The organism is Amycolatopsis sp. NBC_00345 (assembly GCF_036116635.1).
In the GTDB taxonomy this organism is placed as follows: domain Bacteria; phylum Actinomycetota; class Actinomycetes; order Mycobacteriales; family Pseudonocardiaceae; genus Amycolatopsis.
Window position 1 is genome coordinate 1,481,022 of sequence record NZ_CP107995.1, and the last position, 57,671, is coordinate 1,538,692.

Genomic DNA, 57,671 nt, shown 5'->3' on the forward strand with positions numbered 1-57,671 from the left:
GCCGTCCGGCTCGCCTTCGGCGGTGCCCCCGCCGACGCTCGTCGGTCCGGCGTGGGCGGACCTGCTGGAGCACGCGCCGGAGAACTGGCTGACCTGGTACCACCGCGGCGTGGCCCGGTGGGCCGCCGGCGACCACGACGGCGCCCGCTCGGCGTGGCGATCGTCGCTCGCGGCGGCGGAAAACCCTTGGGCCTTGCGGAACCTGGCCGTGGCGTCGGCTGATCAGCGTGAAGCAGCGGAACTGTATGAACGCGCGCTTCAGCTGGCACCGGACCTGCTGCCGTTGGCCATCGAGGCGATCACGGCGCAGCTGGACGCGGAGCTGCCGAAACGCGCCGCGGTGTTGCTGGAGGCGTGGAACGGCGAGACTTCGGGGCGGCTGCTCTTCCTCACCGCGCGCACCCGCCTCGCCCTGGGCGACGCGGCGGGAGCGCGTGCGGTCTTCGAGGCGGGCTTCGAGGTGCCCAACATCCGTGAGGGCGAGACGTCCCTTTCGGACACCTGGGCGGCGGTGACCGCCACGCCGTTGCCCGCCGAATACGACTTCCGGATGACACCCCCGTGAGCGCCGGGCCTCCCGGGCTCCCGGGGCCGGTCGTTCGGGCATGTCGCGTGCGGAGGTGCGCCCGAATGCAGCATACTGCTCGAATCAGGGGCCTTGAGCGCATCCACTTGAGCGAAGTGGGCGTGGTGCCGGTCCCGCGAGCAGCTAGGGAGTACCGCCGATGGCCCGGCACGAACGGTTGAGCACCCTGCTGGACATGCTCGGGCAGCGGGAGAAGATCGATGTCGAGGACGTGGCCGAGGAGCTGGATGTCTCGGCCGCCACGATCCGGCGCGACCTCGACCACCTGGCCGAGCAGCAGCTGCTCACGCGCACCCGCGGCGGCGCGGTGGCCAACGACCTCGCCTACGACCTGCCGTTGCGCTACAAGACCGCGCGGCACGTGCCGGAGAAGCAGCGGATCAGCGCGGCCGCGGCGGCGCTCGCCGAACGCGGGATGGCGGTGGGCCTCAACGGCGGCACCACCACCGCGGGGGTCGCGCGCGCGTTGGCGATCCGCTCGGACCTGTCCGGGCGCGGTGACGCGTCGGGCCTGACCGTGGTGACGAACGCGCTGAACATCGCGCACGAGCTGGCCGTGCGGCCGAACGTCAAGATCGTGGTGACCGGCGGCGTCGCGCGCCCGCAGTCGTTCGAGCTGAGCGGCCCGCTCGCCACGCGGGTGCTCAGCGAGCTGACCATCGACCTGCTGTTCCTCGGCGTCGACGCGTTCGACCCGGACGCGGGCGCGTTCGCCCACCACGAGGGCGAAGCGAGCATCAACCGGCTGATGGTCGAACGCGCCGAGCGGGTGGTGGCGGTGGCCGACGGCTCGAAGCTCGGCCGTCGCGCGTTCGCCCGGATCTGCCAGGTGGGCGAGGTCGACATGCTGGTCACCGACGTCGACGCGGACCCGGCCGCGGTGAAGGCCTTCGAGGCCGCCGGGATCGAGGTCCGCGCGGTCTGACGCCGGGTCAGCCGAAGTCAGCCGAAGTCCGCTAAGGCCTCCTTACCCGCGTGCTACGCGGGTAAGGAGGCCTTGACGGACCTGGCCGCAGCCCGCGGCAGCCGCGTCAGGCTGCGGGGCGGGTCAGTGTGCAGCCGGGCCGGGACAGGTCGAGCACCGAACCGGCGGCCAGGCAGGCCGGGAGCATCGTGGTCCGCTGCCCGTACCGCTGTCCCTTGTGGACAGTGACCGTGCCGTCGGCGGCCACCTCGCACGGGTTGTTCTCCGTGCACTGCCCGCCGTCGTCGTTGCCGGTGTTGTGCACCCCGACCACGGTGACGCCGTCCGCGGCGACCAGCGGTGAGCCGGAGGCCCCGTGCGACGCCCCGCACTTGCTGTCATAGCGGTACGAGTCGTCCTGCTGATAGCCGGCTTCACGCAGGTGCGGCACCACGGCGTCCACCGAGCAGCTGAAGCGCGCGCCCACTCCGGCGGACACGACGTCGACGCGATCACCGGCCCGCGCCGGAGTGGTGGCCAGCCGGAACACCCGTGCGCCGGCCGCCTTGAGCTGGGCGTAGGTGGTGTCCAATCGGTACAGCGCGACGTCGGTGCCGGTCATGGTCGCGTACACCAGCCGGGTCGCCTTGGCGGTGGCCTGGGTGTACCCGTCGCGGCCTTCCACCTGCACCGGGATGTCGGCGGGCTGGTCGGCCAGCGCCGAACCGGGCTTGGGCCGGTCGCCCTGCACGCAGTGGCCGTTGGTCAGCAGCAGGGCCGGGTCGCCGGGCCGGGAGGCGGCAGTGCGGACCACCGACGCCGAGCAACCGCCCAGGCCGGCCGTCCCGGCCATGTCCGGGACCGGGCTGTCCGGCGGCACGCTGGTGCCGCTGACGATGCCGTCGATCCAGCCGAGGTACGAGTGCACGTCGGTGTACACCACGGGCTGGTCGTCGCCGTTGGAGCCGCTGACCGCGCCGATCAGCGTCCACCCGTCCCCGTCGCGCACGACCGCGGGGCCGCCGGAGTCCATGTTGGTCGCCGCGACGCTGCCGTCTTTGGCGCCCACACACAGTTCCCGCGCCGTGATGCCGCTGAGCACGCACTCCGCGGCCGGCTGCACCACGGTGCCGGCCTCACGCAGGTGTTCCGGGTAGCACCGCGGCTCCCGCTGGTCGCAGGTCACGCCCCAGCCCATGATGCGGGTCGGGGCGCCGTCGGCCGGCCTGGCCGAGGGCAGGCTCGCCGGCCGGCTCGGCACCGGGGCCGCCAGGTGCAGCAGCGCCAGATCGCCGTCCTGGGGCGGGTACGGGGAATAGCTGTAGAACTTGTCCACATCGACCAGCCGGCCGCCCGAAATCGTGCTGGCCGAGCCGATGCGGACCTTCCAGCCACGCGGGGTGCCGGCCTGGGCCGAGGTGGGGTTGCGGGCACAGTGGCCGGCGGTCACCACCCACTGCGGCGCGATGAGCGTGACGCCGCAGACGTGGCCGTCCGCCCGGGGTGAATCGAAGGGCCGTTGCAGCGACCCCATGAACGAGTAGGCCTGGGCCGATTCGACGCCACCGCGGATGGCCAGCGCGGGCGTCGCTGCCGCAGTCGCCGCGACTACGGCGATGGCCGAAGCGAGAACTACTGATTGAACACGCATGGGCCCACCGTGGCGTGGCTATGTCCTCGGCCGTCGCCCGTTGGGTAACAGCTCGTCGACGGGTGCGACGGAAGTAGGGATTAACCGGTACGGACGCTGACAAGCGCGGTGGCGTGGGCTATACAGAGCACATCATGCGCGTTCATGCGTGAAAGGTGCCGATAATGAGCAGTGTTGCGCAGAAGCTAGGTGTGTTAGCTGCAGTTTCCATGCTGGGGCTGGCGCCGGCGGCGGCGTCCGCCGACCCGTCCCCGCCGTCCGGGCAGCTGGGCGCCCTCACCGGGATCTCCGCGGACGGGCCGGTGGTCACGCTGAACTCGGGCGCCGCCGCCGTGCGCGTGAGCTTCCCGGACGCGGCGGCGGTCCGGGTCTGGCTCGCCCCGGACGGCACCTTCGCCGACCCGGCGGGCAGCAAGATCGTCCTGCCGCGTGGCCCCGGCGTGACGCCGCGCCAGGCCGACAAGGGCGCCTACTGGGCCATTTCCACGCCGAAGGCGACGCTGCGCGCGTACAAGAACCCGCTGCGCTTCGCGCTCTACGACGGCACGGACACCCAGCGCCGGTGGGAAGAGGCGGCGCCGCTGTCGTGGACCGGAACCACGACCACGCAGACGCTCACCCGCGGCGCGTCCGAGCAGTTCGTCGGCGGCGGGGAGCAGAACGGCCGGTTCAGCCACCGCGACCAGACCATCAAGATCTTCGCCGACGACAACTGGAACGACGGCGGCGCACCGAACTCGCAGCCGTTCTACGCCTCCACCGCGGGGTACGGCGTGCTGCGCAACACCTTCTCCCCGGGCTCCTACTCGTTCACCGCCCCGGTGAAGACCACGCAGGACGAGCGCCGGTTCGACGCCACGTACGTGGTGGGTGACAGCCTCAAGGACGTCATCTCCGGCTACACCGACCTCGTCGGCAAGCCTTTCGTGCCACCGATCTATGGCCTCGAGACCGGTGACTCCGACTGCTACCTGCACAACGCCAACCGCGGTGAGCGGCACACGCTCGACGCGCTGAAGGTCGCCGACGGCTACGCCCAGCACGGCATGCCGAACGGCTGGATGCTCGTCAACGACGGTTACGGCTGCGGTTACGAGAACCTGCCGCAGACCGGTGAAGGGCTGCGCAAGGACAACATGCAGCTCGGCCTGTGGACCGAGAACGGCCTGCCGAACCAGGGCGACGAGGTCAAGGCCGGCGTCCGGGTGCGCAAGCTCGACGTCGCGTGGGTCGGCCCCGGCTACCAGTTCGCGCTGGACGCGTGCGACACCGCGCACCAGGGCATCGAGGCCAACAGCGACGCGCGCGGCTTCGTCTGGCAGCCGGTCAGCTGGGCCGGGGCGCAGCGCTGCGGCGTGCTGTGGAGCGGCGACCAGTCCGGTTCCTACGACTACATCCGCTGGCAGATCCCGACCTACGCCGGGGCCACCACCTCCGGCATCGCCTACAGCACTGGTGACATCGACGGCATCTTCGGCGGCAGCCCGCAGACCTACGTCCGCGACCTGCAGTGGAAGACGTTCCTGCCGGTCGCGATGACCATGGACGGCTGGGCCTCGGCCGACAAGCAGCCGTGGCAGCAGGGCGAGCCCTACACCTCGATCAACCGCCAGTACCTGATGCTCAAGGAACGGCTGCTGCCCTACACCTACAGCTATTCGGTGCAGGCCAGCAAGACCGGCGTCGGCCAGGTGCGCCCGCTCGCGCTGGAGTACCCGGACGACCCGAACGTGTGGACGGACAAGGCGAAGTACGAGTTCCTGTCCGGCACCGACTTCCTGGTCGCGCCGGTGTACGAGAACTCCAACGTGCGTAACGGGATCTACCTGCCGAAGGGCACCTGGGTCGACTACTGGAGCGGGAAGACCTACACCGGTCCGACCACTGTGGACAATTACGACGCGCCGCTGAACAAGCTGCCGCTGTTCGTCCGCGGTGGTGCCGTCGTGCCGATGTGGCCCGAGGGCACGACCTCGTGGCAGACCCGGGACAAGTCCGAGCTGGACCTCGACGTCTACCCGCAGAGCCAGGGCGGGTTCACGCTGACCGAGGACGACGGCGTCACGCGGGCGAACCAGCAGGGGGCGCAGGCCACCCAGCGGTTCACCGTGGACGCGCCGAAGTCGGGTCCCGGCACGGTGACCGTCGGGATCGGGGCGAGCACCGGTTCGTACGACGGGAAGCCGGCGTCGCGGAAGTACCAGCTGACCGTCCACACGGGATCGAAACCGGTGGTCGTGCAGGCCGGGAACGGGCTGCTGCGCCAGTACGGCAGCCGCGCGGAGCTGGACAAGGCCGCCACCGGCTGGTTCTACGACGGTTCCGTGGTGCGCGTGAAGACCGCGCCGATCGCGGCCGGGGACACCCAGGACGTGCGGCTGTTCGGCACGAGCGCGGTCGGCGGGGTCTTCCCCGCGGACCAGAACGGGGCGGTCGCGCTGGCCGCGCCCGGTTTCGTCGCCCCGGGCACGGCGGCGACGGCTTCGGTGAGCTTCACCAACGGCACTCCGCTGCCGGTCGGCGACGTCGCGCTCTCGGTGCAGGCGCCGGCCGGGCTGCGCGCCGATGTCGGACGGGCGCCCGGCGGCCTGGTGTGGCCGGGGCAGAAGGTCACGGTGCCGGTGACGCTGACGCCGTCGGCCGGGCTGAAACCGGACGACTACCAGCTCACCGCGTCGGCGAGTTACCTGGCGCGGCTGATCCCGCACCAGGTCACCGATTCGGCGACGGTGACGGTGCCGCACGCCTCGGTGGCCGAGGCCGCGGGGAACGTGGGCGTCACCGATGCCGCCCACCTGGCCGCCGGCAACCTCGACGGCGGCGGAAGCAGCTTCCGCGCCGACGGCCTGGCCCAGGCCGGGCTGAGCCCCGGCGCGAAGTTCACCGCGGACGGCGTGGCGCTCACCTGGCCGGACGCGGGCACGGGCAAGCCGGACAACGTCGTCGCGGCCGGCCAGACGATCGCCGCGGCGGGCAGCGGGAGCAAGCTGGTGCTGGCCGGCACGGGCACCGGCACGGCGAAGGGCACGGTGGTCGTCCACTACGCCGACGGCAGCACCGGGCAGGCGGACGTGTCCTTCCCGAACTGGTGCTGCGCCGACGCCGGCGGCGCGACCACGGTGGCGAGCGTGCTGGGCAAGAACACCCCGGCCGGTCCCGCCTACCCGACGACGCCGTACCGCGTCTTCGCCGCGACGGTGCCGCTGACGCCCGGCAAGGAGGTCAAGGCGTTCACGCTCCCGTCGAACTCCGCGATGCACGTGTTCGCGGCCGCCGTCGGCTGATTTGCTCGTGAGTGTTTATGACGGTTCTAACCGTCATAAACACTCACGAGCTTTTTGTCCCAGTCCGTGAACGCGGCCACCAGATCGGCGGGGGCGTCGGCCGACCGCAGGCGGCGGGCCTGGTCTTCGACGTAGTGGCGGTAGAGCGGCAGGAGGCCCGCGGCCAGTTCGGGCGCGACTTCCTCCGGTACCAATGGATCCCCGGCGCGGACCCGGGCGGCCAGCCGGACCAGCGACGCCGCCGCGGGGCCGGGGCCGTCCAGGTACCAGGCGATCGCCTCGTCGTTCGCCGCGGCGCGGCCGGTGGAATTCGCGGCGGTACGGAGGAAGCGGACCGGGAAGAGCACCGCCTTGGTGAACCACACCGCGTCTTCGAGGAGCCGGCGCGGCCGGTGGAACTCGGCCGTCACCTCGTCCGTCGCGAGCCGGTCGATGGCGAACCGGGCGCTTTCCAGCAGCAGCTCCCCGGCCTCCGGGCGGGCCACCTGCGCGGAGACGTCCTCGCCGAGCAGCAGCGAGCTGTGGTCCGCCAGCTCCAGCCGGTCGATCGCCGGGAAGCGCCCGTCCTCCTCACCCCGGCTCAGCGCCGGCAGGGAACCCCAGAACACCGACAGCTTGCGGTACAACGGATCGCGCCCGAGCAGCTTCTCGCCGATGGTGGCGAACATCTCGGGATCACCGTCGCGCCGGTCGGCCAGGACCACGGCCAGGTCGATGTCGCTCACGGCGGGGGAGTAGCCGCCGTAGGACAGGCTGCCCAGCAGGTGGACGGAAACCAGCCGCTCCGCGAACACCTCCTGGTAGGCGCGGGCGCTCTCCATGGCGACGGCCCGGCCGCGTTCGACGGCGGCCGTGGCCGGCTCCGGAGCGGTCATGCGGCAGCGGCTGCGGTGTCCCGCCGGGCGCACTCGGCGATCCGGTCGGAGACCACGACGATGACCTGCCACGCGCGGTCCAGCACCGTGACGAGCGCCTCCTCGGTCCAGTCGGTGCGCTCCCGCAGCACCTCGTAGCCCATCTCCAGGTGCTCGGCGTCGGCCTCGTCGTGCAGCGTGAAGTACTCGTCGTCGGGGAACGCGCGGGTGCCCGCCTGGCTGAGGACCAGGCTGCCCGCTTCCAGGGCGAGGTGGGCGATGACGGCGCGCTGGACGCCGGGCAGCACGGCGAACTGGTCGACGAACCACGAAGCGCCCGCCTCGATGACCGGGTCCCAGACCACCCGCCGGTCGGTCGCCCGGCTGCGGGCCAGGATGGTGTCGTGCCCGATCTCCTCCTGCTGGTGCTCGAGCGCGAGCGCGCGCAGGGCCGGCTCGGTCTCGAACGTGACCCGGGCGCTGATCATCCGCTGGAAGGCGTTCGACCAGGGCTGCAGGTAGGTGAGGACCGCCTTTTTCGTCGCCTCGGGGGTGTTCTCGTCCGCCAGCAGGCGAATCAGGTCCGACGACGCGTACTCCCGTTGCCACTGCTCGTTGTGGCTGGCGATGCGTGCTACGTCCGGCCGGGTCAAGGTCGGCTCCTTCCGTGGGTACTGCGGGGGAATCATCTTCTCGCCGGGGCTGGGTAAGATCAACAGGCGGGCACAGTGTGGTTTTCGAAGACGGGGAACCGGAAGTACGTGGTGACGTCCCCGCGCCGGCCCGCGGCGCGGTAGCTGACCAGCTCCAGCAGTCCCCGGCTGTCCTCCAGCGGTTCACGCGCCAGCGCCGCGGCCAGCTCCCGGAACCGTTGGGGGTCCACGCCTTCGTGGCGCAACAGGGCCGCGGTCCGGTCGACGGCCTCCTGATCACCGGAGGTCAGGCTGGGCAGCCGGAGATAGGTCGTGGCCTCGGCCGCCCGGTCCAAACCGGACCGGAACGCCAGGCAGCTCAGCGCGTCCTCCCCGGCGTCGTCGCGGCCGCCGGTGAGCGTCCGGTAGGCGATGGCCGCGGCCGCGGAGTCGTGCTGCAGCGCAACGGAAGCGATGCGGTCCAGCTCGGCGAGGCCGGCGCCACGGTTGCGGTAGTAGATCTTCACCCTGGCGTCGGCCTCGTCGGCCAGGTCGACGGCGAAGAACTCGATCTCCCGTTCCGCGCCGGCCGACCCGATCCGGCGCCGGGCGTCGTCCCACGCGCCGGCCAGGCCCAGCCGGTGCATGGCTTCGTCCACCGCGGCTTGACGTTGCTGGTGGTCCGGCCACACGTACAGCCCGAAGTAGGTCTTGTGGACGAAGCGCGCCGGGGGACGCCAGGCGACGGAATGCCACTGCGGCGCCGACGACGGCCGGCCCGCCGCCGGGGTGAAGACCTCGTCGATCCGGCCCCAGCGGCGCGCGGCGAGCGCCCGCGTTTCCGCTGCGCTCGCCGGAAGAGCCGGGTTCACCGGAAGCGCCGCGCCCCCTTGGCCGGCGCCGTCGTCGAGGCTGTCGAACAGCACCCGCAGTTCGGGCCCGGCCCCGGACCAGTTCACCGACATCTCCGCCGGGAACCCGTCCCCGGCCACATAAGACGGCTTCTCCGGCGTGGCCCCGATCCGCTCGGCGGACCATCCGGGCAGCACACTGTGCACCATCCGGGTGGACCGGGCGGCCTGATCGGCGGGAACCTCGAGCGCGCCGGCCGCGGTGGCCCAGAGCCCGCACAGGAAGTCTCCGAAGAGCTGACCCTGTGCGGGATACTTTTCCTTTATATAGTCAGGAAAACGCAGTGGATCACTCGTCACGGCCGCATGCTAGCAGCTCGACGCCGGGTTGTTTGTCCGGTTGACCCTGGTGGTCCAGCCAATTGGGCCATCCGGGCGCTGGAGCGTCCGCCGTGGACACGTAGCGCAACGGCCGCGGCCCGGATTTGTCTTTCGTTGTCCGGTGTTTGTCCAGTTGCTGTCCGGTGTGGACATTGGCAGGCGGCGAGCCGTCAGACCGGTGTGGCTACCACACTCATCGCGTGCTTGACCAGCCTGATCAAGGCCAGTTTGCTCGACTCGCGGTCGCGTGCGTCACACATGACGATCGGCACCCGGTCCGGGACGACCAGTGCCTCACGGATCTCCGCCGCGTTGTACCGCGGCGCGTCGTCGAAGCAGTTCACCGCGACGACAAACGGGATCTTGCGGCGTTCGAAGAAGTCGACCGCCGCGAAGCTGGTCTCCAGGCGCCGGGTGTCGACGAGCACGACGGTGCCGATCGCGCCGCGCGCCAGGTCGTTCCACATGAACCAGAAGCGCGCCTGCCCGGGGGTGCCGAACAGGTACAGCACGTGCCGTGGCGAGAGCGTGATCCGGCCGAAGTCGAGCGCGACCGTCGTGGTCTTCTTCCGCTCCACCCCGGAGATGTCGTCCACGTCGGTGCCGGCCTCGGTCAGCACCTCTTCGGTCGTCAGCGGCGGGATCTCGCTGACCGAGCCGACCAGTGTGGTCTTCCCGGCGCCGAACCCGCCGGCGACGATGATCTTGACCGGGGCCGGGACCATGTCCAGCCCGGTTCCGTCAGTACTTGAGAAGGCCATCGAGAACCGCCTGGAGAGTTTCGAGGTCCGGCGCGCTCGCCGGAGAAGGGTTGGGGGAGCGGGTGATCACGAGGCCGCGTTCGATCAGGTCGCCGCACAGCACCCGCACGACCCCGAGCGGGACCTTGACGTAGACGGCGATCTCGGCGACGGACACGGGGCGGCGGCACAACTGCACGATCGCCAGGTGCTCCGGGCCCAGCCCGACCGGCTCCTGCTCGGTCCGCAGGGTCATCACCTGCGTGGCCAGGTCGAGCCGCGCGGCTTCGGCGGGCGTCCGGCCGCTGGTGATCGTGTAGGGCCGCACCAGCGGCCCCGCGGCTTCGTCGTACCAGCTGTCGTCCCCGGTCATGTTGCCTCCCGTAGCAGCCGCGCGGCGTCGCGCGGCGCGGACGCGAGGTAGTCCCCGACGCGGGTGACGAGCCGGTTCATCTCGTAGGCGATCATCTCGACGTCCACGCTGTCCGCCGCCAGCACGGCGAGGCACGCGCCCTGGCCCGCGGCCGAGACGAACAGGTAGCCGCGTTCCATCTCGATCATGTTCTGCAGCACCTGGCCGCGGTTGAACTGCCTGCTCACCCCCTTGGCGAGGCTCTGCAGGCTCGACGCGATGGCCGAGAGCTGGTCCGAGTCGTCCTTGCTCATGCCGGCCGACTTGCCCAGCAGCAGGCCGTCGGCGGACAGCACGATGGCGTTCTGCGCGCCGACGACGCGGTGCACCACGTCGTCGAGCAGCCAGTTGAGATCGGGTTTCGCGTTCCCGTACTCGTTCATGCTCGTGAAACCTTGACTTCCTGTGTGGACTGGGCGGGATGTGGTCGCGGGCTAGGAATCGTCGGCCCCGTCACGGGCCCGGCGGGTGCCCTTGTGGAAGGCCGCGAGCGTGCGCGCGGTGCCTTCGCCCGGGGCCACTTCGCGCCCGGCGTCGTCGTCCGGCTCGTCTTCCAGCTGGGTGACGAGGTTCTGCTGGGGTTCGCGCCGGGGCAGCCGCGGGCGGTCGTCCGCCCGCGCAGGCAGCGGCTCGGCCTTCGTCTCCGGCACCGGGTCGGGCTGCGCGGCGGGTACCGCGGGAGTCGCCGGGTCGAGCTGGGCGAGCGAGCGGGCCGCGTACGGCCGTGGCTCGACTTCCCGATCGGCCGGGGTCTCGGCTTCCCGGTTCATCGGAGTCGGGGCCTCCCGCCTCATCGGGATCTGACCGGTGAACGAGCTGGACGTGTCCATCGCTGGCTGCGCGCTCTCCTCTCCTCGCGCCGGGGGCCCGCCGACCGGCGCGAAGACCGCGGTGTCCTCCGGCGGGACGGATTCGGCGTCGTCGGCCTCGCCCGGGCGCGGCTCCCTGGCGAGGTGCTGGGCCGGGATGAGCACGGTGGCCCGGAGGCCGCCGTACCGGGACGGGTCGAAGGTGACGGTGAAACCGAGCTTGGCCGCCAGGCGCGCGACCACGAACAGGCCGAGGCTGGAGTCGGCGCGCAGGGCCATGGCGTCGAACTCCGGCGCCTCGGCCATCATCCCGTTCGCCCACTGGCGGACGCCCTCCTTCATGCCGAGCCCCTGGTCCGACACGTCGACCACGACGCCGCGGGCGACCGCGCGGCTGGTCACCTCGACCGGCGAACCGGGCGGTGAGAACGAGGTCGCGTTGTCGACCAGCTCGGCGATCAGGTGCACGGTGTCGGCCACGGCGCCGCCGATGATCGCGACGTCGGCGACCTGCTCGACCCGGACCCGCGCGTACTGCTCGGTCTCCGAGACGGCCGCGCGCAGCACCTCCATCAGCGGCACCGGCTTGCGCCAGCGGCGGCCCGGCTGCTTGCCGCCGAGGATGATCAGGTTCTCGGTGGTGCGGCGGGCGCGGGCGGCGAGGTGGTCGAGCTGGAACAGCGATGCCAGCTGGGTCGAGTTCTCCTCGCGGCGCTCCAGCTCGTCGAGGATCTGCAGCTGCTGGTGGACCAGGACCTGGTTGCGGTGCGCGATGCCGAGGAACACGTTGTGCACGCCGCTGCGGGCCTTGGCCTCGCTCGCCGCGGCGTTGACCGCGGTCAGCTGGGCGAGGTTGAACGCCTCGGCCACCTGCCCGATCTCGTCCCGGCCGTGGTCGAGCCGGGGGAGCTCATCGGCCACGTTGACGGGGTCGCCGTTCTTCAGCCGGGACACGATGCCGGGCAGCCGGTTGCGCGCGAGGTCGAGCGAGTCGTCGCGCAGCCGCGCCAGGCGGGTCATCAGCGCGCGGTCGACGAGCGAACGGGACACCCGCACCGCCACGATGATCGCCGCCAGCGAAGCGAGCAGCGCGACGACGCTGCCGATGATCGCGGTTCGCAGCTGGTCGTCACCCGAGTCGATCGCGGCGGCGGAGACCTTGTCCGCCTGGGCGATCGCCAGGTTGTTGAGTCCCTGCGCGACCTGGTCGGTCGCGTTCTGCCAGTCGGCCGCGCTGACCGGCACGTCGGCCTGGTCCCCGGGGCTCCACGGGCCGTGCTTGACGATCGCGTTTTCCGCGGCCGACACCTGCTGCCAGGCCGGGCTGTTCGTCAGGGCCAGGTACTGGGCGCGGACCGCGGGATCGAGGAACGGCTCGAGCTGGGCCAGCTGGGTCCGGTAGAAGCCGGACATCCGCGTGAACAGGACGAACTCGTCGGGGGGGAACCGGTTGGACGTGAGCGCGGTCGAGACCAGCGATGTCTCGCGAGACATCATGTCGCCGGCGCGAAAGACCGAGGTCGCGGTGACGCCGCCGTACGCGGCCGGCGCGTCCGGGGTGGCCCGGGCCTGGGTGTCGAACAGGTCCGCCGCCGTGTCCAGCACCCCGTTGTAGTACCGGTTGATCTGGCCCCGGTCGATGCTGCGGAAGCCGACCTGCGAGCGCAGCACCGGCAGCTGGTCGAACTGGCTCTTGAGGTTGTTGACCTTGGCCGCGATCTCGTCGGGCGCGCTGGAGATCGTCGAGGCGAACGCGGCCTGCAGCGTGGCGAGCTTCTGGTCGGTCGCCTTCTGCTGCGCCTGCAGGGCGGCCTGGCCGATCGTGGGATTGTCGAGGTACTGCAGGGCGTCCTGGCGCTCCTGCTGGAAGGCGGCCAGCGCGGTGACCGCCGGGATCGAAACCTCACGCACCGACGCCGCGACGAGCCGCACGTACAGCCCGTTGCCGAAGTAGAACGACGACACCGCGATCCAGAGCACCAGCAGCGTGACGCTGGGGATCAGGACGGTCCTGGTCAGCCGCTTGCGGATCGACTTGTCGTACGGCCTGTCGGACTCGTCTTTGTCGTCTTTTTTCGACACGGGGTTCACAAGCTCCTGAGTGACAGACGGCGAACAACAGTTACCCGGCAGGGGAAGAAGACCTCACGGGTGGGCGCGACGACCGCTGTCACCAGCTCGTGCCTCCACTCTCCGTGTAGCCGCGGAACCGATCGGGTCAATTTTTTACCACGAACCAGGGCTTCGTGGGGTTCTGGCCCTGCGCGCCGCGAGCCGCTTGTGGATCTCTAGGCTGGTCGGCCGGACCGGACGGGCAGCGGCGCCGGTAAAAAGAGGCAGGGGAAGCGGCCGCGGGTGTGACGGCGGCAACACTGTTCGCGCGGGGGCCCGGCCGAGCGGGGCCGGGCCGGGTGTGTCCGAAAAGGACTCCCGGTCGCACGGCCCGCCGGTGCCCGGCGGTGGCAGCTTGCGGCCACGGGTCTTGTGCGGCGTCTCCGGCTCAGCCTGGAGCGCCCCAATGTGGCGTTGGTTGCGTTCAACGCACCGAACGCCACATTGGGGCGCAACCCGCCAAAGTCGCAGGACACTAGCGGGACGCGGCAGCCAGGATCTCGTCGGCTACCTCGGCCGGAGGCTGCCGGCCGTCGATGATCGTCGCGCCGAGGCGCCGGTAGGCGGACTCCGCGCGGTTGTTGTAGCCGAGTGCCGCCGCCAGCTCTTCCGGGTGCCGGCCGAAGGAATTCGTCGTGCGGGTCAGGAGCCGGTCCCGGAGCGTCCGGTTGTCCACCACCACGCAGACCACGAGGTCGAAGAGGTCCCGCACCTCGGCCTCGTTCTCGGCCAATCCACAAAGGAACGCGGTCCGGTCGGGCATCCTCGCGGCGAGTGCCTCGACCTCGGTGCGGCTGATCCGCCAAGCGAAGCGAGCCAGCCAGCCGGCCGGCACCGGGTCGGGAGGGTCAGCCACGACCTGCCCGGTCGTCCGGTCCACCCAGTGGCTGTACCCGTCCCAGTCGGCGTCGAACGCCGGCTCGCCCCGGTTCTTGAGGAGAGCGCAGACCGTCGATTTGCCGGCCCCCGAGCTGCCGGTCACCCACACCACTGGCACCGGCAGAGCATCGCACAGGAACCGGCGCCGGTCCGTCGATCAGCGCGGCCCCGGCCACTCCCGGCCGGGGCCCCCGCTCGTTCAGCAGCTGATGCTGCCCTTGCGCAGCGCGTGACCACCGTCGTTGCTGTCGTCGGACCAGTACACGGGCTTGGCGCCGCCGGTGCACTCCGTGGCCGCGGCGACGGAGAAGCCCTCGTTGTTGTAGTTGGGCATCCCGCTCGGGCGCTGGTAGACCGCGGTGGTGGCGAACGCGCCGGACGCGTTGACCTGCATGGTCCGGTGCTGGCCGTCGCAGGTGTCGTCGCAGACGACCCACAGTCGTGAGGCCTGCGGCTCCCACTGCAGCTCCATCACGGCGGACATCCCGCTGCTGATCGTGGCCACGCGGGTGAAGGCGCCCGAATCCTGCAGGACGTAGCCGTAAACCGTGCCCGTGCCTTCCACTCCGACGAAGAACACCCCGCCGGTGTGCGAGGCGTAGTGGCCCGGGTCGTAGGCCGCGCCGGTCGAGGAGTCCTTGAACCCGGCGGAAGTGAGGCTGGCGTCGGGAATCCAGGTGACGCCCTCGAGACCGAGGTTGGGGTCGGTGGACGGCAGGTCGTCCGTGAGGTTCCACTCCTTCGTCGCGGTCAGGCTGGTGCCCGTGCCGCTCACGTCGTAGCGCAGGACGGACAGGCGGCTGGTGTCGGAGTTGTCGCCGTCGCGCTCGTTCGAGGTGTAGACGCCGCCCGGGGAACCGGCGCCGGTCAGCGTGATGCCCTCGTCGTCGGGCGTGCCGGAGCCGTCCGGGTAGTGGACCTTCTTGCCGGAGCCCCAGCCACTGGCGGTGTCGGGCTTCCAGCCGCCGGAGCCGTTGGGCACCAGCCGCCAGATCTTCCCGGAGTTCTGCGCCGCCCACATCACGCCGCCCTCTTGGTAGAGGCCGCTGAGGTCCTCGCCGAACACGTTGGAACCGTCGGCGGTGGTGACGGAACTACTTCCCGGCCACGCCGCCGGCGACGGGTCGCTGGTGCTGCCACAGTTGTTGGCCGCGCCCAGGGTCAGCGAGGTCTGGGTGAAGGACCCGGTGCCGTCAGGGCAGCGTGACCACGACGGGGCAGAGTGCTTCTTCCAGCTGAAGCTGTCGACCAGGGTGCTGCCGTCCGCGAGGTAGAGGCGCGCCTGGTCCTCGGAGCCGAGGCCGAACTGGTTGTGCACGTCGAAAGCCTTGAACCCGCCGGGTGCCAGCTTGGTTCCGGAAGCTATCTGGTACTTCGAACTGTCCTTGTCATCCTTCAGGATCCAGCCCGACACGTCGACCGCGGCGGTGCCCTGGTTGTACAGCTCGATCGAGTCGTTGACGTCTCCGGTGGTCACCACCTCGTTGACGCGGACGTCGTCGGCTGGGGCGGCGTGGGCCGCGGGCGCGGACAAGGCGCCGAAGACCAGCGCCGGTCCGGTGACTACGACAAGGGAGCGGCGGAGGCGGCTTTGCCACCGGCGGGTTTCGGGCACGGAGTCCGTCCTGGGGTCGGTCTGGCAGGGTTGAATCGGGCTGGGCTGGATCGGGCAGGCCACCCGACAGTCCCGGCCCGGACCGAACGCCCGCCTTCCCGGGGGTGAGCGCGGTGTGAACGGTAAACGAACTGGAGCGCGCAGTGGTGAAACGGGAGCCTAGCAGCCCCGAAGACCTCCGATCAGACCTTGATTTCGCGCCGTCAGCGTGCTTGACGCACCCACCTGCGCAGCAGTTTTACGGTGCCGGCAACGGTTTCCCGCTCAGCGGCGCAGCGCGGTCTCCCGCTCCATCCGTGACAGCTTCTCGGGGTTGCGCACCGCGTACAGCCCACTGATCAACCCGTCGTCGATGCGCGCCGCCAGCACGGTGTCGATCTCGCCGCCGAGCCGGACGACCAGCGCCGGGTGGCCGTTGACCTGGGCCGGCTCCAGGGACACCGCGGCGTCGAGGCGGCTCAGCAGGCGAGCCACCCGGTCGGCGCCCACAACGGGCTTCAGCACGGCCTGCACGATTCCGCCGCCGTCGCCGAGCAGGACCACGTCCGGGGCGAGGATGTCCAGCAGGCGTTGGAGATCACCGGTTTCGACCGCGCGCTGGAACGCTTCGAGCGCGTCGCGGGTCTCGGTCCGAGAAACCGCGCCGCGCGGCCTTCGCGCGGCGACGTGCGACCGGGCCCGGTGCGCGATCTGGCGGACGGCGGCCGGGTTCTTGCCGACGGCGTCCGCGATCTCCTCGTAGCCGAGGTCGAACACCTCGCGCAGCACGAACACCGCCCGCTCGGTCGGCGTGAGCGTCTCCAGCACCAGCAGCATCGCCATCGAGACGCTGTCGGCCAGTTCGACGTCCTCGGCCACGTCGGCCGAGGTCAGCAGCGGCTCGGGCAGCCAAGGGCCGACGTAGGACTCCTTGCGCCGGCCGAGCGTCCGCAGCCGGCCGAGCGCCTGGCGGGTGGTGATCCGGACCAGGTACGCCCGCTGGTGCTCGACCGCGCCGAGGTCCACCGCGGCCCACCGCAGCCAGGTCTCCTGCAGGACGTCCTCCGCGTCCGCGGCCGAGCCGAGCATCTCGTAGGCCACGGTGAACAGCAGATTGCGGTGGGCGAGGAACGCCTCGGTGGCCGGGTCCGGGCTCTCGCGGCGTTCGGCGGGCGAGGTCATGGTTGCTCCTCTTCGGTCACGGCGGTATCGCCCATCGGACGCCGGACCGGGCCGTTTTGTGACAGCCCACGGCCTGTGGCGTGCGTCACGGCCCAGTGCTGTCACAAGGGCCGGGGCGCCGGCATCTCGTGGTCAGCCAGTGCGAGCAGCACCGGGAACCACGAGTGAGGACGAAGTCATGGACGCCCGATTCCCCCTGTCCGACAACGAGATCGGCCTGAAGTTCGGCAAGCGGTTCGCCAACGCCGCGATGGTGATCGACCAGTCGCCGCTGCCGAAGGCCACCCAGGAGCTGGTGAAGATCCGGGCCAGCCAGATCAACGGCTGCGGCTTCTGCACCGACATGCACACCAAGGACGCGACGGCCGACGGCGAGACCCCGGCGCGGCTCAACCTGGTCGCCGCCTGGCGCGAGGCCACCGTGTTCACCGAGGCCGAGCGGGCGGCGCTGGCGCTGGCCGAGGAGGGGACCCGGATCGCCGACGCCCACCACGGCGTCTCCGACGAGACCTGGGCCCGGGCCCGCGAGCACTTCGACGACGACCAGCTCGTCGCGCTGGTTTCGCTGGTCGCCCTGATCAACGCGGCCAACCGGATCAACGTCATCGTGCGTAACCCGGCGGGTTCCTACGAGCCCGGCATGTTCGCCGCGTTCGCGAACTGAGCCGCGCCGGGTGAGGTTGGCAGGGATGGCGCCAACCTCACCCTTCGGCGGCGGTCAGAAGGCGGCGAGGCCGTTCGGGGTTCCGTTGCCGGTGGGCCCGTCGTAGCCGGGGGTGGCGGTGCAGAGGTAGTCGCCGCCGCATTCCTCGTACTTCACGTTGTCGCCGCCGACGGTGTCGTTGAGCTGCGCGGCGTGCGCGTACAGCCGGGACGCGTCCGGGTACTGGTCGTGGTGGCCCGCCAGCGCGATCACCCCGGCGATGAACGGCGAGGACGCGCTCGTCCCGCCGACGACCGTCCAGCCCGGCTCGATCGTCGTCTCGTAGACGGCCGGGCCGGTTTTCGGATCGGCCACCGCGGACACGTCGGCGACGGTGCGGCCGGGGCAGTTCGGATCGGCCTGCCAGGCCGGTTTGGCCACCCAGGCCGAACACCCGCTGGTCGCGCCCGACCACGCCGATTCGGTCCAGCCCCGCGGATTGTCGGCCTTCGTCAGCGACGTGCCGCCGACCGCGACGACGTTCGCGTACACCGCCGGCGCGTTGGGCACCGTGAATCCTTCGTCACCGGTCGACGCGACCATCGCCACCCCGGGATGGTCGTAGTAGGCGGCGAAGTCGCCGATCAGGCGGCTTTCGGTGATGCCGTAACTGTTCGACACGACGGTCGCCCCGAGCCGCACCGCGGTGTCCACGGCGATGCCGAGCGAGTCCACCGCCGGGTCGTCGCCCTCGACCAGCAGGATCTGGCACTGGGCGCAGGCCGCCGACGCCAGGTCGAGCCCGATCTCCACCGGCCAGGTGCCGCTCACCGGGGGCAGCGGGGCGGCGTCACCGCGCTGGTTCACCTTGCGGAAACAGCCGTTCGCCGTGGTGCACGGCGGAAGCCCGTACGTTTCCCGGTACACGGCCAGATCCGCTTCGGCGGTGGGGGAGTCCCCGGCGTCGACGATGCCGATGGTCTCGCCGGCCCCGCCCGTGGCCGGCAGCCCGTAGGCGGAGCGCAGGTCGGCCGGGCCGTAACCCGAAGGCAACGGCGCGGCCCCGCCCGGCGCCGCCTGTCCGCGCACCCCGCGCCCGCCGGACGGCCGGCTGTCCACCTGGGAGAAACAGCGCGCGAACCCCGCGGCGGCGGGGCCGCAGACTTCCCTTGGCGCGGCTGCGGCTGCGGGCCCGGCTGGTACGAGTGCGGTGACCGTGGCGAGGGCGGCGGCCAGTACGGCGAACCGGCGGCGAGCGCTGCGCATTTTTCGTCTCCCCGCGGTCATTTTCCGGCCTTCGCGATGGTGTAGGCGTTGGTGATCGTCTGGCTGATCGCGTTGCCGGCCTTGTCCCGTGCGGTCACCTTCAGCGACGGCGAGGTTCCCGCCGCCTCGGCCGGATTCCGCCACACCGCGGCGTATTCGCCCAGCGCCCCGGCGACCTGCGCCGGCTTCCAGGTGACGCCGTTGTCGAAGGACACCGAGACCGTCACCGACGTGATCGGCGAGCGCGCGCCGGCCCCGCTGTAGGCCACGTGGCCGACGTGCAGGCCGAGCACCTGGAACGGCGCGTCCGAGGTAGTGGTGAGGTCGGCGTCCAGGTCGTAGTCCACCGTGAGCGCGCCGAGGACCTGGCACGGCTGGGCGGGATCGGCGGCCTGACAGGTGTGCGGTCCGGGCAGCGGGGTGGTCTTCGCGCCCGGGTCGTACTTCACGGTCAGCTCGGTCCGCAGCTTGCTCGCCTGCCCGACACCGGGGATCGCGGTCCGGTCGACGTCCAGCACACCCCGGAAGGTGGCCGGCGTCGGCGGAACCTGGACCACGGCGCCGTAGACGCCGTCCTGGTCGAACATCTGCTTGTCGTCCCGGTACAGCGAATAGTGCGTCTGCGGGGCGTAGAACAGCGCGACCGCGGTATGGTCCGGTTCGCTGTCGCGCACCGCCGGGATGGCCAGGGAGACCGTGCCACCGGCGGAGCAGGCATCGCAGAGCTGCTTGCCCGTCCACTGCCCGAGACCGGCCGACAGCGGGCCACGGGACCAGTCGGTGGTCGTGGTGGTGCCCGGGCGGTAGGTGCGCGGGTCGGCCGTCATGAGCTGGTAGGACGAGCCTTTCTGCTCGAACTGAGCCCACTGGGTGGTGTGGGTGGTGCCCAGGTAGTCGGTGAGCACGCCGGGCGCCGGGACGAAGAAGCCCACGCCGCCGAGGCCGTGCGCGAGGATCACCGGGTCCAGCGGGCCGTTGTCGATCGCGACGGGCATCGTGTCGGCGGGGTCGGCGTGCAGCACGTCCCGGACCGTGGCGAGCTCGCTTTCCTTGGTGGAGAACGACTGGTCGGCGGCGATGCCCTCGGAGGAGAACGAAAGGTCGACGCGGTAACGGTCCTCGGCCTTGGGTGCCGCGCCACCCCACTGCACGACGTAGTGCAGGCGGCCTTCGGACGGCTTCGCGACCGGGCTGACGTACTGGGGGAGGCGGTATCCCGCGATCGTGAAGGCGAATCCGCGGCCGGTCGCGTCCTCCCGGTAGGCGCTGACCTGGATCAGGTCTTCGGTGGCGGGCTTCGGCGAGGTCACCTTGACCAGCGAGGTAGCGGTCCGCTCGTCGACGGTCAGGGTGCTGGCCGCCGGGGAGGCACCGACGGCAAACCCTTCCACCGCAGCGGTTCTCGCGGCGGTCGCGGTTCCGCTCGCGTCGTAGTCGGTGAACGTCGAGTACGCCGCGTAGTGGCCCTCGGGCACGGCGATCCTGGTGACCCCGTTGACCTCGACGTCCCGGTCCAGCTTGGCCGCCGAGTCGGTGTTGACCAGGCTCACGCTGCCGTTGACCGAGTGGCCGTTCAGATCGGTGAGGGCGATTTCCAGGAAGTGCAGGGGGTAGTTCGGCTGGGCGCTGGGGTTCTGCGTACTGGGGTTCTGGACGGCCGGGTTCTCCGGCGACGCCCCGGCCAGCTTGATCGTGACGGGCAGGGCACTGCTGCCGGCCGGGCGCCCGGCGGCCACGTCGTCGGCGATGCGCCGGTGCAACGCGGCCCCGAACGCGCTCGCGGATTCACGGGTCAGGTACCCCGTCGCGTGGCCGGGAGCGGTTGAGGTCAGGGTGATCCCGGCCGGCGCGGCCGGGGCCACGCCGCTGGGGAAGGACAGTTCGAGCGGGATTCTCCCGGTCCTGCCGACACCGGCCTTCGCGAGCGCCGTGACGTCGAACAACGACCGGTCCAGCTGCCCGAGAAAGGGCGCGGCGTCGGCCGGAATGAGGTAGCGGTCGCCGCCGTCGGCCTGGAAGGACTGGGCCATCCGGAGGTTCGCGGACGGGGACAGCGCGTAGTTCGTGCCGCCGTTCGGCCCAGGGGAAACCGTGACCTGGTCGCCGGTGATCAGCGTGACCTGCTGGGCCGCCTGCGCGCTTTCGGTAAACGCGCCAGTGGTGAATGCGCTTCCCGAAAAGCTTTCCGCGCCCGCCGGTGCGGCCAGTGCACAGGAAACACCGGCCGCCACCGCGATAACTGTGCCGTTACGTCGTGCTTTCCGTGACCCGAATCCCCGTCTGCGCATGCTCGATGCTCCATTCCAGCCGGCGGGCCCGATTGCTGCTCCGATGCTGGACTGGACCATTTACCGCGTCAATGGGTGACCCGATTTCTGTCCATTGCCGGGTCCTGTTGTCACACGACCCCAGCGCTGTCCACTAAGGACTCAAGCGGCGGCCCGAACCACCTCGGCAACGCCGTGTCCAGGCCCGGCCCGCCGGCCCACGCCACGTAACCGTCGGGGCGGACGAGCCGCGGCTCCGGGCCGTCGCGGGTCTCGACGCGGTCGCCCCAGCCCGCGGGCAGGGGCGCGCCGACGAGCACGGCGCGGCCGTCGGGCGCGACCGGGACGTCGGTGGCGCGGCCGAGGGTGCCGGGGTAGCCGATCCCGATGCCCGACAGCTCCAACGCGGTGGCGCGCTGGGCGTCGGGGGTCGCGAGCAGCCCGGTGATGATCTCCCGGACGGCCATGGCGTCGGGGTCGGGCACGCCGAGCACCCCCTGCGCGCGGGTGCTGAGCAGCACGCGCGCGGCGATCGGGTGCCGCTCGTCGTGGTAGCTGTCGAGCAGCCCGCCGGGGGCGTGCCCGCGGACCGTCGCGGCCAGCTTCCAGCCGAGGTTCACCGCGTCCTGCAGGCCCAGGTTGAGGCCCTGGCCGCCGATCGGGAGGTGGACGTGCGCGGCGTCGCCCGCGAACAGCACGCGGCCGTGGCGATACTGCTCCAGCTGCCGCGCCGCGTCGCCGAATCGCGACGCCCAGAGCACCTCGCCCACCTCGATCCCGGGCCCGTGCGCGGCGGTCAGCGCCCGCTGCAGCTCGCCGGTCGTCACGGGTGCGTCGCGGTCGAGCCGCTGCTGCTCCTCACCGGCGACGACCACGCGGTGGCGCCCGCCGGAGAGCGGCAGCAGGAACCCCGACGCGGCCGACGGCAGCTGCCAGCCGTCGCCCAGCCCGGCCGGTTTCCTCGCGAGCGTGAGGTCGGCGACGACCAGTGAGAACCGCGCCGAGGTGCCGGGGAACGCGGCCCCCAGCAGCGTCCGGACTGTGCTGTGCCCGCCGTCGGCCGCGACGAGCCAGTCCGCCCGATAGTCACGCCCGCCCGCGGTGACGGTGACACCCTCGGCGTCCTGCGCCACGGCGGTGACGGCGGCGCTGCGTTGCACCGGTGTGCGCAGCCGCGCCTCGATCGCCGCCGCGACGTACGCCTGCTCGACGCCGAGCTGATACGGAAAGGGTGTCGGCAGGCCGGAGTAGTCGATCGGGATGCCCGAGAAGTGCCCGCCGGGCAGCCGCGCCTCGACGTGCGGCTCGATCGCGGCGAGCAGGCCGCGGTCGGCCAGCACCTCGACCGACCGCGGCTGCAGGCCGAGCGCCTTGGACTGCGTCGCGGGCCGGGCGTCCCGCTCCAGCACCAGCACGTCGAGCCCGGCGCGTTCCAGCTCGAAGGCGGCCAGCAGCCCGGTCGGGCCGCCGCCCGCCACCAGCACGTCAGGCATCGAGGTTCTCCTTGCGGAGGTACCAGACGTGCCAGACGATCAGCCCGGCCAGTGAGGCGAACCAGACCACGGTGGTGACCACGGAGATGAGGTCGATCGGCAGCACGTAGACCAGCACGACGTGCGCCACCGCGCCGGCCAGCAGCACCGCGCCCCAGGCGGCCGTGTTGATGCGCAGGCCGCGCCGGAACCGGGCGTCGGTGTCCCAGCGGCCCGCCCACGCGGCCGCGCCCTCGGCCCCGCGCTTGAGCTCGGCGATCGTGCGGCCCAGGGTCAGCTGGGCCGGCCGGCCGACGAACACCGTGACCAGCATCCACGCGCCGAACAGGCCGCCCAGCGCGGCGGTCCAGCCCTCCCGGATCGCCAGCGTGCGCGGGTCGTCCGACAGCAGGCCGAGCACCACTGACAGCACCATGACGCTGATCGCGACCAGTGCGACGAGGTCGACCCGGCGGTTGCGCACGACGGTCCAGGCCACGTACGGAGCGGCCACCAGCACCCCCGCCATCAGCGCCCACCACTGGCTCACGCCCGCGGCGCGCAGTCCGTAGAACAGGACCATCGGCACGACCACTTCGAACACGACGGCCAGCACGTTGGCCCGGACCACCCGGCGCAGGCCGGCGTCGGCTACTGGCTTCTCGTCGATCATCATTTGTTCTCCCCCTCGGGAACGGGTGCGGTCGCCCGCACGTACAGGTCTGCCAGCTCACGGCCGATGCGCGTGAGCTCGTCGGGTTCGGGAACGTCGGTGGTCGCGGTGGCGACGACGGCGTCGAGGCCGGAGGTGAGGGCGATCGCCGCGGTCCGCGCGTCGAAGGCGCCGAAGACGCCGGCCGCCTGCCCCGTGCGGAAGTGCTCCTCGAACAGGGCGTGCCGGCCATTGACGGACTCACTCTGCGAGCCGGCGTTCGCCACCAGGTCGATCAGCGCCCGCACGGCGGCCGGGTGCTCGCCGACGAGCGCGACGTTCGCCTCGACGAAGGCGCGCAGCTGCGCGACATGGCCGACGGCGGCGTCGACGCGCGGGTTCATGAACCCGCCCGCGACCTGCTCGATCTCGGCGACACAGGCCGCGAGCAGGTCGTCCTTGCCCGCGAAGTGGTAGCTGATCATGCCGGTGCTGGACAGGCCGGCGTGCTTCGCGATCCGGCTGAACGATGCCTTGGCGTAGCCGGCCTCGGCGATCACCTCGATCGCCGCCGTCACGATCTGGGCTCGCCGGCCCGACTCGGTGAACGTTTTTGCTCGCATGAGCAAAAGTTAGCTCACGCGAGCAAAAACCGCAAGCCGCCTGGGTTGAAAGCCGTTAAGGCCTCCTTACCCGCGTCCGACGCGGGTAAGGAGGCCTTAACGGATCTTGGGTTGGTCAGGCCTGGTCAGGCGCGGTCCGGCGCCGCTCCCAGCAGGGCGACGCGGCGCATGACGTCGATCTGGGCGGGGTTGTAGAGATCGAGCACGGCCAGTCCGAACGTGCGCTCGGCGAAGGGCGCGCCCCGCGGCGCGTCGGCGTGGAGGTCCAGGATCCCGGGATGGTCGACGAGCAGGTCCTGGACGTGGGGGTGCAGGCGCCGGGCCAGCTCGTCGCGGGCCTGCTCGCCGGCGTCGGCGGGCAGCCGGTCGAACTCGGACGACTCGGGCGATGCCTGGTACGACCGCAGCAGCTCCGAGTAGGCCTGGAGGCCTTGCGGGCCGAGGACCCGGGTCAGCACGACGATGAGGGAGCGGTCGGTGTCGGACAGCCCGGCCCTGGCGCTGGCCGGGGCGAGCCCGAAGGGCAGGTCGGCAGGCGCGGCCCGCTTCATGATCAGGGCCAGCTCGAGCCGGACCCGCTCCAGCCGCTCGATGGTGCCGGCGAGTTCGGCGTCGAGGGTGCGCAGCGCCTCTTCGGGGTGTTCGTCGGCGTCGCCCATCGCGGAGATCTGGGCCAGGGAGAACCCGAGGTCGATCAGGCGCTTGATCCGCAGGACCCGCACCAGGTGGGCGACGCCGTACTGCTTGTAGCCGTTGGCGCGCCGGACCGGCTCGTCGAGGAGGCCGACCTGGTGGTAGTGCCGCACGGCCCGAACGGTCGTGCCGGCGAGTTCGGCGATCTCGCGGGTACTCCAGGCCACGCCCGGCCACCTCTTCCCGAAACTGGGGTCCGCCGGCGCGGTCGCGACGGCGGACCCCAGTGAAGACCGTGCCGTCGCGGCATGGTCAAGAGCTGAAGCCCCGAGGTGAACGGAAGTTTGACCGTCCGGCCGGGTTCAGTCGCGGCGGCTCCGGTGGAAGAGCAGCCGGTAGACGATCAGGATGATCAGCGCGCCGAGCACGGCCAGGCCCCACGTCCGCAGGTCGAAGAAGGTGCCGAGCTGCACGTGGAACACGGTCTTGCCGACCCAGCCGCCGACGAACGCGCCGCCGATCCCCAGCAGGATGGTGATGATGCAGCCGCCGGGGTCCTTGCCCGGCATCAGGGCCTTGGCGATCACGCCGGCCACCAGGCCCAGCACGATCCAAGCGATGACGCCCATGTACTTCCTCTCGTCCGGATACTGCCATCCGGTAGACGCGCCGTGGCCGCGAGTGGTTGCGTCTTGTCCCGGCCGGCTCGGGGACCGCTCCCGTCCCGGCGTGGCAGTCTGGTCGACGGGCGCGTGGCGTAGCGGGCCGCGCCGGTCGGCGAGGGCGAGGAGGACCGGGTTGTCCAGGGACTGGCGGCTGTTCGGGCGCAAGAGCCGGGGCCCGGCGCGGAATCCGGACGAAGGCGCGGGAACCGGCACTCCTCCGGTGAACGCCGTGGTCTGGCCGGCCGCTGCCGAAACCGAAACCCAAGCCCACATCGCGGCCGCCAAGGCCGAAGCCGAGGCCGCCGTGCTGCTGGCGAGTACGAGGGCCTGGCTGGACCTGCCGCCGCATCCGCACCTGCAGGCCTGCTATTACCTCAGCCTGGCGGACTGGCACCCGCGGGTCGTCGCCGAATATGTGCCCGGCGAGGACCTCGCGACGGCGGCGCGGGCCGGGCGGCTCGGCACCCCGGGTGAGGTCGTCGACGCGGCCGTCCAGCTCGCGTGGGGGCTGCAGGCGGTGCACGAGGCCGGCCTGGCCCACGGCGACGTCCGGACGACCAGCGCCGTGCTCGCCGAGGACGGTGTCGTGCGGCTCACCGGATCCGTCCCAGTTGCCTCCACAATGGACGGTTCGGTCAAGGATGTGCGAGCACTGGCGGCCGCGGTGACGGAGCTGTTCGACGGGCCGGGGCGCCCGCCGATGCCCGAAGCGGTCGCGGCCCTGGTGCGTGAGTGCTCCGCCGGAGACCCGCCGGCCGCCCGGGAGTTCGCGGACCGGCTCATCGCGCTTTACCCCGGGGAGACCGGCAGCCCTTATCCCCGCGAGGTCCCGAAGCCCGCGGAGCCGTTGGCGAACGAGTGGAACAACCGCGCCGTCTCGCTGGCGCTGGCGGGTGAGCACGCGGAGGCGGAGCAGTACTGGGAGCGCGCCCTGCGCGACGACCCGCGGCACCCGGACTCGACGTTCAACCTCGGGCTCTTGTTGTGGCGCGCCGCCCGCATCACCGACGACGAACTCATGCGGCGACTGGAAGCGGCGGGGCAGGCCAGTGCGTTCGCTCAGGACGACCACGTGGAGCGGCTCGCCGGGATGGTGGACGGCGAGCGCGGCGTGCCCCGGCCGGACCCGGCCGCCGACCCGCCCCTGACGGCCCGGTGCCAGGCCGGCTGGATGTACGCCGTGGCGGTCACCCCGGACGGGCGGCTCGCGGTCTGGGGCGCGGACGACGGCGGGGTGCGCTGGTGGGACTTCGACCACGGCGACGTCGTCACGCTCACCGGGCACACGGACGAGGTCTGGGCGGTCGCGGTGACCCCGGACGGCCGGTTCGCCCTGTCCGGGGCGGCCGACAACACGGTGCGCTGCTGGGATCTGGCCACCGGCCGGTGCCTGCAGGTCCTCAACGGACACCGGCAGCGGGTACGCGGTGTCGCGATCAGCCCGGACGGACGGCACGCGGTCTCCTGCGCGGAGGACGGCCGCGTCCTGAGCTGGGACCTGGGCAGCGGCCGGCAGACGGGCACGATCACCGAGGGGAAGGCCGGCCTCATCTCGGTCGCGATGACGCCGGACGGCCAGTACCTCGCGGTGGCCGGCAACCACGGTGTGCTGCAGTGGTGGGAGGTCCGGACCGGCCGCTGCCTGCACACGCTCACCGGCCACACCGGCAACGTCTTCTCGGTGGCCGTCACCCCCGACGGCCGGTACGCGCTGTCTTCGGACGACGAGCGGGAGGTGCGCTGGTGGGATCTGCGCACCGGCGAGTGCCTGCGCACGATCACCGGCCACGGCTCCACCGTCTCGTCGGTGGCCATCTCGGCCGACGGACGGCGGGGCGTCAGCGGAAGCATGGACCGCACGGTGCGCTGCTGGGACCTCGCCACCGGCCGCTGCCTGCGCACGATCGAGCACGAGTACCTCGTCCTCGGCGTGGACCTGACGGCGGACGGCCGCCGGGTGGTCTGCACCGCCACGGACCGCAAGCTCCGGGTCTGGGACCAGGCCCGAGCCGTGGCCGCGCCGTGGAGTCACAGCCCCACCGGCGGCGCGCGCGAACTCGAAGCGAGGGCGCGGGAGTTCCACTCCGAGCTGAGCCAGGTGCGGTACCTGCTGGCGAACGCGGCGGTCCCGGCCGCGGCCGAGCGGCTGCGGCGGGTCCGGGCCATCCCCGGGTACGCGCGGCATCCCGAGGTGCTGGAGCTGTGGCGCGAGGCGGGCCGGGCCGGGCGGCGCACCGCGTTCCTGGACGTCCGCCGGGTTCGCACGATCGAAAACCCGGCGGGGCTCACCGCCCTCGCACTCGCCCCGGACGGGCGGCGGGCACTGGCCGCGGGCTGGGATTATCTTCTGCGCCAATGGGATCTGGAAACGGGGGAGTGCCTGCGGGAGCTGGCCGGGCACCAGGACGCGGTCACCTCGATCGCCTTCGCGCCGGACGGGGGCACGGCGGTGTCGGCGAGCGCCGATCACACGTTGCGCGTCTGGGACCTGAGCACGGGTGCGTGCCTGCGGGTGCTGTCCGGGCACGCCGAGGAGGTGACCGCGGTCGCGGTGGCCGCGTCGGGCCACGTGCTGTCGGGCAGCGCCGACCACACGCTGCGCTGGTGGGACCCGCGGACGGGGGAGTGCCTACGAGTCCTTTCCGGACACACCGGCACGGTCAGCTCGATCGCGCTCACCCCGGACGGCCGCCACGCGGTGTCGGGCAGCGCCGACGCCACCGTGCGGTGGTGGGACGTCGGCACCGGCAAGTGCCTCGAAACCTTGCGCAGCCACAAATGCGGCTCACGGGCCGTCGCCGTGACTCCGGACGGGCGCACCGCACTGTCCGGTGAGGACTGTGGAAACCTGCAACGGTGGCAGCTGCCGGAGGGGCGGTGGATCAACGCGCAGTCCGGGCACGAGGGGGCGATGCTCGACCTCGCTCTCACCGCTGACGGCGACTACGTCCTCACCGCGGGCGCGGACCGGACCCTGCGCTGGCTTGACCTGAGCTCCGACCGGTGCCTGCGGGTGCTCACCGAGCACGACGACGAGGTCTGCGCGGTCGCCGTCGCCCCGGACGGCTGGTCGTGCGTCACGGGCAGCCGGGACGGCACGCTGATCGGCTGGGCGCTCGACTGGAACCACGAACCCCGTGAGTGAGGTGACCTGAGGATGCGCCTGCCGTGGCGGCGAAAGGACAGCCCGGCGCCGGAGCGCCACGGCGTGCGCGCCGAGCCGACCCTGACCGGTCCCGACGAGCGGCCGGCCGGCGAAACCGCCCGGATCGCCTGGGGCGTCGGCGAAACCGTGCTCGGCACGTACCGGATCGAGGAGAAGCTCGGCGCGGGCGGCATGGGCGTCGTGCACCGCGTGCGTCACCTGGGCTGGGGGCTGGACCTCGCGGTGAAGAGCCCGCTGCCGCGGCTGTGGCTGTCCGGCGTCCAGGCGTTCGTCGAGGAGGCCGAGGTGTGGGTCGGCCTCCCGCCGCATCCGCACGTGTGCACCTGCCACTACGTCCGCGTGCTCGGCGGGGTGCCGAGGATCTTCGCCGAGTTCGTCCCGGGCGGCACGGTCGCGGAGGCGCTGGAAGCCGGGCGGCTGCGGGACCTCGCCGACGTCCTCGACGTCGCGATCCAGCTGGCGTGGGGGCTGCGGGCCGCGCACGAGGCCGGGGTCGTGCACCAGGATGTCAAGCCCGGCAACGCTTTGCTCACGGCCGACGGGCTGGTGAAGATCACCGACTTCGGGCTGGCCCGGGCGCAGCAGCGGTCCGAGGGCGCCGACGACGGGGCGGAGCCGGAGTCGATCCTGGTCACGCACCGCGGCCTCACGCCCGCGTACGCGTCGCCGGAGCAGTACCGCGGGCAGCGTGTGGGACGGCCCGGGGACGTCTGGTCGTGGGCGGTGACCGTGCTGGAGCTGTTCACCGGCGACGTGACCTGGTCGCTCGGCGCGTTCGCCGGCACCGCGCTGGACGACTACCTCGCGCGCGGGGCCGCACCGGGCCGGCCGGCCATGCCCGCCGAGGTCGCGGCCCTGCTGCGGGAGTGCTTCACCGCCGACCCGGCCGCGCGCCCGGCCGACCTCGGCGCGCTGGCGGACCGCCTGGTCGCCGCGTACGCCACCCACCTCGGGCCGTACCCGCGGGAGGCCACCAGCCCGATGGCCGTGCGCGCCGACGGGTTCAACAACAAGGCACTGTCCATGCTGGACCTCGGCCGGACGGATCAGGCGAGGCAGTTCTGGGGCCAGGCACTGGAAGCCGACCCGTGGCACCTCGACGCCACGTTCAACAGCAAACTCGGCCAATGGCGCGACGGCGAGCTGACCGACCTCCAGCTGGTCGAGCAGCTGGAGCGATTTCGCTTCTCCCTGCCCGAATCGGACCCTCGCCGGGGCCGTCTGGCGTACGCGCTCGGCCTCGTGCACCTGGAACGCCGTGGCACCGCGGCGGCCAAGGCAGAACTCGCCGAAGCGGTGCGAGCCGCGCCCGGTGACCAGGAGGCCGTGACCGCCCGCGAGACCGCCGCCGACGCCGTGCCCGCTCTCCTGCGGACGCTGGAACTGCCACAGCAGGGCAAGACCTGCCCGCTGGCCATCTCGCCCAACGGCCGGCACGCCGTCTCCGGCGGCGAGGACCGGACCGTCCGATGGTGGGACCTGGCGAACGGCCGGTGCCTGCGGACCCTGACCGGCCACACCGGCCTGGTCTGCGCGGTGGCGCTGTCCGAGGACGGCCGGTATGCGCTTTCCGGTGCCATGGACGGCACGGTGCGCTGGTGGGATCTGGTCGAGGAGCGCGGTTTGCGCACTCTCACCGGCGGCGGTGGCGTGCCGTTCTTCTGCGTCGCCCTGTCCGCCGACGGACGGCAGGCCCTCGCCGGTGACGCGAAAGGCCGTCTGTGGTGGTGGGACTTGGCGACTGGCCGTTGCCTGCGGAAAATGAGCGGGCACGAGGGCGCGATCGACACCGTTGTCGTGCTGCCCGGCGACCGTGCCCTGTCGGCGGGCGAAGACGGCACCGTGCGGTACTGGGACCTGGCCACCGGCGACCGGCTGCGCACGTTCACCGGACATCGCGGCGCTGTCTACGATATCGCCCCGCTGCCTGGCGGCACGCGGTTCCTCTCCGCCGGGCAGGACGGCGCGGTGCGGTACTGGGAGCTGGCCACCGGCCGTTGCCTGCGTGTGCTCAGCTACCCCCACCGGGTGCTCGAGGTGCTCTCGTCGACGATCTTCGCGGTCGCCGCCGCCCCGGACGGGCGCACCGCGATCGTCGGCAACAAGGACGGCGAGCTGACCTGGTGGGACCTGAGCACCGGCCGGTGCCTGTGGACCATGGACGTCGGCGGCACGCTCAACTCGCTGATCGTGGCCGCCGACGGCCGGACCGCGCTGTCCGGCGGTTTCGACCAGACCGTGCGCTGGTGGGACCTCGCGCCCGGCCGCCCGGCGCCGTGGAGTTACAGCCGTCCACGGTCCACAGTGGACTTAGGCGCGCAGGCCGAACGGTTCCACGGCCGGGTCGACGCCGCGCGGGCGCTGCTCGACCGGGGCGACGCGCCTGGCGCGGCGCGGGAGCTGCGTGGCGCGAGGGCTGTCGCCGGGTTCGAGAACGACGCGGAGCTGGGCGAGCTGTGGCGCCGGACCGGCCACAGTGGGCGGCGCACCACCGTCATCGGCAGCCGCCAGACCCGGCGCCTGGAGACGCCCGCCCATCTCGCGAAGGCAGTGGCCGTCACCGCGAACGGCCGGCGCGCGCTGAGCTCGACCGCGGACACCCTCCTGCGCTGGTGGGACCTGACCACCGGCGAGTGCCTGCGCACCCTCGACGGCGACGACGGCTTCGCGTTCGCCGCCGCGGTGACCCCCGACGGCAGGCACGCCGTGTCCGTCGGCAGCGCGATGGTGCACTGGTGGGACCTGACCAGCGGGAAGCGCCGGGCCGCGCTGCCGATCGGCGCCGAGGAGATGACCTTCTCGGTGGCCGTCACGCCCGATGGCCGCAGAGCCGTGTCCGCGGGCACGGGCCGCGTCCTGCGCTGGTGGGACCTGACCGGCGGCCGGTGCGTGCGCACCCTGGCCGGCCACGACGCGCACCTCAACGCCGTGGCCGTCACCGCCGACGGCCGCCGCGCGTTGTCCGGCGGCGCCGACCAGACGATGCGGTACTGGGACCTGGCCACGGGGGAGTGCCTCCGCACGTCCACTCCGGACAGTGGCGGGGTGAGCGCGGTCGCGGTGACCCCGGACGGCCGCCACGCCGTGTCCGGCAGCACCACCGGCGCGGTCTTCGCCTGGGACCTGGCCACCGGCGAGGGCCGGGAGCTGCCGGGGCGGCACACCGCGCAGCTCAACTCGGTCGCGATCACCGCGGACGGCCGCCACGCGCTGTCCGGCGGCGAGGACATGACGCTGCGCTGGTGGGACCTCGCCGAGGGCCGCTGCCTGCACCAGGTGAAGACGACGTACGTCGCTTCGGCGGCGATGACCCCGAGCGGCCACCACGTGGTCTCCGGCATGTCGGACGGCTCGGTGCTGCTCTGGGAGGTCGACTGGGACTACGAGTTCCCCGGCCCGTGATGGCCGGCCGGCAGGACTGCGCCTAAGTTTGCCGTGCCGCCGGTAGGTTGGGCGGCATGACACAAGACGACGTCACGGTGGCCGACCTGCCCAGCAACTGGGGCCGGTGGGGCGGCGACGACGAGCTCGGCACCCTCAACCTGATCACCGACGAGGTCCGCGCGCGGGCCGCCGCCGAGGTCCGCACCGGGCGGTCCGTCGCGCTGGCGCAGGTGATCCAGCCGGTGCCGCTGCTCAGCGGCCCGTTCGCGCAGGGCACGTTCCAGGTGCCGCCGGTCCAGCAGCTGATGTCCTACACCGGCACCACCCGGGCGACCGCGGACCTCATGCTGGTGACCAACCACCACACCAGCTCCACCCACCTGGACGCGTTGTCCCACCAGACTTTCGAGGGACAGGTCTACCCGGGACGGCCGCTGGCGGAGGCGGTGACGCCGGCCGGGGTGCGGCACGGCTCGACGGCGACGTTCGGGGCCGGCATCGTCACGCGGGGCGTGCTGATCGACCTCGCCGCCGACGGCCCGCTGCCCGCCGGCCACGCGGTCACGCCGGACGACTTCGAAGCGGCGGAGGAGCGCGAGGGCGTGCGCCTCGAATCCGGTGACGCCCTGGTCGTGCGCGGCGGCTGGAAGTACCTGTTCGACGGCGTCCCGATGCCGGGCCTGTCGGAGGACGCCGTCCGCTGGATGGACCGCCGCGGAGTGTCGATCTACGCCGGCGACATCGGCGACGCCCACCCGCCGCTGGTGCCGGACGCGCCGTCACCCCTGCACACGGTCGCGCTGGCGCGGCTGGGCCTGCCGCTGATCGACGCGGCCGAGGTGGACGAGCTGGCCGCCGTGTGCGCCGAACTCGGCCGGTACAGCTTCCTGCTCAGCGTCGCCCCGCCCCGCATCCACGGCATGACCGGCATCCCGGTCAACCCGATCGCCATCTTCTGAAGCCCTGGTCACGCCCGGCCGAGCCGGTTGCCGGCCGGACCGGGCGGTCTGATCGCGGCGTACCGGAGCATGTCCACCCGGCGGCCGTTGATCTCCTGATAGCTCCGCAGGAGCCCTTCGCGGTGGTACCCCGCGCGTTCCGCGGTGCGCCGGGAGGCGACGTTCCAGGGCTCGATGTGCAGCTCGACCCGGTGCAGCTCCGGCAGGGACCAGGCGAAGCGGGTCAGCGCGGTGAGCGCCTGACTCGCGACCGCCCGTCCACGGCTGCGAGGCGCGACGGAGTACCCCGCGGTCGCGCGGTCCGCCGCGAGGGGAGCGAGATGCAGGCCCGCCGTCCCGAGCGCCTCGTCGGTTTCCTGGTGCGCCACGCAGAAGGAATAACCGGCGCCGGTGCCGAGACGGCCGGCCTGTCGCTCCATAAAGGACAGCGCGTCTTCGCGGCCGGCGTTGCCGGGCAGCGAGCCGATCGTCGGCAGGTACGGATCGGTCGAGAGGTCCATGAGCATGCCCACGTCGCGCTCCGCGAAAGCCCGGAGCCGCACCTCCCCGAACGACGGGTCCGGGGACGGCATGACCAGCGGCACGGGCCTCACACCACCGGTCTTCCCCGCGCCGGCCCGGTCACTTCCGTGCGGCACCGGCCAGGACCGTCGACTCGCTGGGGGACTCGAAGTGCACCGACACCTCGTTGTCGTCGGCCTGCTCGGGGTGCCAGTCCGCGGTCCAGGCCACTCCGGGCTCGAGGAGGGTGAAGTCGCCGAAGAGCCGGGTGATCTCTTCCCGGTCGCGATAGACGACGGGGCTGGACGAGGCGTCGTAGGCCGTTTTCAGCTGGGTGAGCAGGTCCTTGACGTGCGCGGGAACGCCGTCCTCGGTGCCGTGGGAGATGGCCAGGTACGAGCCGGGGGCGAGCAGGTCGCGGTAGCGCGCGACGAGGCTCGGCCCGAGGTCTCCCTCGGTCCCCGAATCGGGGGACGGCGGCTGCTGGAAGTGGAGGACCGCGATCAGCAGCAACGCGACCGGCTCGTTCACGTCGATGATCCCGGTGTCCTGGATCTGCGCCCACAGCCGGTCGGGATCGCGCATGTCGCCCTGGATCACGGTGTGCCGCTCGGGGTCGCCGTACTCCCGGAGGAGACTGCGCGAATGAGCGACGGCCACCGGCTCGTTGTCGACGTAGGCGACCCGGACCTGGCCCGCCGCGTCCTTTTCGGCCACCTCGTGCGCGTGGCCCATGGTGGGCACGCCGGAGCCGATGTCGATGAACTGCCGGACCCCCTGCTTGATCAGATACCGCACGACGCGGTGCAGGAACATCCGGTTCGCCTGGCAGATGGGCCGGATAATGGGGAACTTGCCGAGGAGCTTGTCGGCGAACTGGCGGTCGATCTCCCAGTTCGTGTGGCCGCCGAGGTAGTAGTCGTACATCCGGGCGGCGCTGGGATGGCTGAGGTCGACGCCCGGCGGGGGAAAGCGGTCCTCGTCAAACCCGGTCACGGCGCGGCTCCTTCTCGGTTCGGTGGTGCGAGCGTTTCAGGGTAGTTGTTCGAATCCGGCGACAGTGGTCGGCATTCGGGTGTCGCTGATCTCCCGTTCGGCGTGCGCGAGCAGTTCCCGGGATTCCTCCGGGCTCAGTGCCGCGCCGCTCAGCGAAGCCCAACGGTCGAGGTAGCAGGTCTGGAAGGTGTCGGCGCTCGACCGCTGGACCCCCTGGGGCGTCTCTCCGTAGGCGAAGTCTTTCGCGCCGTTGCCGAACCGGAAAATAGTCAAGTCAAGCGGCAGGTGGGGCAATTCGCCGAAAGGAACGAACCGGATCGCCACCCCGGGATGGGTGGTGGTCAGGTTCAGCATGTGCTTGACCTGGTCGAGCACGACGAATGGGCTGATCTTCCGGGTTCGGGTAAGTTGCAGCAGCGCGCTTTCGCTGAGCAGGAATTCGTATTCCCGATCCGGGTGGAGCGCGAAGACCCGGGACCGTTGCCCGCGTTCGTAAACCGCGTCGTCGATGTCGCGCCGCCCGGCTTTCTGGAACAGCGTGAGCATGTAGCTTTCGCATTGCAGCTGGCCGCTGATCCGCTCGCCGGTCCAGCTCCGCACCGTGGCCGCCTCGTGCTCGGCGGCGAGGATGTCCCGGAACCACAGGGGAGTGGCGACGAGGCGGCGTCCGGACCAGACGCCGGCCGTGCGCGCCGACGCGTTGAGCCGCCTCATCTCCGCCGCTTCGGCGCCGGTGACCTTCAGCGCCTTGATGAACGTTTCCAGCAGGTCCTCCGGCATGCCGAGACGCGCGTTCTCGAGCTTGCTGATGTTGGCCTGGGTGTACCCCACCTGCCGGCCGAAACCGGCCTGCGTCAGGCCCAGCCGCTTCCGTGCCGCGGAGATCATCGTGCCCAGCTCTCGCTGCTGGGTCTCGACGGAGGGCAGGGTCACCGGGTTGTGCCGTCCAATCAGGGGATCGAGGACTCCCCATGGTAGGGCACGGAGGCACAAGGGTGCAGCATCATCCGGGCGTGGGCCGGGATTCCTCAGCCGGACGTGATCGGCCGCTGGGCCATCAGTGTCGACAACGTGCCACCAAGTCTGACTCCCTGCGACGCGGGGTCAGCAGTCGAACTGCCCGGCGCGAACGGACGTGACAAAAGACGTCCATTCTTCGGGGGTGAAGAGCAGCACCGGTGACTCGCCGAGCTTGGAGTCCCGGAGCGCGACCAGTCCGGGCCGGCCGAGGTTGACCTCGACGCAGTTGCCGGAGTTGTCACCGCAGCGAAATGGCCGCTGCCACGCGGCGTCGTCCAGCGAGATCGCGGCAGTCTTCGGGTCGAAGCTTTCCATGATCGCCCCTCGTCAAGATGATCGCGGGTATTGGATTATTCCGTCCATCCAGAGTCGTGCTGGAATATTCCACGCGCAAGAGGCGAGGCGTGATCTTGGGCTGGTGGGTGCGATATTCACCCATTCGGCCTGGACTGGGTGATTATCTGTAATCGTCGGTGGTCAAAGGCCTGCGGCAGCGCCAAATGGACGCTGCCGCAGGCCTTTGACGGGCGCCGGTGCTTACCCTTTCGCGGCCGGCGACTTCGCGGTCCGCCGCCGGACGACGGCGGTCAGCACGAGCGCCGCGGCCCCGGTGCCGAAGACGCCGGTGCCCGCGGCGACGAAGTGGGCGGCCAGCGCCAGCGCGCCGAGCGCGGCGCACAGGACCTCGCCCACGATGAACGCCGCTCGCAGCGTCCAGCCCCAGTCGCTGAAGATCGCCCCGAGCAGGGCCGGCCACGACGGGGCGGTCGCCTTGCGGTGGCGCGCGTGGCCGCCGGGCGCCCGGGTCCGGCGGACATGCCGGCAGAGCACCAGCGTGTTGGCGTCGACGCTGATCGTGACGCGGATGGGTGGCTCGTCCGCGCCGTCGGTGCTGATCGCGCCGGCTGTGCCGTCGGTGCCGGTCGGCGGGATGAGGTGACGAGACGTGCGTCGCCCGTTTTCCCCTGGCTGGTGCCGGTTGGCGACGTCTACCATGGCCATGTTGCATTCCTGTCTGTGAGTCGGAGAGTGTGTGCAGCGCCGGCGCGGCTCCCTGGACAAGAGGGGGCCGCGCCTTTTTGTCCGAAAAGGACTGTCCGAGCGGGACTGCCAGAGCGGTCGAGAAGCCTGCAGGACCGGCCTTCGTGAGACGTGGTCGCATCCCGCAGCTTCTTTTTCGGCCGTCGTGGGACGTCCGCCGTCGTGGGTTTTCGAGCCTGCCGGTGCCTCCAAGCGGGTGGCCGCCGGTGCTGACCGCGACCGGCGTTCAGGTGGATATGCGCTGCTCGCGGGCATCAGGTTCGAGTTCCAGCCCCCGGTACGCGCATGCCGATGCATGTGCATCTGTCCGTGCAGTGTATCCCCGTGATCGGGTCGGTGGAACTGTGAGGAGGGGCTGCCGCGGCGCTGAAAAGGCCAGTGTGGCGCCGGAAAACGGCCTGCTTGAAGCGCGTCGGCGGGCTTGTTGACCGCCGGTAAAATTGCCTCGCACCAGCACGCGATCGCGCTCGGTGAGCACCGTTGTCGCGCATTGTTTCCCTTTGCCGACACGGGCGGCATTCGAGTGTTTTCGAATATTCCACGGTAGCTGAAGTCGAGGTCAAGCTGGTGTCGAATATTCCGTTCCGCCGGCGTCGGTTCTGACGCGGTGAGCGTCCCCTGGTGTGCGGGCCGTGGTGGTCACCGTCCGTATCACTCGAACGAGTGACGTCGGTTCTGTCATGACTCCAGAATTCGGCTACGCCCCGTGCACTCGCTGCGGGTTTCCGGGCTCCGTGACGGCCGCGATGGGGCTGGTCTGCGCGATCGCCGATTCGGAAGCCCGCGCAGATGGACGTGCATATTCCAATGGCCGTGCTGGTCTGGGGGTGTGCGACGGTGTCGTGATAGACCGTCGGCAATGGATAACGCGGCGGTATCGTGCGGTCGCCCCGCCTGGTAGCGCGGAGTAGTCGCACACGTCACTCGAACCGCTGGGCGCCTCGGAAATGCCGCTCGGCGAGACACTCGCAGTAGGACGTGAGGTGACCGTGAGTCTTCGCCAGGATGGGATCAGGCCGAGCTGGATCAACCGGAGCCGAGAACTCGACGGAGCTGAGATCGAACCGAGCCGGGGGAGGGAGAAACACCGGAGAAATGGGGCGGGGCCCCTTGCGCGAACAGGGGGCCCCGCGGTGTCCGATAACCAGCCCGTGAAGACAAGGAACAGGACCTGGTGACTGTACAGCTGGATAGACCCCGTGAACCAGGGATGAGCGCGCCCCAACGGGTCGATGTGGCCGAATGCTTCGACGTCGAGGACCCGCGCCCGCGCGTCGCGACCCCTGAGGAGATGATCGCCGCGGCGGCGAAGGTGCTGGCCGGCCGGGGCCATGGCCGGCACCGCAAGCCCGGCACGCGCGACAGCCGGCTGTCCCGGGTGGCCAGCTTGTTGTCGGGCTGGGCGGGCGCGCTTCGCGTGTGCCTCCTGCTCGCCGCCGGCGGCTGCGCGGTGGCCGCGGTGGTGACGACGACCAACCCCCGGATCGCCGCTTCCCTCGGCACGTTCGTCGCGTTCGCGAGCGTGGTCGGCGCGTGCGCGCTCTGGCCCCGGCGCACCCGGGTGTCACGGCGGTAACGGCCGCCGCCCGCGCGGATCCCGGTGGTGCCACGGGGTTTCGACCCGGCGACCGCGGTGCGGGCCACCACCCAGGCGGTGCTCGGCCCCGGCGGATGCGGCCTGGCCGACCTGAGACAGCCGTTAAGGACTCCTTGCCTACCTTCAAGGTAGATAAGGAGTCCTTAACGGCTGCCGGGAACATCCGGTCAAGCAGGCACCGCCACCGAGCGGGTGGACGCGAAGGCGAACGCGTCGCGCGCCCGGTCCGGGGGCGCGCGGGAGAAGGACTCGCGTCGTCGGGAAAGCGGCCCGGTCAGCCGGGGACGCGGGACGCGAGTGCGCTGCGATCAGGTGGCGCGCGGAAGACATCCATGACGGGTCAGCTCCATCCTCGTGGACCTCATCGTGACTGCCCGCGGGTGGCGATCTGGCTTCCGGACTTCGTCCGGTCACAGTGGCGGGACCGCGTCGGATTCGCACCGACTTCCCCACTGCCGCAGGCGTTTTCTGGCCCTGTCTATACCGTGGCGCCGGGCCGGGCGCGGCCTTTAAGGGGTGCCGGAGCACGGCAAGAGGCCCGGCCGGAAGGCCTGCCCCGGCGTGAACCGGGAAGCTTCCAGCCGGGCCTCGTGACCGCCCGCTAGCTCAGGCGCGCTACCTCAGGCGCCGCCGGCCGGCCAGGTACAGCGCCAGCCCGGCGATCAGCAGCAGGCCCGCCAGGGAGAGCGGCCAGCCCACGTCCACGCCGGTGTTCGGCAGCCGGTGCGCCGGCTCACCCGGTCCCGTCGCCGGTCCCGGGCCGGTGCCGGGCTCCGGCGCCGGGACGACCGGGACACTGACCGTCGCCTCGCCACCCGGGACCGGCTTGCCGTCGGGGCCGATGCCGGTGGTGGTGGCGACGTTGCGGACCCGGCCCGCCTTCACGTCCGCTTCGGTGACCGTGTGCGGCGCCACGGTGCAGACCATCGCCTGGCCCGGCGCGAGCACGGTGCCCGGGCAGGTCACGGGGCCCGCGGACGGGTCGTCGACCTTGATCTCGCGGACGGTGGCCGCGCCGGTGTTCGTGACGGTGATCGTCCAGGTGATCCGGTCCCCGGCGCCGATCCGCCCGTCACCGTTCACGTCCACCGGGTCGGCGGACTTCTTGATCGCGAGCGCGCCCGCCGCGTTCGCGTGCACCGTCGCGCTCGCGGGCTTCGAGTCGACCGGGGCGCCGCCTTCCGGCGGGGTGCCGGTGGCCACGGCGGTGTTGTCGATCGATCCGGCGTCCACATCGGACTGCGTCACGGTGTAGGTCGCGGTGCAGGTGACGTGCTCGCCGGGCGCCAGCGACGCGGCGCCGTCCGGGCAGACCGGTTTCGGCCCTTCGCCGCTGCCGGTGAAGTGGGTCTCGCGGATCGTCACCGGGCTGAGCGTGACGTTGCCGGTGTTGGTGACCACAAAGGAGTACGTGACCTCCTGGCCAGCGGCGGTGACCGTGCCCGGCGAGGCTGTCTTGGCCAGCGTCAGCGCGGCGTCCGGCGGGGTCGGCACGACCACTGTGGACGGGTCCGAGGTCGGCGGCTCGCCTCCCTCGGGCGGGGTGCCGGTGGCGACGGCCGTGTTCGTCACGCGCCCGGAGTCCACATCGGACTGAGTGAGCGTGTAAGTGGCCGTGCAGACGGCCTGCTCGCCCGGCGCCAGGCTGGCCACCGTGGCGCCGCCGCCCGGGCAGGACAGCGGCGAGAGCTGCCCGGTGCCGGAGAACGCCGTCTCCCGCACGGTCACAGCGGTGAGCGTCTGGTTGCCGGTGTTGGTCACCACGAACGAATAGGTGACCGTCTGCCCCGCGTGGAAGTGCCCGTCGTCGGCCGGATCCGCCGACTTCACCAGCGACAGCCCCGGCTTGCCCGGCACGGTCACCTTCGCCTGCGACGGGCCGGAGGTCACCGGGTCGCCCTGGGGCGGGGTGCCGGTCGCCTCGGCGGTGTTGGTCACCGAGCCGGCGTCCGCGTCGGCCTGGGTCAGGGTGTACGTGGCGGTGCAGGTGACGGACTGGCCGGGGGCCAGCGTGTCCGACGGGCACTCGATGACCGACATCGTCCCGGTGCCGGTGAACGCGGTTTCGCGCACGGCCACGGACGTCAGCGTGCGGTTGCCGCTGTTGGTCACGACGAACCGGTAGGCGACGGTGTGCCCGGCACCGTCCACAGTGGCCGGATCGACCGACTTGGCCAGGGTCAGCGCGGCCCCGCCGCTCGCCGTGACCACGGCGGTCGCGGGCGGGGTGGTCGCGGGCGGCAGGCCCGCGGGCGGGGTGCCGGCCGCGGTCGCGCTGTTGGTGATCCGGCCGGCGTCGAGGTCGGCCTGGGTCGCGGTGTAGTCCGCGGTGCAGGTGACGGACTGGCCGGGCGCCAGCACCGGCACGACGGCGCCGCCCACCGGGCAGGAGACCGCCGACAGCGTCCCGCTGCCGCTGAAGTCCCCTTCGGTGACGGTGACGTCGGTCAGCGTCACGTTCCCGGCGTTGGTCACCACGAACGAATAGCGCACCGGCTCGCCCGCGGCGGCGACCGTGGCCGGGTCGGCCGACTTCGCCAGCGTGAGCGCCGCGGTACGGCTGGCGGTCACCTTCGCCGACGAGGGCGCCGAGGTGGTCGGCTCGGTCGCGCGCGGCGCCGTGCCGTGCGCGACGGCGGTGTTCTCGATCGAGCCCGCGTCGATGTCCGCCTGCGTGACGCGGTAGATCGCGAGGCAGGTCTGGGACGCCCCGGGCGCGAGCACCGTGTTCGGGCAGTTGATCTCGGGGGCGGGACCGGAGCCGGTGAACCGGGTCTCGTCGACCCCGACCCCGCGCAGCGTCACGTCACCGGTGTTGGTCACCTTGAACGTGTAGGTCACGGACTGGCCCGCGCGCTCGACCGTCGTCGGCTCGGCGGTCTTCTCCAGCGCGATCGACGGGTGCGCGGGCGTCGGGATGGACACGCTGGAGGGGTTCGAGGTGGTCGGTTCTTCGGAGCCGGGCTGCTTGCCGTGCGCGGTGGCGGTGTTGTCCAGCCGGCCCGAGTCCACGTCGTCCTGCGTCAGCACGTACGTGGCGGTGCACGTGGTGCTGGCGCCGGGGGCGAGGGTGGCGACCGGGCAGACCGGCGTGGTCATGACCCCGCTGCCGGAGAACGCGGTCTCGTCGACCCCGATCTCGTTCAGCGGCACGTTGCCGGTGTTGGTCACGAGGAACGAGTAGGTGATCTGCCGTCCGACGGTGTAGGCCTCCGGATCGTCCGGGGAAGCGGACTTCTTCAGCGTCAGCGCCGGTTTCGGCGTCTCGGTGGGGGTGCGGGTGGACGACGGGTTCGAGGTCACCCTGGTGGTCACGCCCGGCGGCAGCCCGGACGCGGTCGCGGTGTTGACCGCGGCGCCGTTCGCCTCGTCCGCCGGGGTGATCACGTACGGCACCTGGGCGGTGCAGGTCTGCGACTCACCCGGGGCGAGCGTCGGCCGGGGGCAGGTGACCGCGCCGGCCTTGGCGTCGGTCACGGTGATGTCGTTCAACGCCAGCGCACCGGTGTTGGTGACGGTGAAGGTGTACCCGATCGTGTCGCCCGCGTCGGTGATCCCGTTGCCGTTCACGTCCACCGGCGCGGCCGCGTGTTTCACCAGCTGCAGCGTCGCCGCCTTCGCGGTGTTGGTGACCGTGCAGGAGACGAAGTCGCCGATGTCGACGTGCACCTGGGCCGAGCCGCCCGCGTCACCGGTGGGCAGTTTGCCGTCCGCGGCGCCGTTGCGGGTGCAGGACCACGATCTGTCGTAATTGGACTCCAGCCCCGAGGTGGCCTTCTCGTTCATGGTGAACTCGGCGCCGCGGGCCCCGGCCAGCACGGTGACCTCGCCGGTGGTCGCCGAGGCGCCGCCCTTGGTGTCGGCCGAGCCGAGCACGGTCCCGCCCGAAGCCGCGACCGAGACGCCGAACGAGTCGCCGGCGAAGCCCCGCACGACCTTTTTGGACAGCTGGAGGCTCGAGACCAGCACGCCGAACCCGACCGCCTGCCGCCCGCCGCCCACCATGCGCTGGGTGAACGAGGTCGGGTCGTCCGCGGAGAGGATCGCGGTGCCCGTCTTGTTGGAGCTCGTGCGGCCGACACAGCGGACGGTCGTGGTGCCGACGCCGGTGTACCCGCCGCCGCACGCGTTGCCGATGCCCGGCCCGGAGCTGTCCGCGGTCAGGGACTCGAGCACCGACGACGAGGTCCACTCGATCGACTCGCTCGGGTCCGTCGACTCGGCGTCCGCGCCCACCAGGCCGTAACCCTTGACCACGGCGCCGCTCGCGTCGGTGGCGACGATGTCGGTCAGCGCGGCGACGGTGGTCGTGCTGTTGGCGGTCTGGTACAGCGCCGGCTTGCCCGGCACCCCGGTGTAATGCCCGGAGTTGCCCAGGTAGGCGGCGGAATACGTGGGCAGCGAGTTCGGCGCGACCGGGCCGCCGGACACCTTGAGGGTGACGGCGAGCTGGTAACCGCCGGGCAGCGCGAACGTCAGCCGCTGGCCGGCCGCGGACGTGGCCTCCGACTCGCTGTAGCCGGACATGTCGAACCAGCACAGCGTCCGCGCGTAGGTGCCGGTGCCCGCAGTGGCGAACCCGCAGCTCTGCGTCCCGGCCGCCGCCGCGGGGGACCCCGAGCCGGGCACGACCACACCGAGCGTCAGCAGCACCATGGCCAGCAGCCCGAGCACTATCCGCCGGGACTTTCCGGCACCGAACATCACACCACTCATCGACCGCGGCCCTCTCGACTCGGCTAAGGCTCCACGGTCATCGTGCGCGAACGTGGCCGTTCCGGCATCCGAAGAGGTGATCAATCAGTCCATAGTGGCCGGTCATGGCCGGAAGTCCGCGCGCACCGCGCGGTGGTCGCTGCCGTTCGCCGGGAGCACCGCGTCGCCGGTCGGGGTGAGCCCGCGGGCCAGCACGTGGTCGGGGCGGGTGAGCGGGAACGCGGCGGGCCAGGTGAACCCGAACCCGGTCTTGACCTCGGGAATCGCGGCAGTCAGGGCGGCGAAGCGGCGGTCGGTCGAGGCGGTGTTGAGGTCGCCGAGCACCAGCACCCGCGGTGACCGGTCGGCCTGGAGCAGCCCGGTCAGCTCGCCCAGGGCCCGGTCCCGGGCACCGGTCTCGCCGAGCCGGATGGAGGCGAGGTGCGCGACGTAGACCGTCACCGGCCCGGACGGCAGCCGGACCTGCGCCCGCAGCGCCCTCGCCCAGCCCTGCGCCAGGTCCAGCCGTTCCACCGCGGTGACCGGGTAGCGGCTCCACAGCCCGACTGTGCCGGCGAAGGCCTGGTACGGATGTCCAGGGCGGAGCGCCGCGTCGATCGCGGGGCCGGTGCGCCCGGTCCGTTCCTGGATCGCGACGAGGTCGGCGTCCGTGGCGGCCAGCGCCGTGGCCGCCGACCCGGCCTCGGTGTTGCCCGCGCCCACGTTCTGCGTCACCACCCGGAGCCCGCCGGGACCGGCAGCGCCGGCCGGGAGCATCGGCGGCACGAACAGCGCCGCCCACACGAGCACGGGCACCAGCAGGGCGACCTGCGCGGCCCGTGAACGCAGGGCTAGGGCCAGCCCGCCGAGCGGGAGCACCGCGAGGCCGAGCCAGGGCAGGAAACTGTCCAGGAGGGTGCCCGCGCCCGCGACGTCGGGCACCAGGCGGTGGCCGAGCAGCAGCGCCGCGAGGGCCACCGCGAGCGCCGGGGGCAGCAGGGTGCGCAGGTGTCGCCGGAAGACCATGCGACCACAGTGGACTCGTTCGATGAGAGGTTTCTGAAACCGCCTCGGCTAGGCTCGGCCGGGTCATGAACGAACGCCCCGCCGCCCCGCTGGTCCTCGTCGCCGACGACGAGCCCGCCGTGCGGGCGGCCGTCGCCGACGCCCTCGAAGTGCACTCCTACCGGGTGATCACGGCCGAGGACGGGCCCGCCGCCCTGCGCGCGGTGGCCGACCACGAGCCGGACCTGGTCGTGCTCGACGTGCTGATGCCCGGGCTCGACGGCCTCGGGGTGTGCCGGGCGCTGCGGGCCGCGGGCCGCCGGGTGCCGATCCTGGTGCTGACCGCCCGTGCCGCGGCGGAGGACCGGGTCAGCGGCCTGGACGCGGGCGCCGATGACTACGTCGTGAAGCCGTACCACCTGGGGGAGTTGCTGGCCCGCGTGCGCGCCCTGCTCCGGCGCGGTGCAGCCGAACCCGGGACCGGGCCGGCCGAGGCGCCGCCGCGGGTCGCGGACCTGGTGCTGGACCCGGCGTCACGGCAGGGGCACCGCGGCGAGCGGACCATCCAGTTCACCGAGACCGAGTTCGCGCTGCTCGACCTGCTGCTGCGCAACCGCGGGCAGGTGCTGACCCGCGAGGTGATCACCGAACGCGTGTGGGGCTACGACTTCGGCCCGGCCAGTAACCCGGTCGAGGTCTACATCCGTTACCTGCGACGGAAACTCGAGGCCGAGGGCGAGCCGCGGCTGGTCCACACCGTCCGCGGCGTCGGCTACCAGCTGAGGGAACCGTGAAGCGGGCGCTCCCGCTGCGCACCCGGCTGGCCGTGCTGGCCGCGTTGTCGGTCGCGGTCGCCGTGGCCGCGATGGCGTTCGCCGCGTACTTCTTCTTCGACCGCGAGCTCGGCCGCCAGCTCGACCTCAGCCTGACCCGGGAGGCGAACCGGATCCAGCTGCAGATCAAGCAGGGTGACTGGGACCGGCCGAGAGAGCTCAGCTGCGAGTGGCTGGCGGCGCCGGCCTGCGGGCAGCTCGTCACGCCCGCGCCGGCCGCCCCCACGCTGTTCCCGGTCGCGCCCGAGGCCCGCGAGGTCGCCGCGGGCACCCGGGCGGAGTTCACCGGCGACGTGCTCGTCGACGGCCTGGCCCTGCGGGTGCTGACCGTGCCGGTGCGCCCCGGCGAGGCCCTGCAGGTGGCCGTCCGCTCGGACCAGGTGACGCAGAGCCTCGACCGGATCCGGCGGGTGCTGCTGCTCGCCGGCGTCGGCGGGGTGGTGCTGGCCTGCGGCTTCGGCTACCTGGTGGCCCGCGCCGGGCTGCGCCCGCTGGCCCGGATCACCGCCGCCAGCCGGCACATCGCCGAGACGCGCGACCCGGCCCACCGGATCCCCGTGCGCGGCCGGGACGAGCTGGCCGAGCTGACCCGGCACTTCAACACCATGCTCGCCGCGCTGGAGGACTCCCTCGCGGCCCAGCGGCAGCTCGTCGCCGACGCCTCGCACGAGCTGCGGACGCCGCTGACGGCGTTGCGCTCGGACATCGACCTGCTCGCCCTCGACGGCCGCCTCGGCGACGACCGGCGACGGCAGGTGCTGCGCCGGATCGGCGACCAGTTCGAGGAGCTGACCCAGCTGGTCAACGACCTGATCGAGCTGGCCCGCGGCGACGAACCGCCGCCGGAGGCCGACGACGTGGCCCTCGACCGGGTCGTGGGGGAGCGCGTCGAGCTGGCCCGGCGGCACTGGCCGGGGGTCACCTTCACCGCGCGGCTGGCGCCGGTCCTCGTCACCGGCAGCGCGGAGCGGCTCGCCCGCGCGGTGGCGAACCTGCTGGACAACGCGGCGAAGTTCGCCCCGGCGGGCAGCACGGTGACCGTGGACCTCGCCGACGGCCGGCTGAGCGTGCGCGACGAAGGCCCCGGGATCGCCGAGGCCGACCGGCCGCGGGTGTTCGACCGTTTCTACCGTTCGCCCACGGCGCGGGACGTGCCCGGCTCCGGCCTCGGGCTGGCGATCGTCGCCCAGGTGGTGCGGGCGCACCAGGGCCGGATCGAGGTCGGGTCGCCGCCGGGCGGGGGAACCGAGTTCACCGTGTGGTTCCCGCCGGCCGGCTGATCTCATTTGCCGCTCATCTCCGCCGTCCACGGTGGGCACCCATGAGCGAACGAACGAAAACGGCCGTCCTGCGCGCCATCGCGGTGACGGTGGTGGCCGGCTCGGTCCTGGCGGGCGCGCCCGCGGCCCTGGCGGGGACCGGGGTGAGCCTCGACCACGGCGCGCTGGCGATCCCGGTCTCGGGCGGCGTCGCGCTGCTGGACCCCGCCACTCTGCGGGTCGACGCCCGGACCGCCGCCGGGAAACTGGTGCTCTCCGAAGGGGCTCAGGAACCGTTGGGGGCGCCCGGTCCCCTGTCTATCCACAATGGAACGTATACCTGGTCCTACCCGAGCCGGGGGCTGACCGCGTCGGCCTCGGCGCGCGACGGCCGGCTCGTCGTGGACCTGCGCGCGAGCGCGGACGGTGATCTGAACTGGCCCGTCACCGGCACGGACCGGGCCGCGAGCGCCGTGCAGTTCCCACGCGGGGAAGGGCTTTCCGTGCCGGTCGCCGACCCGTGGTGGAACGGTCAGCTCGGCGGCACCGACCCGGTGCGCCTGCAGGACCTCACCATGCCGTTCTGGGGCTACACCCTCGGATCCGTCGGCGCCGGGTACGTCGTGCCGACCGACCTCGGCACGAGCCTGCGCTTCGTCTCCAGCGCGGGCCGTCTGCACACCTCCACCGCTCACCACTTCGCCGCCGCCGACGGCACGGACGGCTACACCGTGGCGTTCAGCGTCACGGACGGTTCCCCGGTAGCACCCGCGCTGGACTACCGGCGCTGGCTGGCGAACCACGGGCAACTCGGCAACCTCGAGCAGAAGATCCGGGCGAATCCGGCCGTGGGCAAGCTGATCGGCGCGTTCCACGCTTACCTCTGGGGTGACGGCCGCACCACCGAGGCCGTGCGGCAGATGCGGCAGCTCGGCCTCGGCCGGATGTGGCTGGGCTACGACTCCGACGACAGCCCGATGCCCGCCGACGCCGTCCGCGCCGCCGAGGACGCGGGTTACCTGGTAGGCCCCTACGACAGCTGGGACAACGCGCAGGACCCGGCGACCGCCGACACCCCGGCCGCGCGCTGGCCGTCGCCAGTCTGGCCGCAGGCGTGTGTCGAAGACGCGCAGGGCAAGCCGGAAACCGGGTTCCAGGGCCGTGGCTGTTACGTCAGCTCGCAGGCCCTCGCCGACGCCGAACCCACGCACCACTACCTCGCCGACCGCGTCGCCGCGACGGCCGCGAGCGGGGCGGACAGCTACTTCCTCGACGTCGACGCCACCGGCGAGCTGTTCCGCGACCACAGCGCCGCCCACCCGATGACCGAGGCGCAGGACCGGGCGAACCGCTTGTCCCGTATGGCGAAGCTGAGCGGTGAGTTCGTGCTGGGCTCGGAAAGCGCCGGGGCCTGGGCGAACCAGGTGCTCGCGTTCAGCCACGGCTCCAGCACCCCGGTCGCGGACGGGCTGTGGGCGGCGGAGCGGGACAAGGACGCCTGGGGCACCTACTGGCCGCCCGCGCGGCCCGGCTTCTTCTTCAAGCCGGCCACGATCTCCGCGGACCTCGCCAAGGCGATGTTCGACCCGCGCTACCGCGTCCCCCTGTACGAAACGGTGCTGCACGATTCGGTGATCAGCCTCGACCGCTGGGAGCTGCCGCTGGACAAGCTGCCCGGGCAGCGCGCCACCCGGATCCAGCTCGCCATGCTCTACAACACCCCGCTCAACCTCGCCCTGGACCGGAAGGCGCTGACCGAGGAGGGTCCGGAACTGGCTTCGCTGCAACGTTTCTTCGCCGGGCTCCAGTCCGCGGCGGGCACGAAGGCGATGACCGGGTTCCGCACGTTGTCCGGCGACGGGCGCGTCCAGCAGACCACCTTCGGCGACCACGCACTGGTCGTCACGGCGAACTTCGGCAGCACCGCTTACCAGGGCCTGCCCGGCGGCTGCGTGTCGGCCGAGCGGCCCGGCCGGCCGGCGGAAAGGCTGTGCCCGAAGGCCGTCTGACGGTGCCCTGAAGGCCACCTTCAGGGCATATACGACCCTGAAGGTGGCCTTCAGGGTCGCAGTGCGCGGGTGGGCGGCAGTTCAGCGGCGGTGTGGCTGTCGTTGCGGGGCCTGGGGCGCTTCGAGCTGGGCGAGCCAGGTCGCGAGCACCTGTTCCAGCTGTGTGGCGTCGGCCGGGGCGAGGTCGCCGAGGAGGCGGCGTTCGTTGTGCATGTGGGCGGTGAACGCGGTGTCGATCAGCTCGCGGCCGGCCGGGGTCAGCGCGACCACCCGGCCGCGCCCGTCGGCCGCGCTGGGGCGGCGGGTGACCAGGCCGGCGCGTTCGAGCCGGTCGATCCGCTTGGTCATGGCGCCCGTGGTGACCATCGTGAACGCGGCCAGCTCGCCGGGCGCGCGTTCGAACGGGTCCCCGGCGCGGCGGAGCGCGGCCAGCACGTCGAACTCGCCCTCGCTCAGCCCGTAGCGGCTGTACACGACGCAGAGCTGGTCGGTGAGCAGCGCGGCGACCCGGTGCAGCCGGCCGATCACCCCCTGCGGGCTGACGTCGAGGTCGGGGCGTTCGCGCGCCCATTCGGCCTGGATGCGAGCGACGTGGTCCAGCGGTTCGGTCACCCGCGCCACGATACCTTCCTGGGAAGGTACTGTAGCTTCCATGGAAGCTACTTTGCGGTGGAGCCTGGTCACCGCCGTCGCGCCGATCGCCTGGGGCACCAACTACTTCGTCACCCACGAGCTCCTGCCACCCGGGCTGCCGCTGTACGGCGCGGTCTTCCGGGCGCTCCCGGCCGGCCTGCTCCTGCTCGCGGTGCGCCGGCAGCGGCCGCGCGGGTCGTGGTGGTGGAAGTCGCTGGTGCTCGGCGCGTTGAACACGAGCGCGTTCTTCACGCTCATCTACATCTCGGCGCAGCTGCTCCCGACCAGCCTGGCGTCCATGATCATGGCCACCTCCCCGGTGGTGCTGATGCTGCTGGCCTGGCTGCTGGTCGCCGAACGGCCCACGGTGCTCGCGCTGGCCGGCGCCGTGGTCGGCATCGCCGGGGCCTGCCTGATGCTGCTGACCGCGGCCGTGCGGGTCGACGCGCTCGGCGTGGCCGCGTCCGTGGGCGCGATGACGCTGTCCTCGGTCGGGTACATCCTGGCGAAACGGTGGGCGGGCGAGGTCGACGTGATCGCCTCGACGTCCTGGCAGCTCATCGCGGGCAGCCTCCTGCTGATCCCGCCGGCGGTCGTGGTGGAGGGCGCGCCGCCGGCGCTGACCGGGGACATGCTGCTCGGGTTCGGCTACGTCACGGTGGTGGCCACCGCCCTCGCGTTCGCCGCCTGGTTCACCGGCCTGAAGCACCTGCCCGCCGCGTCCGTGGGGCTGATCGGGCTGCTGAACCCCGTCACCGGAGTGCTGCTGGGCACGCTGCTGGCCGGTGACACGCTCACCGCGCAGCAGGCCGGCGGCATCGCGCTGGTACTGGCCGGGCTGGTGCTCGGGCAGCCGATCGTCCGCCGGATTTGGCGGCGCACCAACGGTTCCCGGGTGCTCAGCGGCTAGGTGTTCAATGGCTCAGCGCCTGGGTGCCGAGGACGGTGATCAGGGCGAGGCGCTCGGCGTCCTCGGTGCCGGGTACCGCGGTGTAGACCATGATCCGCAGGTCGCCGCCCGCGACGGTGAGCACGTCGCAGTCCAGCACCACGGGGCCGGCCTCGGGGTGGACGATGGTCTTGGGCCCGGCCTCGTGCTGCCCGACCGCGCCGGACTCCCACAGCTCGGCGAACCGCGCGCTGCTCGCGCGCAGCTCCGTCACCATCCGCCGCAGCTGCGGGTCGGCCGGGTAACGCTCGGCGGTCGCGCGCAGGTCGGCCACGAGCCCGGCGTGGAACCGGGCCAGCGATTCCGGCGTGTGCCGGGCCCGCGAGCCCGGCCCGGCGAACTGCCGCCACACGCTGTTGCGCTCGAACCCCCGCCACCCGGACGGATCGCCCATCAGCGCCGCGTACGGCGGGTTGGCCAGGAGCAGCGTCCACGAGGCGTCGTAGACCGCGACCGGCGTCCCGGTCAGCCGGTCCAGCAGCCGGTGGACGCTCGGGTTGATGAACGCGGGCACGGTCTCCGGCCCCGGCGGGTTCAGCCCGGCCAGCCGGAACAGGTGGGCGCGCTCGATCCCGGACAGCCGCAGCGCCCGGGCCAGCGCCTCGACGACCTGCGCCGACGGGCTGGTCGCCCGGCCCTGTTCCAGCCGGGTGACGTAGTCGACGGAGATCCCGGCGAGCTGGGACAGCTCTTCCCGGCGCAGCCCGCTCGCGCGCCGGTGCCCGCCCACGGGAAGCCCGGCCGCCTCGGGGCTGACCCGGTCCCGCCAGCGCCGCACCGCCTTGCCGAACTCCGCCGTTGCCATGCTTGCCAGTCTGCCCGTTTCGCGGCCGGACTGCCTGGTACCGGCAGTCCCAGGAAGACCGGACGACTGGTAGCCCGCCCGGCCCGCGCGGAGCGTGGGAGCCATGACAACAACCTTGATCACCGGCGCCAACAAAGGCATCGGCTACGAGACCGCCCGCCAGCTCGCCGCGCTGGGCCACACCGTCTACATCGGATCCCGCAGCGTCGAGCGCGGGGAGAAGGCCGCCGCCGAGCTGGGTGTGCGGTTCGTGCGGCTCGACGTCACCGACGACGCCTCCGCCGAGGCCGCGATGAAAACGATCCGGGAGGCCGAGGGGCACTTGGACGTGCTGGTCAACAACGCCGGCATCGCGCTGATGGGCCTCAACGGCCCGGACGCGCTGAAAGTGTTCGACACCAACGCCGTCGGCATCATCCGCGTCACCGAGGCCGCGCTGCCGCTGCTGCGGAAGTCCGGAAACCCGGTGGTGGTCAACATTTCCAGCGCCCTCGGCTCGTTCTGGGCCGTCACCAACCCCGAGCGGCCGGCGTTCCACGTGCCCGCCATCGTCTACGGCGCGAGCAAGGCCGCCGTCTCCATGCTCACGCTCCAGTACGCGAAAGCCGTGCCGGAGGTCAAGTTCAACGCGGTCGAGCCCGGCTACACCGACACCGAGCTCGGCGGCGGCAGCGGCGGCGGCCGCCCGGTCGAGGTGAGCGCGAAGGTCGTCGTCCGCGCGGCGGTCATCGGCCCGGACGGCCCGACCGGCACCTTCCAGGAGGAAGAGGACGGTGAGCTGGCCTGGTAGGGCCGCCGGTCAGTTCGTGGTCCAGTGACGGAGTTTCTCGGGGTTCCGCATCGTCCAGATGTGCTTGATCCGGCCGCGGCGCGTCGAAGAGCACGCCCTGCCGCTGGAAAACGCCCGCGCGCAGGCGGTTTACGGCCGGCCCAGCGCCGTCAACCGCCTGCTCGTCCTCAACGCGGAACCCCGGCCCGGCCGGGTCACGGTCCTGCTGCTGCGTGAAGCGATCGGGTTCTGAAGCCCGCTCAGCGCCAGCCGAGCTCCGGGGCCACGTGGGTGAGGATGCTCTCCAGCACGTGGGCGTTGTAGTCGACGCCGAGCTGGTTCGGGACGGTCAGCAGCAGGGTGTCCGCGGCCTGGATGGCCTCGTCCTCCTTGAGCTGGCGCACCAGCTCGTCCGGCTCGGCGGCGTACGAGCGGCCGAAGATCGCCCGGGTCGTCTCGTCGATCATGCCGATCTGGTCCCGCGAGCCGCGGTCGCGGCCGAAGTACGCGCGGTCCACGTCGTTGGTCAGGGCGAAGATGCTGCGGCTGACGGAAACCCGCGGCTCACGCTCGTGGCCCGCCTCCCGCCAGGCCTCGCGGTAGGCCTCGATCTGCTTGCGCTGCTGGACGTGCAGCGGCTCGCCCGTCTCGTCGGTCTTGAGCGTGGAGCTCTGCAGGTTCATGCCGAGCTTCGCGGCCCAGACCCCGGTGCTGTTCGAGCTGGAACCCCACCAGATGCGCTCGCGCAGGCCTTCGGAGTGCGGCTCGATCCGCAGCAGCCCGGGCGGGTTGGCGAACATCGGCCGCGGGTTCGGCTGTGCGAAGCCTTCCCCCTTGATCACCTCGAGGAAGGTCTCGGTGTGCCGGCGGGCCATGTCCGCGTCGGTCTCGCCGTCCCGGGGGATGAACCCGAAGTGGCGCCAGCCGTCGATCACCTGCTCGGGGGAGCCGCGGCTGACGCCGAGCTGCAGCCGTCCGCCGGAGATGAGGTCGGCGGCGCCGGCGTCCTCGGCCATGTACAGCGGGTTCTCGTAGCGCATGTCGATCACGCCCGTGCCGATCTCGATCCTCGACGTGCGGGCGCCGATGGCCGACAGCAACGGGAACGGGCCCGCCGCCTGGCGCGCGAAGTGGTGCACGCGGAAGTACGCGCCGTCCGCGCCCAGCTCCTCGGCCGCCACCGCCAGGTCGATGGACTGGTGCAGGAAGTCGGCGGCGGACTGCGTCTCGGAGTGCGGGCTCGCCGACCAGTGACCGAACGAGAGGAATCCAATCTTCTTCACGCACTCCTCAGCGTCCGGCGGCCGCGTTTGATTCCCCGGATCCACCGGCAGCATAGATCAGATGTATTTCTGGCGGAAGTGGGGAACGATTCAGAAGAACTAACAAGTACTGCGGAAACGTTCGCCCTTGTGAGGCAAGACATCCGATGGATAGGCTTCCTGTCGAAACGACTGGCACTGGTGCCTGACGCCGGGCCCGCACCGGCCGCCGGTCACGATCGCGACGTGGGCCGGGCACGGCGGCCCGGAACGGAGCTGGACGTGAACGAGATCAACCGGCGGGCGGTACTGGGCATCGTGGCCGGGGCCGGGGCGGCCATGGCCCTGCCGGGGACCGCGTCCGCGGGGACCCGGCCGGGGAGCGCGGGGGACGGGCCCGCGAGTGTGGGAGACCTCGGCGACCGGGGCTGGGCCGACTTCCTCGCCGGCGCCGATCTGCGCTGGCGGCGGATGCCGCAGGCCTGGGACGAAGGACCGTTCCTCGGCAACGGCTTCCTCGGCTCCGGGGTCTACGCCGAGCTCGGCGCCAACGCGATCCGCTTCACCGTGCAGCACACGCAGGTGCAGGACCACCGTCCGGAGTTCGGCTCGCTGTTCGGCCTGGCCCGGCTGCCGATCGGGTACTTCACGCTGGAGCCGGCCGGCACGATCACCGGCGTCGACTGGCGGCTGGACCTGTGGAACGCCGAGCTGACCGGCACGATCGTCACCACGGCGGGCAGCCTCGCCCTGCGCGCCGTCGTGCATAACGAGCGGTCCGTGCTCGCGGTCGAGGTCCGGCCGACCGAGGGGGAGCGGAAGTTCCGCTGGGTCTTCCACCCCGGCGAGGCGGTCAGCCCGCGGACCGCGCCGCAGTTCCACAAGCCCGCCCCGGCGGGGTACGCCGCGAACCCGCCGGCGAGCCTCGAAACCAGCGGCCCGGACCAGCTGGCCGTGCAGCCGCTGCTCGCCGGCGGCGAGCACGTCACCGCCTGGCGCGAGGTCACCGCCGGCACGAGGCGCACGCTGTACGCCGCCGTGGCCTGGTCGCACCCGCGCCGGACCGCGGCGCCCGAGGCCCTGCGTACGGTCCGCGCGGCCGCCCGGCCGCTGGACCGGCTCGTGTCGGGGCACCGGACGTGGTGGCACCGCTACTACCGGCAGAGCTTCCTGTCCATTCCGGACACCCGGCTGCAGTCGTTCTACTGGATCCAGCTGTACAAGGTCGCGTCCGCCACCCGCGAGGACGCCCCGGTGATGGCGACCACCGGGCCGTGGCTGGAGCCGACCCCGTGGCCCGCGGTCTGGTGGAACCTCAACGTGCAGCTGGAGTACTGGCTCATCCACGGCTCCAACCACCTCGAGCTGGACGCGGTGACGCCCACCCTCGGCCGGTACCGGCAGCGGCTGCGCGACCAGCTCGCCGAGAGCCACCGGGCGGACTCGTACGGCATCCCGCGCACCACGGACATGACGCTGCTCAACGGCACCAGCGACGGGAACAGCGGGTACGCCGTGGGGATCCCGGGCCAGGACCCGCCGACGCCGGAGGTCGGCAATCTCACGTTCGCGCTGCACAACGTGTGGCTGAGCTACCGGCACACGATGGACGGGCGGATCCTGCGCGACGTGCTGTTCCCCCTGCTGCGCGGGGCGATCAACTACTACCTGCAGTTCCTCCGGCCCGGCGCGGACGGCAAGCTGCACCTGCCGGCGACGTTCTCGCCCGAGTACGGCGAGAACGCGCCCGACTGCACCTACGACCTCGCGCTGATCCGCTGGGGCTGCTCGACCCTGCTGGACGCCGTTCGCGAGCTGCGGGTCGACGACCCCCTCGCGCCGGAGTGGCGCGGCGTGCTCGCCTCGCTCGCGCCGTACCCCGTCGACGAGAACGGCTACATGATCGGCGCGGGCGTGCCGTTCGCCAAATCGCATCGGCACTACTCGCACCTGCTGCAGGTCTACCCGCTCTATCAGGTGAACTGGGAGCAGCCGGAGCACCGCGCGCTGATCGAGAAGTCGCTCGGGCACTGGATCGGGTTCGAGGGCGCGCTGGAGGGGTACAGCTTCACCGGCGCCGCGTCGATCTCCGCCCAGATGCTGCGCGGCGACAACGCCGACACCTACCTCAGCCAGCTGCTGACCCGGTTCGTCCGGCCGAACACGATGTACAAGGAGTCCGGCCCGGTCATCGAGACGCCGTTGTCCGCGGCCCAGTCGATGCACGACATGCTGTGCCAGAGCTGGGGCGGGGTGATCCGGCTCTTCCCCGCGGTGCCGGCCTCCTGGGCGGACATCGCGGTGCACGACTTCCGGACCCAGGGCGCGTTCCTGATCAGCGCCTCACGCCAGGACGGCCGCACCCGCTGGCTCCGGGTGCGCAGCGAGGCCGGCGCGCCCTGCGTGCTGCGGCCGGGCATCGACGGTGACCTGACCGTCCGCGACGCTCGGGGCCGGGAACGGGCCTGGCGCCGGCGGGCGGGCGGTGACATCGAGGTGAGCCTGGGGCGCGGCGAGGAGGCGTTCGTGTACCGGAAAGGGGACCGGCCGGACTTCGAAGTCGGCCCGGTCCGCTCGGCGAGTCCCGCCGCGCCGTGGGGCCTGCCGGTGTAGGAGACCGCCCCGGCTGGTCACGCTCGGTGGACATGGGGGCAGGTACACCGGTCAGAAAGGGTGAAGATCGGCGTTCTCCTTGGCCATGCCGCGGCCGGACCGTGTCCACTGGTATCAGCCGGTGCATCCGCGCCGGGAGCTCCGAGCCCGCCTGGCCGGGCCTGGTAAACGGCAGTAAAGTTGTCCGTCGGCACCGGTGCCGGCGGAGCGGGTATTACGGGCACGATTTGTTGACTGTGCCGTGACGGCATGGTTTTGAATGGGCCTGCTTGAGTGGGCTCAGCGGCATGCTGGTGCGGCGGCGGAGAAATCCTGGAGGGGAGCCATGGCGTGGAGCACTCGCGAGGTCGCTGACCTCGCCGGTGCCAGCGTGCGTGCCGTGCGGCACTACCACGAGATCGGCCTGCTCAGCGAGCCGGAACGCGGCGCCAACGGCTACAAGCACTACGGCACGTCACACCTGCTCCGCGTGCTGCGGATCAGGCGGCTGACCACGCTCGGGTTCTCGCTGCCCCAGATCGCCGCCATGGGCGACGCCGACGACCACTTCGAAGAGGCACTGCGCTCGCTGGACGAGGAGCTGGCCGCCACCGTCGACCGGCTGCGGCGCACCCGCGTCGAGCTGGAGCTGATCCTGCGCCAGGGCGCGCCGACGGAGCTGCCCGCCCAGCGGGACCCGGCCTCGGCGTCCGGCCGGGCCGGCCTCTCCGCCGCCGACCGCGCCTACCTCCTCGTCCTCACCCGGGTGCTGGGCCCCGCGGGCCTGCGGGCCTACGAGAAGGTGATCAGCGGGTTCCACGACGATCCGGCGGCGGCGGAGTTCGACCGGCTGCCCGCCGGAGCCGGCGAGGACACCCGCCGCCGGCTCGCCGAGCGGCTGGCCCCGCACGTCCGCACCCTGCGCGCCGGCTGCCCCGAGCTGGAGACCGCGCTGGCGGACGCGCCCCGCGGCCCGGAGTTCGCCGCGGACATGATGAACGCGGCGGTCAACGATCTTTACAACCCGGCCCAGATCGATGTCATGGCCCGGGTGGGCGATCTCCTCGGAACACCAGGAGGGCCCGGGCGGTCATGAGTGAGGAAAAGGAAGAGAAGCGATGGCGGACGACCCAAACGAGCTGACAGCTGCGTACAAAGCGACCGAGCCGTTGAAGCCGATGCTGTCCGGCCGGAAGATGGTGGACCTCGCCCGCTCCGGCAGCTTCGCGGTCGACGACACGACCGGCGACAAGATGATCGCGGCGCTCGAGGCGGTCGTGGACACGCTGCAGCAGCGCTGGAGCGCGCTGCAGAAGGTGGGCGAGACGCCCGCGATGTCGTCCACGGCCACCGGCCAGTGGGTCGCCCAGCACATGAGCGCGACGGCGAACGACGCGCAGGGCCTGCTCACGCAGCTGCAGGCCGCGCGGGACGAGTTCCCGACCTACGTCGAGGCGATCAAACTGGCCAAGAAGAACTACGCGGATCGTGAGAGCGGCACGAAGACCACGATCAAGAACCTGCCCTCCGCCGACCCGAGCTGAAAGGAACTTCCGTGGCACCTGTCACCGACAAGGACAAGGCGGCGGTCTCCGATCCGAAGTCGCCGGAGTACGACAAGCACAGCCCGGACTACGACGCGAAGATGGACTCGTCGTCGCCGCAGTACGAGATGACGGCCGACCCGTCCAACAAGTACTACGTCGGCCCGATCTCCGACAAGGCGCAGTCGGGCGACGACCTGCGCAACGTGTCGACCCTCCAGGGCGACATCATGGGCAGCTGGCTCGGCCCCGTGCTCAACCCGGACTCGAAGAACAAGCTGATCCAGGACATCTACGAGGCGAACCTGGAGAACAGCAAGAAGGGCCTGTCCGACGGGCTGACGATGCGTGACCCGGGCACCCCGCCGGTCACCAACTGGGAGAACGCCACCCACGAGCAGATGCAGCAGGCGATCACGCAGCAGGCCGACCCGGCCACCGTCGCCGCGTCGTCGGAGGAGTGGGTGGGCGTCGGCAACGACCTCACCGGGCACCAGAAGGCCCTCGCCAGCGCCATCAACGCCAGCGCCTCCGACTGGCAGGGCGGCGGCGGTGACGCGGCCCGCGAGCACATGGCGAACGTCGGCAAGTGGCTCGGCGAGACCGCGCAGGGCTCGACCCTGTCCGGGCGGCAGCAGGAGATCCACTCGCAGGCGCTCAACGAGACGCAGATCGCGATGAAGGCGAACCCGCCGGTCCCGTTCAACGCGGCGCAGTCCATCGCGCAGCTGCAGACGATCAAGGACCCGGTGCAGTTCGGCGCCGCGGCCGCCGTCATGACCAACACCTTCCGCGAGCAGCAGGCCGCCCGGGGGCAGGCCGCGCAGACCATGACGCAGTACGACAAGACCATCGCCGGCGCCGTCGCCACGCCGCACTTCCCGCCGCCGCCGAAGCTGGCGAGCCAGAACGGCGGCTCGAGTGGCGGCGGCGGCACCAAGTTCGACCAGATGTCGCCGATGCTGAAGCTCGGTCCGGACGGCAAGCCGATACAGGTGGGCCCGGACGGCAAGCCGCTGACCGGTCCGAACGGTGGGCCGCTGGGGCCGGACGGCAAGCCGGTGCTGGGTCCGAACGGCCTGCCGCTGGGCCCGAACGGTCAGCCTGTTGGCCCGAATGGCGAGCCGCTGGGTCCGAACGGCCAGCCGCTCGGCCCGAACGGGCAGCCCCTGGGACCGAACGGCCAGCCGCTCGGTCCGGACGGCAAGCCGCTGACCGGGCCGAACGGCGGGCCGCTGGGCCCGGACGGCAAGCCGATGCTCGGCCCGAACGGCCTGCCGCTGGGTCCGAACGGCCAGCCGGTCGGCCCGGACGGCAAGCCACTGGGCCCGAACGGCATGCCGTCGTTCAACCTGCCCAACGGAAATCCGGAGGGGACGACCACCCAGGGGTACCAGCCGCCGAAGATGCCGGACTTCACCCTCCCGCCGGGCGGCGGGCCGGGGCCGGGCATGCCGGGCGGCGGGAACCCCGGCGGCAACATCCCGTCCTTCAACCCCTCGCCGGTGAGCATGCCGCCGATCAACCTTCCCAAGGGCCCCAAGGACAAGGACCCGGAAG

General features: G+C 71.9%; 46 protein-coding genes and 1 riboswitch (2 of these 47 cut by a window edge). Of the genes, 18 read left to right on the top strand and 28 right to left on the bottom strand.

Annotation, left to right across the window (positions count from 1 at the left end):
* Together OG943_RS06755 and OG943_RS06760 are read left to right on the top strand one after the other, a co-directional pair.
* Positions 1 to 565, top strand: the 3' end of a protein-coding gene (locus OG943_RS06755; protein WP_328608815.1) for a DUF5107 domain-containing protein. Its footprint begins 1,304 nt before the window's first position; 565 of the gene's 1,869 nt are visible here — the last part of the coding sequence; its start codon lies off the left edge, out of view; its stop codon occupies positions 563 to 565.
* A gap of 160 nt (positions 566 to 725) precedes the next feature.
* Complete coding sequence (locus OG943_RS06760; RefSeq protein WP_328608816.1) at positions 726 to 1,511, top strand: DeoR/GlpR family DNA-binding transcription regulator; 786 nt, start codon at positions 726 to 728, stop codon at positions 1,509 to 1,511.
* Between the two features lie 106 nt (positions 1,512 to 1,617).
* Here OG943_RS06760 and OG943_RS06765 read toward each other — a convergent pair whose 3' ends face one another.
* Positions 1,618 to 3,141 carry a trypsin-like serine protease gene (locus OG943_RS06765; RefSeq protein WP_328608817.1) on the bottom strand — a complete coding sequence of 508 codons (1,524 nt, stop codon included), beginning with the start codon at positions 3,139 to 3,141 and terminating at the stop codon, positions 1,618 to 1,620.
* A gap of 191 nt (positions 3,142 to 3,332) precedes the next feature.
* Between OG943_RS06765 and OG943_RS06770 the strand changes: the two genes are divergently transcribed.
* Positions 3,333 to 6,425 carry a TIM-barrel domain-containing protein gene (locus tag OG943_RS06770; protein ID WP_328608818.1) on the top strand — a complete coding sequence of 1,031 codons (3,093 nt, stop codon included), beginning with the start codon at positions 3,333 to 3,335 and terminating at the stop codon, positions 6,423 to 6,425.
* Positions 6,426 to 6,451: 26 nt separating this feature from the next.
* Here the strand turns inward: OG943_RS06770 and OG943_RS06775 are convergent, their stop codons facing one another.
* The 10 genes from OG943_RS06775 to OG943_RS06820 form a co-directional block, all read right to left on the bottom strand.
* The gene (locus OG943_RS06775) at positions 6,452 to 7,300 is read right to left on the bottom strand and encodes a hypothetical protein (RefSeq protein WP_328608819.1); all 849 of its coding nucleotides are present in this window, start codon (positions 7,298 to 7,300) and stop codon (positions 6,452 to 6,454) included.
* Positions 7,297 to 7,932, bottom strand: coding sequence for a hypothetical protein (locus tag OG943_RS06780; RefSeq protein ID WP_328608820.1), 636 nt, complete (start codon positions 7,930 to 7,932; stop codon positions 7,297 to 7,299). Before OG943_RS06780 ends, OG943_RS06775 begins: the two co-directional genes overlap by 4 nt.
* Before the next feature lie 59 nt (positions 7,933 to 7,991).
* Positions 7,992 to 8,960: a tryptophan dimethylallyltransferase family protein gene (locus OG943_RS06785; RefSeq protein ID WP_328608821.1), complete on the bottom strand. Its 969-nt coding sequence runs from the start codon at positions 8,958 to 8,960 to the stop codon at positions 7,992 to 7,994.
* Between the two features lie 353 nt (positions 8,961 to 9,313).
* Positions 9,314 to 9,868 (bottom strand): GTP-binding protein, encoded by a 555-nt coding sequence (locus tag OG943_RS06790; protein WP_328608822.1) that lies wholly within the window; start codon positions 9,866 to 9,868, stop codon positions 9,314 to 9,316.
* Between the two features lie 16 nt (positions 9,869 to 9,884).
* Positions 9,885 to 10,256, bottom strand: a complete 372-nt coding sequence (locus OG943_RS06795) for a DUF742 domain-containing protein (RefSeq protein WP_328608823.1) — start codon at positions 10,254 to 10,256, stop codon at positions 9,885 to 9,887.
* Positions 10,253 to 10,678 (bottom strand): roadblock/LC7 domain-containing protein, encoded by a 426-nt coding sequence (locus tag OG943_RS06800; protein ID WP_328608824.1) that lies wholly within the window; start codon positions 10,676 to 10,678, stop codon positions 10,253 to 10,255. The genes OG943_RS06795 and OG943_RS06800 overlap by 4 nt, the downstream gene beginning before the upstream one ends.
* A gap of 51 nt (positions 10,679 to 10,729) precedes the next feature.
* Positions 10,730 to 13,186 carry a sensor histidine kinase gene (locus OG943_RS06805; RefSeq protein ID WP_328608825.1) on the bottom strand — a complete coding sequence of 819 codons (2,457 nt, stop codon included), beginning with the start codon at positions 13,184 to 13,186 and terminating at the stop codon, positions 10,730 to 10,732.
* 505 nt (positions 13,187 to 13,691) lie between these two features.
* Positions 13,692 to 14,213: a hypothetical protein gene (locus OG943_RS06810; RefSeq protein ID WP_328608826.1), complete on the bottom strand. Its 522-nt coding sequence runs from the start codon at positions 14,211 to 14,213 to the stop codon at positions 13,692 to 13,694.
* A gap of 81 nt (positions 14,214 to 14,294) precedes the next feature.
* Positions 14,295 to 15,710: a lamin tail domain-containing protein gene (locus OG943_RS06815; protein WP_328608827.1), complete on the bottom strand. Its 1,416-nt coding sequence runs from the start codon at positions 15,708 to 15,710 to the stop codon at positions 14,295 to 14,297.
* Positions 15,711 to 15,974: 264 nt separating this feature from the next.
* Positions 15,975 to 16,871 (bottom strand): RNA polymerase sigma-70 factor, encoded by an 897-nt coding sequence (locus OG943_RS06820; RefSeq protein WP_328608828.1) that lies wholly within the window; start codon positions 16,869 to 16,871, stop codon positions 15,975 to 15,977.
* Between the two features lie 178 nt (positions 16,872 to 17,049).
* On the opposite strand from OG943_RS06820, the gene OG943_RS06825 reads away from it, so the two are divergent.
* Positions 17,050 to 17,535 carry a carboxymuconolactone decarboxylase family protein gene (locus OG943_RS06825; protein WP_328608829.1) on the top strand — a complete coding sequence of 162 codons (486 nt, stop codon included), beginning with the start codon at positions 17,050 to 17,052 and terminating at the stop codon, positions 17,533 to 17,535.
* Between the two features lie 54 nt (positions 17,536 to 17,589).
* On the opposite strand, the gene OG943_RS06830 is transcribed toward OG943_RS06825, so the two are convergent.
* From OG943_RS06830 to OG943_RS06860, 7 genes are all read right to left on the bottom strand, one after another.
* Positions 17,590 to 18,780, bottom strand: a complete 1,191-nt coding sequence (locus OG943_RS06830) for a S53 family peptidase (RefSeq protein WP_328608830.1) — start codon at positions 18,778 to 18,780, stop codon at positions 17,590 to 17,592.
* A gap of 17 nt (positions 18,781 to 18,797) precedes the next feature.
* Entirely contained in the window at positions 18,798 to 21,011 is a 2,214-nt protein-coding gene (locus OG943_RS06835; RefSeq protein ID WP_328608831.1) for a hypothetical protein, read from the bottom strand.
* A gap of 167 nt (positions 21,012 to 21,178) precedes the next feature.
* A complete protein-coding gene (locus OG943_RS06840; protein ID WP_328608832.1) occupies positions 21,179 to 22,540 on the bottom strand; it encodes an FAD-dependent oxidoreductase in 1,362 nt (453 codons plus the stop codon).
* Positions 22,533 to 23,195 (bottom strand): VC0807 family protein, encoded by a 663-nt coding sequence (locus tag OG943_RS06845; protein WP_328608833.1) that lies wholly within the window; start codon positions 23,193 to 23,195, stop codon positions 22,533 to 22,535. The genes OG943_RS06840 and OG943_RS06845 overlap by 8 nt, the downstream gene beginning before the upstream one ends.
* Positions 23,192 to 23,794: a TetR/AcrR family transcriptional regulator gene (locus OG943_RS06850; protein WP_328608834.1), complete on the bottom strand. Its 603-nt coding sequence runs from the start codon at positions 23,792 to 23,794 to the stop codon at positions 23,192 to 23,194. The genes OG943_RS06845 and OG943_RS06850 overlap by 4 nt, the downstream gene beginning before the upstream one ends.
* A gap of 125 nt (positions 23,795 to 23,919) precedes the next feature.
* A complete protein-coding gene (locus OG943_RS06855; RefSeq protein WP_328608835.1) occupies positions 23,920 to 24,654 on the bottom strand; it encodes a MerR family transcriptional regulator in 735 nt (244 codons plus the stop codon).
* Between the two features lie 135 nt (positions 24,655 to 24,789).
* Positions 24,790 to 25,056, bottom strand: coding sequence for a GlsB/YeaQ/YmgE family stress response membrane protein (locus tag OG943_RS06860; protein WP_328608836.1), 267 nt, complete (start codon positions 25,054 to 25,056; stop codon positions 24,790 to 24,792).
* A 169-nt stretch (positions 25,057 to 25,225) separates the two neighbouring features.
* Between OG943_RS06860 and OG943_RS06865 the strand changes: the two genes are divergently transcribed.
* Genes OG943_RS06865 through OG943_RS06875 form a run of 3 tightly spaced genes read left to right on the top strand, consistent with a single transcriptional unit; the run spans position 25,226 to position 32,601 of the window.
* Positions 25,226 to 28,237 carry a tetratricopeptide repeat protein gene (locus OG943_RS06865; RefSeq protein ID WP_328608837.1) on the top strand — a complete coding sequence of 1,004 codons (3,012 nt, stop codon included), beginning with the start codon at positions 25,226 to 25,228 and terminating at the stop codon, positions 28,235 to 28,237.
* 12 nt (positions 28,238 to 28,249) lie between these two features.
* Positions 28,250 to 31,660 carry a serine/threonine-protein kinase gene (locus OG943_RS06870; protein WP_328608838.1) on the top strand — a complete coding sequence of 1,137 codons (3,411 nt, stop codon included), beginning with the start codon at positions 28,250 to 28,252 and terminating at the stop codon, positions 31,658 to 31,660.
* 56 nt (positions 31,661 to 31,716) lie between these two features.
* Positions 31,717 to 32,601: a cyclase family protein gene (locus OG943_RS06875; RefSeq protein ID WP_328608839.1), complete on the top strand. Its 885-nt coding sequence runs from the start codon at positions 31,717 to 31,719 to the stop codon at positions 32,599 to 32,601.
* Positions 32,602 to 32,609: 8 nt separating this feature from the next.
* On the opposite strand, the gene OG943_RS06880 is transcribed toward OG943_RS06875, so the two are convergent.
* The 5 genes from OG943_RS06880 to OG943_RS06900 all read right to left on the bottom strand — a co-directional run bounded on the left by OG943_RS06880 (position 32,610) and on the right by OG943_RS06900 (position 36,120).
* Complete coding sequence (locus OG943_RS06880) at positions 32,610 to 33,185, bottom strand: GNAT family N-acetyltransferase (protein ID WP_328608840.1); 576 nt, start codon at positions 33,183 to 33,185, stop codon at positions 32,610 to 32,612.
* 37 nt (positions 33,186 to 33,222) lie between these two features.
* Positions 33,223 to 34,098: an SAM-dependent methyltransferase gene (locus OG943_RS06885; protein ID WP_328608841.1), complete on the bottom strand. Its 876-nt coding sequence runs from the start codon at positions 34,096 to 34,098 to the stop codon at positions 33,223 to 33,225.
* 36 nt (positions 34,099 to 34,134) lie between these two features.
* Positions 34,135 to 34,986: a helix-turn-helix domain-containing protein gene (locus OG943_RS06890; protein WP_328608842.1), complete on the bottom strand. Its 852-nt coding sequence runs from the start codon at positions 34,984 to 34,986 to the stop codon at positions 34,135 to 34,137.
* Between the two features lie 216 nt (positions 34,987 to 35,202).
* Positions 35,203 to 35,433: a DUF397 domain-containing protein gene (locus OG943_RS06895; protein WP_328608843.1), complete on the bottom strand. Its 231-nt coding sequence runs from the start codon at positions 35,431 to 35,433 to the stop codon at positions 35,203 to 35,205.
* A gap of 222 nt (positions 35,434 to 35,655) precedes the next feature.
* Positions 35,656 to 36,120: a hypothetical protein gene (locus tag OG943_RS06900; protein WP_328608844.1), complete on the bottom strand. Its 465-nt coding sequence runs from the start codon at positions 36,118 to 36,120 to the stop codon at positions 35,656 to 35,658.
* Between the two features lie 1,249 nt (positions 36,121 to 37,369).
* On the opposite strand from OG943_RS06900, the gene OG943_RS06905 reads away from it, so the two are divergent.
* Positions 37,370 to 37,735, top strand: coding sequence for a hypothetical protein (locus OG943_RS06905; protein WP_328608845.1), 366 nt, complete (start codon positions 37,370 to 37,372; stop codon positions 37,733 to 37,735).
* 411 nt (positions 37,736 to 38,146) lie between these two features.
* A riboswitch (cobalamin riboswitch) is annotated at positions 38,147 to 38,206 on the bottom strand.
* Positions 38,207 to 38,371: 165 nt separating this feature from the next.
* Here OG943_RS06905 and OG943_RS06910 read toward each other — a convergent pair.
* Complete coding sequence (locus tag OG943_RS06910) at positions 38,372 to 42,460, bottom strand: DUF7507 domain-containing protein (RefSeq protein ID WP_328608846.1); 4,089 nt, start codon at positions 42,458 to 42,460, stop codon at positions 38,372 to 38,374.
* A 114-nt stretch (positions 42,461 to 42,574) separates the two neighbouring features.
* Positions 42,575 to 43,477 (bottom strand): endonuclease/exonuclease/phosphatase family protein, encoded by a 903-nt coding sequence (locus OG943_RS06915; protein ID WP_328608847.1) that lies wholly within the window; start codon positions 43,475 to 43,477, stop codon positions 42,575 to 42,577.
* 65 nt (positions 43,478 to 43,542) lie between these two features.
* Between OG943_RS06915 and OG943_RS06920 the strand changes: the two genes are divergently transcribed.
* From OG943_RS06920 to OG943_RS06930, 3 genes are read left to right on the top strand one after another with little or no spacing between them, the layout of a single operon-like run.
* Positions 43,543 to 44,250: a response regulator transcription factor gene (locus OG943_RS06920; RefSeq protein WP_328608848.1), complete on the top strand. Its 708-nt coding sequence runs from the start codon at positions 43,543 to 43,545 to the stop codon at positions 44,248 to 44,250.
* Positions 44,247 to 45,569, top strand: coding sequence for a HAMP domain-containing sensor histidine kinase (locus OG943_RS06925; RefSeq protein ID WP_328608849.1), 1,323 nt, complete (start codon positions 44,247 to 44,249; stop codon positions 45,567 to 45,569). The genes OG943_RS06920 and OG943_RS06925 overlap by 4 nt, the downstream gene beginning before the upstream one ends.
* A 41-nt stretch (positions 45,570 to 45,610) precedes the next feature.
* Positions 45,611 to 47,557, top strand: coding sequence for a glycoside hydrolase (locus OG943_RS06930; RefSeq protein WP_328608850.1), 1,947 nt, complete (start codon positions 45,611 to 45,613; stop codon positions 47,555 to 47,557).
* 81 nt (positions 47,558 to 47,638) lie between these two features.
* On the opposite strand, the gene OG943_RS06935 is transcribed toward OG943_RS06930, so the two are convergent.
* Complete coding sequence (locus OG943_RS06935) at positions 47,639 to 48,169, bottom strand: MarR family winged helix-turn-helix transcriptional regulator (RefSeq protein WP_328608851.1); 531 nt, start codon at positions 48,167 to 48,169, stop codon at positions 47,639 to 47,641.
* Positions 48,170 to 48,209: 40 nt separating this feature from the next.
* On the opposite strand from OG943_RS06935, the gene OG943_RS06940 reads away from it, so the two are divergent.
* Entirely contained in the window at positions 48,210 to 49,100 is an 891-nt protein-coding gene (locus OG943_RS06940; protein ID WP_328608852.1) for a DMT family transporter, read from the top strand.
* Between the two features lie 4 nt (positions 49,101 to 49,104).
* Here the strand turns inward: OG943_RS06940 and OG943_RS06945 are convergent, their stop codons facing one another.
* Positions 49,105 to 49,944: a helix-turn-helix transcriptional regulator gene (locus OG943_RS06945; protein WP_328608853.1), complete on the bottom strand. Its 840-nt coding sequence runs from the start codon at positions 49,942 to 49,944 to the stop codon at positions 49,105 to 49,107.
* Positions 49,945 to 50,047: 103 nt separating this feature from the next.
* Here OG943_RS06945 and OG943_RS06950 point away from each other — a divergent pair, with 103 nt between their 5' ends.
* Positions 50,048 to 50,734 carry an SDR family NAD(P)-dependent oxidoreductase gene (locus OG943_RS06950; RefSeq protein ID WP_328608854.1) on the top strand — a complete coding sequence of 229 codons (687 nt, stop codon included), beginning with the start codon at positions 50,048 to 50,050 and terminating at the stop codon, positions 50,732 to 50,734.
* 58 nt (positions 50,735 to 50,792) lie between these two features.
* Positions 50,793 to 50,966: a hypothetical protein gene (locus OG943_RS06955; protein WP_328608855.1), complete on the top strand. Its 174-nt coding sequence runs from the start codon at positions 50,793 to 50,795 to the stop codon at positions 50,964 to 50,966.
* A gap of 7 nt (positions 50,967 to 50,973) precedes the next feature.
* On the opposite strand, the gene OG943_RS06960 is transcribed toward OG943_RS06955, so the two are convergent.
* Positions 50,974 to 51,996: an LLM class flavin-dependent oxidoreductase gene (locus OG943_RS06960; RefSeq protein ID WP_328608856.1), complete on the bottom strand. Its 1,023-nt coding sequence runs from the start codon at positions 51,994 to 51,996 to the stop codon at positions 50,974 to 50,976.
* A gap of 318 nt (positions 51,997 to 52,314) precedes the next feature.
* Here OG943_RS06960 and OG943_RS06965 point away from each other — a divergent pair, with 318 nt between their 5' ends.
* The 4 genes from OG943_RS06965 to OG943_RS06980 form a co-directional block, all read left to right on the top strand.
* Entirely contained in the window at positions 52,315 to 54,588 is a 2,274-nt protein-coding gene (locus OG943_RS06965; protein ID WP_328612020.1) for a glycosyl hydrolase family 95 catalytic domain-containing protein, read from the top strand.
* A gap of 325 nt (positions 54,589 to 54,913) precedes the next feature.
* Positions 54,914 to 55,663, top strand: a complete 750-nt coding sequence (locus OG943_RS06970) for a MerR family transcriptional regulator (RefSeq protein ID WP_328608857.1) — start codon at positions 54,914 to 54,916, stop codon at positions 55,661 to 55,663.
* 22 nt (positions 55,664 to 55,685) lie between these two features.
* Positions 55,686 to 56,111, top strand: a complete 426-nt coding sequence (locus OG943_RS06975) for a hypothetical protein (protein WP_328608858.1) — start codon at positions 55,686 to 55,688, stop codon at positions 56,109 to 56,111.
* Between the two features lie 11 nt (positions 56,112 to 56,122).
* Positions 56,123 to 57,671, top strand: the 5' portion of a protein-coding gene (locus OG943_RS06980; RefSeq protein WP_328608859.1) for a WXG100 family type VII secretion target. 593 nt of this gene lie beyond the right edge of the window; the window shows 1,549 of its 2,142 coding nt (coding positions 1–1,549); the start codon lies at positions 56,123 to 56,125; its stop codon lies off the right edge, out of view.

Bases quoted from the DNA above. Each gene is read 5' to 3' on its own strand.
- OG943_RS06795 (WP_328608823.1), bottom strand. From the start codon at position 10,256: ATGACCGGGGACGACAGCTGGTACGACGAAGCCGCGGGGCCGCTGGTG.
- OG943_RS06830 (WP_328608830.1), bottom strand. From the start codon at position 18,780: ATGCGCAGCGCTCGCCGCCGGTTCGCCGTACTGGCCGCCGCCCTCGCC.
- OG943_RS06825 (WP_328608829.1), top strand. From the start codon at position 17,050: ATGGACGCCCGATTCCCCCTGTCCGACAACGAGATCGGCCTGAAGTTC.
- OG943_RS06915 (WP_328608847.1), bottom strand. From the start codon at position 43,477: ATGGTCTTCCGGCGACACCTGCGCACCCTGCTGCCCCCGGCGCTCGCG.
- OG943_RS06945 (WP_328608853.1), bottom strand. From the start codon at position 49,944: ATGGCAACGGCGGAGTTCGGCAAGGCGGTGCGGCGCTGGCGGGACCGG.
- OG943_RS06930 (WP_328608850.1), top strand. From the start codon at position 45,611: ATGAGCGAACGAACGAAAACGGCCGTCCTGCGCGCCATCGCGGTGACG.
- OG943_RS06965 (WP_328612020.1), top strand. From the start codon at position 52,315: ATGGCCCTGCCGGGGACCGCGTCCGCGGGGACCCGGCCGGGGAGCGCG.
- OG943_RS06790 (WP_328608822.1), bottom strand. From the start codon at position 9,868: ATGGTCCCGGCCCCGGTCAAGATCATCGTCGCCGGCGGGTTCGGCGCC.
- OG943_RS06890 (WP_328608842.1), bottom strand. From the start codon at position 34,986: ATGATCTCCGCGGCACGGAAGCGGCTGGGCCTGACGCAGGCCGGTTTC.
- OG943_RS06950 (WP_328608854.1), top strand. From the start codon at position 50,048: ATGACAACAACCTTGATCACCGGCGCCAACAAAGGCATCGGCTACGAG.
- OG943_RS06955 (WP_328608855.1), top strand. From the start codon at position 50,793: ATGTGCTTGATCCGGCCGCGGCGCGTCGAAGAGCACGCCCTGCCGCTG.
- OG943_RS06900 (WP_328608844.1), bottom strand. From the start codon at position 36,120: ATGGCCATGGTAGACGTCGCCAACCGGCACCAGCCAGGGGAAAACGGG.
- OG943_RS06870 (WP_328608838.1), top strand. From the start codon at position 28,250: ATGCGCCTGCCGTGGCGGCGAAAGGACAGCCCGGCGCCGGAGCGCCAC.
- OG943_RS06975 (WP_328608858.1), top strand. From the start codon at position 55,686: ATGGCGGACGACCCAAACGAGCTGACAGCTGCGTACAAAGCGACCGAG.
- OG943_RS06775 (WP_328608819.1), bottom strand. From the start codon at position 7,300: ATGACCGCTCCGGAGCCGGCCACGGCCGCCGTCGAACGCGGCCGGGCC.
- OG943_RS06940 (WP_328608852.1), top strand. From the start codon at position 48,210: ATGGAAGCTACTTTGCGGTGGAGCCTGGTCACCGCCGTCGCGCCGATC.
- OG943_RS06845 (WP_328608833.1), bottom strand. From the start codon at position 23,195: ATGATGATCGACGAGAAGCCAGTAGCCGACGCCGGCCTGCGCCGGGTG.
- OG943_RS06970 (WP_328608857.1), top strand. From the start codon at position 54,914: ATGGCGTGGAGCACTCGCGAGGTCGCTGACCTCGCCGGTGCCAGCGTG.
- OG943_RS06765 (WP_328608817.1), bottom strand. From the start codon at position 3,141: ATGCGTGTTCAATCAGTAGTTCTCGCTTCGGCCATCGCCGTAGTCGCG.
- OG943_RS06875 (WP_328608839.1), top strand. From the start codon at position 31,717: ATGACACAAGACGACGTCACGGTGGCCGACCTGCCCAGCAACTGGGGC.
- OG943_RS06850 (WP_328608834.1), bottom strand. From the start codon at position 23,794: ATGCGAGCAAAAACGTTCACCGAGTCGGGCCGGCGAGCCCAGATCGTG.
- OG943_RS06840 (WP_328608832.1), bottom strand. From the start codon at position 22,540: ATGCCTGACGTGCTGGTGGCGGGCGGCGGCCCGACCGGGCTGCTGGCC.
- OG943_RS06800 (WP_328608824.1), bottom strand. From the start codon at position 10,678: ATGAACGAGTACGGGAACGCGAAACCCGATCTCAACTGGCTGCTCGAC.
- OG943_RS06860 (WP_328608836.1), bottom strand. From the start codon at position 25,056: ATGGGCGTCATCGCTTGGATCGTGCTGGGCCTGGTGGCCGGCGTGATC.
- OG943_RS06920 (WP_328608848.1), top strand. From the start codon at position 43,543: ATGAACGAACGCCCCGCCGCCCCGCTGGTCCTCGTCGCCGACGACGAG.
- OG943_RS06760 (WP_328608816.1), top strand. From the start codon at position 726: ATGGCCCGGCACGAACGGTTGAGCACCCTGCTGGACATGCTCGGGCAG.
- OG943_RS06910 (WP_328608846.1), bottom strand. From the start codon at position 42,460: ATGTTCGGTGCCGGAAAGTCCCGGCGGATAGTGCTCGGGCTGCTGGCC.
- OG943_RS06905 (WP_328608845.1), top strand. From the start codon at position 37,370: ATGAGCGCGCCCCAACGGGTCGATGTGGCCGAATGCTTCGACGTCGAG.
- OG943_RS06820 (WP_328608828.1), bottom strand. From the start codon at position 16,871: ATGACCTCGCCCGCCGAACGCCGCGAGAGCCCGGACCCGGCCACCGAG.
- OG943_RS06895 (WP_328608843.1), bottom strand. From the start codon at position 35,433: ATGGAAAGCTTCGACCCGAAGACTGCCGCGATCTCGCTGGACGACGCC.